The organism is Streptomyces sp. NPDC096046, assembly GCF_040303285.1.
GTDB lineage: Bacteria > Actinomycetota > Actinomycetes > Streptomycetales > Streptomycetaceae > Streptomyces.
Genome location: NZ_JBEOSZ010000008.1, coordinates 173,015 through 225,695 on the forward strand (window position 1 = coordinate 173,015; position 52,681 = coordinate 225,695).

Annotated in this window: 42 protein-coding genes (1 of these 42 only partly in view); 30 read left to right on the plus strand and 12 right to left on the minus strand. The window is 72.9% G+C overall.

What is annotated here, in order from left to right:
- Together ABTX62_RS10215 and ABTX62_RS10220 are read left to right on the plus strand one after the other, a co-directional pair.
- Positions 1-2,483 carry the 3' portion of a GH32 C-terminal domain-containing protein gene (locus ABTX62_RS10215; protein ID WP_352115725.1) on the plus strand. Its footprint begins 85 nt before the window's first position, so 2,483 of the gene's 2,568 nt are visible here — the last part of the coding sequence; its start codon lies off the left edge, out of view; it ends in the stop codon at positions 2,481-2,483.
- A gap of 15 nt (positions 2,484-2,498) precedes the next feature.
- Positions 2,499-2,792 (plus strand): putative quinol monooxygenase, encoded by a 294-nt coding sequence (locus ABTX62_RS10220; RefSeq protein WP_352115726.1) that lies wholly within the window; start codon positions 2,499-2,501, stop codon positions 2,790-2,792.
- On the opposite strand, the gene ABTX62_RS10225 is transcribed toward ABTX62_RS10220, so the two are convergent.
- Entirely contained in the window at positions 2,734-4,230 is a 1,497-nt protein-coding gene (locus tag ABTX62_RS10225; protein ID WP_352115727.1) for an AfsR/SARP family transcriptional regulator, read from the minus strand. The two genes, ABTX62_RS10220 and ABTX62_RS10225, sit on opposite strands and share 59 nt — an antisense overlap.
- A 174-nt stretch (positions 4,231-4,404) precedes the next feature.
- On the opposite strand from ABTX62_RS10225, the gene ABTX62_RS10230 reads away from it, so the two are divergent.
- The 7 genes from ABTX62_RS10230 (at position 4,405) to ABTX62_RS10260 (ending at position 9,266) form a co-directional block, all read left to right on the plus strand.
- Complete coding sequence (locus ABTX62_RS10230; protein ID WP_352115728.1) at positions 4,405-5,079, plus strand: NADPH-dependent FMN reductase; 675 nt, start codon at positions 4,405-4,407, stop codon at positions 5,077-5,079.
- Positions 5,022-5,858 carry a thioesterase II family protein gene (locus tag ABTX62_RS10235; protein WP_352115729.1) on the plus strand — a complete coding sequence of 279 codons (837 nt, stop codon included), beginning with the start codon at positions 5,022-5,024 and terminating at the stop codon, positions 5,856-5,858. Before ABTX62_RS10230 ends, ABTX62_RS10235 begins: the two co-directional genes overlap by 58 nt.
- 2 nt (positions 5,859-5,860) lie before the next feature.
- Complete coding sequence (locus tag ABTX62_RS10240; protein ID WP_352115730.1) at positions 5,861-6,343, plus strand: AfsR/SARP family transcriptional regulator; 483 nt, start codon at positions 5,861-5,863, stop codon at positions 6,341-6,343.
- Positions 6,288-6,812, plus strand: a complete 525-nt coding sequence (locus ABTX62_RS10245; protein ID WP_352115731.1) for an imine reductase family protein — start codon at positions 6,288-6,290, stop codon at positions 6,810-6,812. Before ABTX62_RS10240 ends, ABTX62_RS10245 begins: the two co-directional genes overlap by 56 nt.
- A 594-nt stretch (positions 6,813-7,406) precedes the next feature.
- Positions 7,407-8,468 carry a peptidoglycan recognition protein family protein gene (locus tag ABTX62_RS10250; RefSeq protein ID WP_352115732.1) on the plus strand — a complete coding sequence of 354 codons (1,062 nt, stop codon included), beginning with the start codon at positions 7,407-7,409 and terminating at the stop codon, positions 8,466-8,468.
- A 225-nt stretch (positions 8,469-8,693) separates the two neighbouring features.
- Positions 8,694-8,924, plus strand: coding sequence for a hypervirulence associated TUDOR domain-containing protein (locus ABTX62_RS10255; protein WP_352115733.1), 231 nt, complete (start codon positions 8,694-8,696; stop codon positions 8,922-8,924).
- 6 nt (positions 8,925-8,930) lie between these two features.
- Positions 8,931-9,266 (plus strand): DUF3140 domain-containing protein, encoded by a 336-nt coding sequence (locus ABTX62_RS10260; protein ID WP_352115734.1) that lies wholly within the window; start codon positions 8,931-8,933, stop codon positions 9,264-9,266.
- Between the two features lie 70 nt (positions 9,267-9,336).
- On the opposite strand, the gene ABTX62_RS10265 is transcribed toward ABTX62_RS10260, so the two are convergent.
- From ABTX62_RS10265 to ABTX62_RS10285, 5 genes are all read right to left on the minus strand, one after another.
- Positions 9,337-9,507: a hypothetical protein gene (locus ABTX62_RS10265; RefSeq protein ID WP_352115735.1), complete on the minus strand. Its 171-nt coding sequence runs from the start codon at positions 9,505-9,507 to the stop codon at positions 9,337-9,339.
- 270 nt (positions 9,508-9,777) lie between these two features.
- Positions 9,778-10,008: a hypothetical protein gene (locus ABTX62_RS10270; RefSeq protein WP_352115736.1), complete on the minus strand. Its 231-nt coding sequence runs from the start codon at positions 10,006-10,008 to the stop codon at positions 9,778-9,780.
- A gap of 388 nt (positions 10,009-10,396) precedes the next feature.
- On the minus strand, positions 10,397-11,419 hold the full coding sequence (locus ABTX62_RS10275; protein WP_352115737.1) for a hemolysin family protein: 1,023 nt from the start codon (positions 11,417-11,419) through the stop codon (positions 10,397-10,399).
- A complete protein-coding gene (locus tag ABTX62_RS10280) occupies positions 11,416-12,759 on the minus strand; it encodes a hemolysin family protein (RefSeq protein ID WP_352115738.1) in 1,344 nt (447 codons plus the stop codon). The genes ABTX62_RS10275 and ABTX62_RS10280 overlap by 4 nt, the downstream gene beginning before the upstream one ends.
- An 865-nt stretch (positions 12,760-13,624) precedes the next feature.
- Positions 13,625-17,662 (minus strand): bifunctional nitrate reductase/sulfite reductase flavoprotein subunit alpha, encoded by a 4,038-nt coding sequence (locus tag ABTX62_RS10285; protein WP_352115739.1) that lies wholly within the window; start codon positions 17,660-17,662, stop codon positions 13,625-13,627.
- Between the two features lie 193 nt (positions 17,663-17,855).
- Here ABTX62_RS10285 and ABTX62_RS10290 point away from each other — a divergent pair, with 193 nt between their 5' ends.
- From ABTX62_RS10290 to ABTX62_RS10305, 4 genes are all read left to right on the plus strand, one after another.
- Positions 17,856-18,251: a cell division protein SepF gene (locus ABTX62_RS10290; protein ID WP_352115740.1), complete on the plus strand. Its 396-nt coding sequence runs from the start codon at positions 17,856-17,858 to the stop codon at positions 18,249-18,251.
- Between the two features lie 71 nt (positions 18,252-18,322).
- Complete coding sequence (locus ABTX62_RS10295) at positions 18,323-19,456, plus strand: AAA family ATPase (protein WP_352115741.1); 1,134 nt, start codon at positions 18,323-18,325, stop codon at positions 19,454-19,456.
- Positions 19,449-19,808 carry a nucleotide pyrophosphohydrolase gene (locus ABTX62_RS10300; protein WP_352115742.1) on the plus strand — a complete coding sequence of 120 codons (360 nt, stop codon included), beginning with the start codon at positions 19,449-19,451 and terminating at the stop codon, positions 19,806-19,808. Before ABTX62_RS10295 ends, ABTX62_RS10300 begins: the two co-directional genes overlap by 8 nt.
- A gap of 199 nt (positions 19,809-20,007) precedes the next feature.
- A complete protein-coding gene (locus tag ABTX62_RS10305; RefSeq protein ID WP_352115743.1) occupies positions 20,008-20,478 on the plus strand; it encodes a DUF6099 family protein in 471 nt (156 codons plus the stop codon).
- A gap of 53 nt (positions 20,479-20,531) precedes the next feature.
- On the opposite strand, the gene ABTX62_RS10310 is transcribed toward ABTX62_RS10305, so the two are convergent.
- Positions 20,532-20,705 carry a hypothetical protein gene (locus ABTX62_RS10310; RefSeq protein WP_352115744.1) on the minus strand — a complete coding sequence of 58 codons (174 nt, stop codon included), beginning with the start codon at positions 20,703-20,705 and terminating at the stop codon, positions 20,532-20,534.
- A 240-nt stretch (positions 20,706-20,945) separates the two neighbouring features.
- Here ABTX62_RS10310 and ABTX62_RS10315 point away from each other — a divergent pair, with 240 nt between their 5' ends.
- The 6 genes from ABTX62_RS10315 (at position 20,946) to fxsT (ending at position 33,549) form a co-directional block, all read left to right on the plus strand.
- Positions 20,946-21,866 (plus strand): LLM class F420-dependent oxidoreductase, encoded by a 921-nt coding sequence (locus ABTX62_RS10315; protein ID WP_352115745.1) that lies wholly within the window; start codon positions 20,946-20,948, stop codon positions 21,864-21,866.
- A 154-nt stretch (positions 21,867-22,020) separates the two neighbouring features.
- The gene (locus ABTX62_RS10320) at positions 22,021-23,484 is read left to right on the plus strand and encodes a 3' terminal RNA ribose 2'-O-methyltransferase Hen1 (RefSeq protein ID WP_352115746.1); all 1,464 of its coding nucleotides are present in this window, start codon (positions 22,021-22,023) and stop codon (positions 23,482-23,484) included.
- Entirely contained in the window at positions 23,481-26,057 is a 2,577-nt protein-coding gene (locus ABTX62_RS10325; protein ID WP_352115747.1) for a polynucleotide kinase-phosphatase, read from the plus strand. Before ABTX62_RS10320 ends, ABTX62_RS10325 begins: the two co-directional genes overlap by 4 nt.
- Positions 26,058-26,341: 284 nt before the next feature.
- Positions 26,342-27,892, plus strand: a complete 1,551-nt coding sequence (locus ABTX62_RS10330) for a VMAP-C domain-containing protein (protein ID WP_352115748.1) — start codon at positions 26,342-26,344, stop codon at positions 27,890-27,892.
- Positions 27,889-28,986, plus strand: a complete 1,098-nt coding sequence (locus ABTX62_RS10335; protein WP_352115749.1) for an AAA family ATPase — start codon at positions 27,889-27,891, stop codon at positions 28,984-28,986. Before ABTX62_RS10330 ends, ABTX62_RS10335 begins: the two co-directional genes overlap by 4 nt.
- Positions 28,987-33,549, plus strand: coding sequence for an FxSxx-COOH system tetratricopeptide repeat protein (fxsT, locus tag ABTX62_RS10340; RefSeq protein ID WP_352115750.1), 4,563 nt, complete (start codon positions 28,987-28,989; stop codon positions 33,547-33,549).
- Between the two features lie 42 nt (positions 33,550-33,591).
- Here the strand turns inward: fxsT and ABTX62_RS10345 are convergent, their stop codons facing one another.
- Positions 33,592-34,920, minus strand: a complete 1,329-nt coding sequence (locus tag ABTX62_RS10345; protein WP_352115751.1) for a cation:proton antiporter — start codon at positions 34,918-34,920, stop codon at positions 33,592-33,594.
- 152 nt (positions 34,921-35,072) lie between these two features.
- On the opposite strand from ABTX62_RS10345, the gene ABTX62_RS10350 reads away from it, so the two are divergent.
- The 7 genes from ABTX62_RS10350 to ABTX62_RS10380 all read left to right on the plus strand — a co-directional run bounded on the left by ABTX62_RS10350 (position 35,073) and on the right by ABTX62_RS10380 (position 43,462).
- Entirely contained in the window at positions 35,073-36,239 is a 1,167-nt protein-coding gene (locus tag ABTX62_RS10350) for a hypothetical protein (RefSeq protein ID WP_352115752.1), read from the plus strand.
- The gene (locus ABTX62_RS10355; protein ID WP_352115753.1) at positions 36,236-37,342 is read left to right on the plus strand and encodes an effector-associated domain 2-containing protein; all 1,107 of its coding nucleotides are present in this window, start codon (positions 36,236-36,238) and stop codon (positions 37,340-37,342) included. Before ABTX62_RS10350 ends, ABTX62_RS10355 begins: the two co-directional genes overlap by 4 nt.
- A 104-nt stretch (positions 37,343-37,446) precedes the next feature.
- Positions 37,447-37,674, plus strand: a complete 228-nt coding sequence (locus tag ABTX62_RS10360) for a hypothetical protein (RefSeq protein WP_352115754.1) — start codon at positions 37,447-37,449, stop codon at positions 37,672-37,674.
- An 84-nt stretch (positions 37,675-37,758) separates the two neighbouring features.
- Positions 37,759-39,459 (plus strand): aKG-HExxH-type peptide beta-hydroxylase, encoded by a 1,701-nt coding sequence (locus tag ABTX62_RS10365; protein WP_352115755.1) that lies wholly within the window; start codon positions 37,759-37,761, stop codon positions 39,457-39,459.
- Between the two features lie 144 nt (positions 39,460-39,603).
- Positions 39,604-40,827 carry an arginine deiminase gene (locus ABTX62_RS10370; RefSeq protein WP_352115756.1) on the plus strand — a complete coding sequence of 408 codons (1,224 nt, stop codon included), beginning with the start codon at positions 39,604-39,606 and terminating at the stop codon, positions 40,825-40,827.
- A gap of 87 nt (positions 40,828-40,914) precedes the next feature.
- Positions 40,915-41,922 carry an ornithine carbamoyltransferase gene (argF, locus tag ABTX62_RS10375; RefSeq protein ID WP_352115757.1) on the plus strand — a complete coding sequence of 336 codons (1,008 nt, stop codon included), beginning with the start codon at positions 40,915-40,917 and terminating at the stop codon, positions 41,920-41,922.
- 103 nt (positions 41,923-42,025) lie between these two features.
- A complete protein-coding gene (locus tag ABTX62_RS10380) occupies positions 42,026-43,462 on the plus strand; it encodes an amino acid permease (RefSeq protein ID WP_352115758.1) in 1,437 nt (478 codons plus the stop codon).
- Here the strand turns inward: ABTX62_RS10380 and ABTX62_RS10385 are convergent.
- Positions 43,419-43,874: an ATP-binding protein gene (locus tag ABTX62_RS10385; protein WP_352115759.1), complete on the minus strand. Its 456-nt coding sequence runs from the start codon at positions 43,872-43,874 to the stop codon at positions 43,419-43,421. The two genes, ABTX62_RS10380 and ABTX62_RS10385, sit on opposite strands and share 44 nt — an antisense overlap.
- A gap of 320 nt (positions 43,875-44,194) precedes the next feature.
- Between ABTX62_RS10385 and ABTX62_RS10390 the strand changes: the two genes are divergently transcribed.
- The 4 genes from ABTX62_RS10390 to ABTX62_RS10405 all read left to right on the plus strand — a co-directional run bounded on the left by ABTX62_RS10390 (position 44,195) and on the right by ABTX62_RS10405 (position 49,693).
- Positions 44,195-45,022: an enoyl-CoA hydratase family protein gene (locus tag ABTX62_RS10390; protein ID WP_352115760.1), complete on the plus strand. Its 828-nt coding sequence runs from the start codon at positions 44,195-44,197 to the stop codon at positions 45,020-45,022.
- On the plus strand, positions 45,007-47,409 hold the full coding sequence (locus ABTX62_RS10395; RefSeq protein ID WP_352115761.1) for a bifunctional salicylyl-CoA 5-hydroxylase/oxidoreductase: 2,403 nt from the start codon (positions 45,007-45,009) through the stop codon (positions 47,407-47,409). Before ABTX62_RS10390 ends, ABTX62_RS10395 begins: the two co-directional genes overlap by 16 nt.
- A gap of 10 nt (positions 47,410-47,419) precedes the next feature.
- A complete protein-coding gene (locus ABTX62_RS10400; RefSeq protein WP_352115762.1) occupies positions 47,420-48,370 on the plus strand; it encodes an RNA polymerase sigma-70 factor in 951 nt (316 codons plus the stop codon).
- Between the two features lie 114 nt (positions 48,371-48,484).
- Complete coding sequence (locus ABTX62_RS10405) at positions 48,485-49,693, plus strand: NAD(P)/FAD-dependent oxidoreductase (RefSeq protein WP_352115763.1); 1,209 nt, start codon at positions 48,485-48,487, stop codon at positions 49,691-49,693.
- A 21-nt stretch (positions 49,694-49,714) separates the two neighbouring features.
- Here the strand turns inward: ABTX62_RS10405 and ABTX62_RS10410 are convergent, their stop codons facing one another.
- The 3 genes from ABTX62_RS10410 to modA are packed head-to-tail and all read right to left on the minus strand — an operon-like array spanning position 49,715 to position 52,451.
- The gene (locus ABTX62_RS10410; protein ID WP_352115764.1) at positions 49,715-50,797 is read right to left on the minus strand and encodes an ABC transporter ATP-binding protein; all 1,083 of its coding nucleotides are present in this window, start codon (positions 50,795-50,797) and stop codon (positions 49,715-49,717) included.
- On the minus strand, positions 50,794-51,645 hold the full coding sequence (modB, locus tag ABTX62_RS10415; RefSeq protein WP_352115765.1) for a molybdate ABC transporter permease subunit: 852 nt from the start codon (positions 51,643-51,645) through the stop codon (positions 50,794-50,796). The genes ABTX62_RS10410 and modB overlap by 4 nt, the downstream gene beginning before the upstream one ends.
- Positions 51,642-52,451, minus strand: a complete 810-nt coding sequence (gene modA / locus ABTX62_RS10420) for a molybdate ABC transporter substrate-binding protein (RefSeq protein WP_352115766.1) — start codon at positions 52,449-52,451, stop codon at positions 51,642-51,644. The genes modB and modA overlap by 4 nt, the downstream gene beginning before the upstream one ends.
- Positions 52,452-52,681: the final 230 nt, after the last annotated feature.

The following is a 52,681-nucleotide window of genomic DNA, read 5'->3' on the forward strand; positions in this document are numbered from 1 at the left end:
CGGCCCCCCAGGCCGTCGCCGCCGATCCCCCGCCGCGCTCCGAGAGGTACCGGCCCCAGTTCCACTTCACCCCGGAGAAGAACTGGATGAACGACCCCAACGGCCTCGTGTACCACAAGGGCGAGTACCACCTCTTCTACCAGTACAACCCGAGCGGCAACGCGTGGGGCGACATGTCCTGGGGGCACGCGGTGAGCAAGGACCTCGTGCACTGGAAGGAACTGCCGCTCGCCCTGTCGCACGACGACGAGGAGATGGTGTTCTCCGGCAGTGCGGTCGTCGACCGGGACAACACCACCGGCTTCGGCACCAGGCAGAACCCGCCCATGGTGGCGGTCTACACCAGCCATCACAAGAGCACGGGCATCCAGGCCCAGTCGCTCGCCTACAGCACCGACCGCGGCCGTACCTGGACCAAGTACCAGGGCAATCCGGTCATCGACATCGGCTCCAAGGAATTCCGCGACCCCAAGGTCCAGTGGCACGAGCCGACCAAGAGCTGGCTGATGACGGTGTCGCTGTCCACCGAGCACAAGGTGCGGTTCTACTCGTCGAAGAACCTCAAGGACTGGCAACTGCTCAGCGACTTCGGGCCGGCCGGCGCGACGGGCGGCGTGTGGGAGTGCCCCGACCTGTTCCCCCTCGCGGTCGACGGGGACAAGGACAACATCAAGTGGGTCCTCGTCGTCAACATCAACCCCGGCGGCATCGCGGGCGGTTCGGCCGCCCAGTACTTCCTCGGCGACTTCGACGGCAAGAAGTTCACCGCCGAGGACCAGGGCACCTACACCCCGCCCGCCGGCACGGTGACGCAGGACTTCGAGCACACCGACTTCGGTGCGTGGACGACCACCGGTACCGCGTTCGGCGCCGGACCGGCGACCGGGGCGCTGGACGGACAGGGGACCGTCGACGGCTTCGACGGCAAGGGTCTCGCCAACAGCTTCCACGGCGGTGACGCGACCACCGGCATCCTCACCTCACCCGAGTTCACCGTCGACAGCCGCTACCTGAACTTCAAGGTCGGTGGCGGACGGCACCCGCACGTGTCCGGAACGCCCCTGGACCAGGGCACCTACACCCCGCCCGCGGGAACGGTCCTGGCCGACTTCGAGGGCGGCAGCTACGGCGACTGGACGACGACCGGCCAGGCCTTCGGCTCGGCACCGGCCACCGGTACCCTCCCCGACCAGCAGCACGTCTCCGGGTTCCGGGGCGGCGGCCTGGTCAACAGCTACCTGAACGGCGACTCCACCACCGGCACCCTCACCTCGCCGGAATTCACCCTCGACAAGGACCACGTCAACTTCCTCGTCGGCGGCGGCAACCATCCCACCGGCACCGACCACCCCACCGCGGTCGAACTCCTCGTCGACGGCCAGGTGGTGCGCAGCACCACCGGGAAGGACGGCGAGGCGCTCGACTGGGCCTCCTGGAACGTCGAGGACCTCGCCGGCAGGAAGGCGCGGATCAGGATCGTCGACGACAACACCGGCGGCTGGGGTCACATCAACGTCGACCACATCATGCTGTCCGACGCCGAGGCGCACCCCGTCTCCCGGGAGACGTCCGTCAACCTGATAGTCGACGGCAAGGTCGTCCGCAGCGCCACCGGTTCCAACAGCGAAACCCTGGACTGGGCCTCCTTCGACCTGCGTCCCTACGCCGGCGAGAAGGCACGGATCCAGATCGTCGACCTGAACACCGGCGGCTGGGGCCACATCCTGGCCGACCGGTTCACCGCCGCCGACGCGCCCGCCGAGTCCGCCGTACAGCGCGCCGACTGGGCCGACTACGGAAAGGACTACTACGCGGCCGTGTCCTGGGAGAACGCGCCGGGCGCCAAGCGCTACATGATCGGCTGGATGAGCAACTGGGACTACAGCGGCGCCGTCCCCACCTCACCCTGGCGCGGCGCGCAGAGCATTCCCCGGGAGATGGCCCTGCGCACGATCGACGGCCGGATCCGGCTGACCAGCAAGCCGGTGGACAGCCTGAAGTCCCTCCGGCGGAGCGGGCCGCCGGCGGCGTCCGGCGTCACCGTCGAGAGCGCCACCCGGCCACTGATCGGCCCCGCCGCCCAGGGCAAGGCACTCGACATCGAGGCGACCTTCTCCCTCGAGGACGCCGAACGCTTCGGCCTGAAGGTGCGTACCGGCGCCGGAGGCGAGGAGACAGTCATCGGCTACGACACCACGACACAGGAGCTGTACGTCGACCGCACCCGCTCCGGTGCCGTGGACTTCCACAGCACCTTCCCCGGTGTCCAGACCGCGCCGTTGAAGGCCGAGAACGGCAAGGTGAGGTTGCGGATCCTCGTCGACTGGTCGTCCGTCGAGGTCTTCGGCGGCAGCGGCGAGGCCGTGATCACCGACCAGATCTTCCCCGACCCCGCCGCCCGGGGAGTGCAGATCTTCGCCGAGAACGGCTCGGTCAGGCTGGACCGCGCCCGCGTCTGGCACCTCGACTCCGCACACGACTGACAAGGACACCGGACCATGAAGAAGACCCTGCTCGCCGAGTTCACCGCCCGTGAGGGAGCGGAGGCCGAGGTGGCCCGCATGATCGGGGACTACGCCCTGAAGGTGCGCGAGGAGGAAGGCAACCTCGCCTTCGACGTCTACACCAAGGCAGCCCACCCCCGCGCCTTCTGGGTCTTCGAGGTGTACCGGGACGAGGACGCCTTCCAGACGCACCTGAACGCCCCGTACGGCGGCCCGTTCAACGCCGCCCTCACCCCGCTGATCGAGGAGGACGCCTCTGTGCTGACCTTCCTGGATCCGCTCGTCTGACCGGGCCGGGCGGCGGGACGGGGCACCGGCGGCTACCCGTCCGCGCCACCCGTCCGCGGCTGCGGGGGCGTCGACTCCGCCAGGGCCTCACCCTCGTGGTGGCGCCGGGTGCCGGCCGTGAACGCGCGTGTGTACGCGGCCTCGTCCAGGGTGGCGCGCAGGCGGGCCGCGATGCGCTCCACGTCTCCCCGCTCCGCCGGCGGGTGCGGGGCGCCGGCCCGCTCACGGGTCGCCGCCGCCGTGCCGCCAGGTGCGCGACGGCCTCCACGACGTGTTCGCAGTTGTCCAGCACGAGCAGCAGCCGCCGGCCCGCCAGCGCGTGCGCCAGGCGGTCGGCCGGACTCCTGGCGGCGTCGTCCGCGGTGCTCTCCCGGATGCCCAGCGTCGCCATCACCTGCTCGGCCAGCGCATCAGCGCCGGCGAACCGTTCCAGGCCCCCGGCGTCGGCGAGCTCCACCAGCCAGACGCCCTCGCCGAACGCGCCCGCCAGACTCTCCGCCGTGGCCTGTGCGAGACGGGTCTTGCCGACCCCGCCCGGGCCAGTGAGCGTCACCAGGCGGCGTTGTAAGAGCAGCGCCCGGATCGCCCGTACGTCCTGCTCGCGGCCCACCAGGGGCGAGGCCGAACCGGTCGGGCCCGGCCCCGCACGCAGCCCCGCGGCGGTCACCGCGGGCGGCACCGGCCGGGCCAGAACCGGGTCGTGGCGCAGGATGGACCGCTGCAGCGCCTCCAGGGACGGTCCGGGGGCCAGCCCCAACTCCTCGTCGAGCCGGCGCCGCAGATCGTTGAAGCAGTCGAGCGCGTCGGAGGAGCGCCCCGCCTGGTACAGCGCCCACATCAGCGCGCCCCGCAGCCCCTCGCGCAACGGATGCTGCTCCACCAGCTCCGTCAGCTCGCCCACCAGCAGGCTGTGCTCACCCAACTCCAGGCGCACCGAGGCGTGTTCCTCCACCGCCGTCAGGCGCTCCTCCTCCAGGCCGGCCGCCGCCGGCCGCACGGACGGCTGGTCGGCGAACTCGGCGAAGGCCGGGCCGCGCCACAGCGCCAGGGCCTCGGTGTACAGCGCCGCCCGCGTCACCGGGTCCTCACCGGATCGGGCCCGGGCGACCAGGTCGCGGAACCGCCCGGCGTCGAGCGCTCCGGCCGGGACGTCCAGGACGTATCCGGGCGGCCGGTGTGCGACCAGTTCGCGGCCGCCCGCCTCCGCGTCCTCCAAGGCACGCCGTAACTGGGAGACCTTGGCCTGGAGCGACGCCGTCGGCCGCGCCGTGAACGTCGAGCCGCCCCACAGGTCCTCGATGAGCCGCGCCGCCGGGACGACCTGCCCCTGGTGGGCGAGCAGATCGGCGAGGAGCATGCGCACCTTGACTTCGGGTACCCGCATGACACGACGCTCGTCCGTGCGCACCTCCAGCGGCCCGAGCACCCCGAATTCCATGATCTCAGCGTAACCGGCCGACGACAGACGCGAGGTGTGACGAAAACGGCTCGGCCACCGTCCCGAAGGGCGTTCCCGCAGCCTTTCCGAAGTCGTCCGAAGCGAATCCGAAGGGGCGTATGCCAGGGTTCCCCGAGGAATGCGGTGCGGCGCCGGTGCGGAAGGCGGGGGCAGGTGGCCGAGAAGGAACGACTGCGACTGGCGATCATCATCGGCAGCGTCAGGAAGGGCCGGTTCGGACACGTCGCGGCGGAATGGCCGGCCTCCCGGGCCCGGTTGCGGCCCGACTTCGACGTGGACGTCATAGACCTCGCCACGGCCTGGCTGCCCGACGTGATGTCCGCCGACCTCTCGGCGCCCCGGCCCCAGGCCGTCAAGGACCTCGCGCCCCGGCTGGAGGCGGCCGACGCGTTCGTGGTGGTCACGCCCGAGCACAACCAGACGTTCCCGGCGTCCTTGAAGAACGCGATCGACCGGTACGACGCGGAGTGGCACGCCAAGCCCGTCGGGTTGCTCTCCTACGGCGGATCCTCCAGCGGGCTGTGCGCGGTGGCGGCCCTTCGCCAGGTCTTCGGCGACGTCCATGCCGTCGCGGTGCACGCATGCGTGAGCTTCCACAACTACTGGGAGCGTCTCGGGCCCGACGGCTCGCTGGCCGCCTCCGACGACCGGGACCGGTCGGCCCGGCTGATGTTCGACCGCCTCGGCTGGTGGGCCGGTGTGCTGCACCGGGCCCGGGCGGAGCGCGGCTACCCCGTACCCCAGGTGAACAGACAGGAGCGCAACACGTCATGGACGGCCAGTGGTTCCGACGTTTCGGCGATCCCGCGCCCGACGCTCTCAGGCTGATCTGCTTCCCGCACGCCGGGGGCGCGGCCAGCGCGTACCGGCCGCTGTCCCGGCTGCTCCGGCCGCACGTCGAGGTGCGGGCGGTGCAGTACCCCGGCCGGCAGGACCGCCGGCTGGAGACGCCGGTGGCGGACATCGGGGAACTCGCCGCGACCGTCGCCCGGAAGCTGGAGGACGAGGCGGAGGCCGAGGCCCGCGCCGGGAGGACCGGGGACGCCGGAGCGCCCTTCGCGTTCTTCGGCCACAGCATGGGCGCCCTGGTCGCCTACGAGACCGCCCGCATCCTGGAGGAGCGCGGGGCCCGGCCACCCCGCAGGCTCTTCCTGTCGGCCCGGGGAGCGCCGGGGTCCCGGCGCAGTCCGCACGACGTGCCGGCGGACGACGACGCGATCCTGGCCGCCGTACGCCGGCTCGGGGGAACCGGCGTGGCCCTGCTCGACGATCCGGAGCTGGTGGCAATGGTGCTGCCGGCCCTGCGAGCCGACTACGCGGCCCTCGCCGCGTACTCCTGGACACCCGGGGAGCCGCTGCGCACGCCGGTCACCGTGCTGTGCGGCGACGCCGACCCGGTCGTCTCCGTCGAGGAGGCGGCCGGCTGGCGGGCGTTCACCCACGCCGAGACCGAGGTGCGGGTCTTTCCCGGCGGCCACTTCTATGTGGACCAGCGGCTCGACGACGTGGCCGGGGTGGTACTGCGCGGCGTCCGCCCGGCGAGCGCCGCTCGGGTGGGCAACGACGCCTGCCATGACTCATCACGGGCGTTCGACGTACGGGGGTAGGCGTGGAATTCAAGGTTCTCGGACCGCTCGACGTGGTGAGCGGCGGGCGCAGTCTGCCGCTGGGCGGCGTCAAGCAGAGAGCGGTGCTCGGACTGCTGCTCCTCCATGCCAACGAGGTGGTCGCCACCAGCCAGCTCCTGGAGGCCCTGTGGCCCGAGGACGCCAGGCCGGTCACGGCACGCAAGATGGTGCAGAACGCCGTATGGGGGCTGCGCGCCCTGCTGGAGAGCGGCGGCGGCGCGGGGCACGAGCCGCCCCGGCTGCTCACCCGGGCGCCGGGCTACGTCCTGCGCGTCGGCCCCGAACAACTCGACGCGACCCGCTTCGAGCGTGCCGTGGCCGCGGGCCGGGCCAGCCTGGACGCGGGTGAGGCGGCCGAGGCCGCCGAGCTGCTCGGGGAGGCCCTGGCGGAATGGCGCGGCTCGGCCCATGATCACCCCGCCCGGTATCGGCGCCGGCACCTCCGTCCTCTTCTATGCCGGTGACCAGGCTGTCGTCGACGCCCACGAGCCGGCGCTCAAGCTCCTCGACGGTGGCACCACCTACCTCGGCACCGACCACGGCAAGCCCGCCCTGTTCGACGTGTCGCTGCTCGGCCTGATGTGGGGTGCCCTCAACAGCTTCCTGCACGGTGTGGCCATCGTGGAGACCGGCGGCGTCAAGGCCCAGGAGTTCCTGCCCTGGGCCCACATGTGGCTCGACGCCATCAAGATGTTCACGGCCGACTACGCCGCCCAGATCGACGCCGGCGACGAGAAGTACCCGGCCGACGACGCCACCCTGGAGACGCACCTGGGCGCGCTCAAGCACCTTGTCGAGGAGAGCGAGGCGCTCGGCGTCGACACCGAACTGCCCGAGTACTCCGAGGCGCTGATGGAGGGCATCATCGCCCAGGGCCACGTCAAGAACAGCTACGCCGGCGTGGTGAAGGCGTACCGCCGCCCGAACCAGTGAGCAGCGGGCCCGGTATTCGCTTCACCCCCTGACGAAGGGGCCGGTTCCGAATCCCCCGTCGGAACCGGCCCCTTCCCCATGCCCGAAACACCGGCGTCCCGGAATCGGCCGCGCCCTTCTTCCCTCGTTTACGTCCGTCGCTTCCGTGCCTTTTCCGTCCCGCAATTCCCGCTCTTCGCGAAAGGTGTGTTCCATGACCGCAAACGGCGACAGCACGACCCCTCGCGCCCACCGACGTATCACCAGAAAAGCGCTCCTGAAGACGGCGGGCGCCACCGCGCTCACCGCCGGAGCCGCGTCGCCGCGCCCAGTCCTTCGCCGAGTACCGGCCGACGTCGCCCTCTCTGGTGCCGCGGCGTCGCAATCGCGCCGATTTCACGGACGTTGCGTACGGCGAGGTGAGCGACGGGGTGAGCGGCGCGAGAATGGGGGGAGCCTGACGCACGCTCCCCCCGCAGGCTCGCTCCGAGATCAGCACGTTCCGAGATCGGCACCACCCCCACATCGGGCACGCCGCGCGAACAGGCGCGCTCCCCAGTTGTGATCGGACCGTCTTCAGACCGGCCCCCACGCGCCGGAACGGAGGACTGACTCATGGCCACCCCGCTCACCGCCGCCCGGCTCGTCGCCGCGTTGAAGGCCGAGGGCTGCGCCGTTCACGAGGTCGCCGGCTGGCGCACCAACAACCGTAATCACAAAGGCCCCTGGGGTCCCGTGCACGGTGTGGTGATCCACCACACCGTCACCGGCCCCGGCACGGACGTCGTCAGACTGATCTTCCACGGCCACAGCGCACTGCCCGGCCCGCTCGCCACCGGATGCATCACCAAGGACGGCGTCGTCCACCTCGTCGGCAACGGCCGGGCCAATCACGCCGGCGGCGGCGACGGCGACGTGCTCAACGCCGTCATCGGCGAGTCGTACGGCAGTTATCCGCCCCCGACGCACGAACACGACGGCTCGGGAGGCGCGGTCGACGGCAACGCCCGCTTCTACGGCTGGGAGTGCGAGAACAAGGGCGACGGCAGGGACCCGTGGCCGCCCGCCCAGTACGTCGCGATGGTCAAGGCCACCGCCGCGATCTGCCGCGCACACGGCTGGGGCTCCAAGAGTGCCATCGGCCACCTGGAATGGAGCGACTGGAAGGTCGATCCGCGCGGATTCGGCATGGCCGGCTTCCGCCGTGACGTCGCCGACGCCCTGGCCCGTCCGGCGGGCCGGTGGGAAGGAGAGGACCCCATGCCCGAGTACGTCAACCTCGGTGCCACCGCGCGGTATCGACTCGCGCCCGGCGCCTGGGACTCGGTCGAGTTCACCGCGGAGTGGACCGACGAGGCCGGCGACCACGCCACCGGCGGAAGTGTCTTCGTCCGCGGCCCGGCCCGCTTCAGCGGAACCCTCAGTCTCCACATCGACGGTCTGCCGGCGGGCGCGGTCCTCCAGGCACGCATGTCGGAGTACCAGGGAGACCAGCTCCGCGCGGACCACCCGATCCACGAGATCGTCGGGACGGGCGGCAGCACCTACGCCGTCCTGCCGGTGACGAAGCGGATCGCGTCGGGCCGGGGCGCGCGGGTACGGCTGCTCAACCAGGCCGCCGTGCCGGTCACCGTCGCGAGCGCCGTACTGACCGTGCTGGTGTGGAAGGAGCCGTAAGGCCGCCGGCGTCACCTCGGCACGGGCAGGCCGCGGCTCGGGCACCACACGTTCGCGGCGGGCACCGCCCGCACGACGGGTCCTGCGCCGGGTGACGGAGCCCGGCATGGCGTGGGCCTTCCGTCACACGGCCACGGGCCCGGGCAGGTGGGTCCCGAGCTGCGCCCTGACCGCCGAGCCCGCACGCTGGAGGGACGGCAGACGTCTGCGCGAGGGAGCACCGGCATGGCGAAGGGCCGCAGCGACAGCGGGAAACCGAAGAAGGGCGACCAGGTCACCTGGAGCAGTCACGGCAACCGCACCGAGGGCGAGGTGGAGAGGGAGATCACGGAGCGGAGCGAGGCATCCGGCCGCACGGTCGACGCCTCGCCGGACGACCCGCAGTACGAGGTGCGCAGCGACAAGTCCGGCAGGACCGCGGTGCACAAGCCGTCCGCGCTCAAGAAGAAGAAGTGAGGCGGCGTGGACGACGAGGAACGCGAGGAGACCTGGAGCGGCTTCCGTGAGCTGGTGAACATGACACCGGCCGGTCTGGAGAAGTGGTTGGCGTCCGACGCGTCACAGAGCGCCGGGCAGCATCAGGACGGGGGCGAGTCCACCGGGCACGCCTCCGGCCGGCGGATCGTGGCGATCCTGCGGGCCGACAAGGGCGACCTCACGGACGACGACTACCGGCACATGCGCAAGGTCGTCGGCTATGTCCGCCGACACCTGGCCCAGCGGCCCTCCGGGGACGTACGGGACACGCGGTGGCGGTACTCCCTCATGAACTGGGGCCACGACCCGCTCGGCGGGTGAGGACCCGGCCGCGGGGAGCGTCCCCCGGGGGAGGTCCGTGGTCGGGGAGTTGCGTCGGCCCCCGGGGGGATCACTGCGCGCCGGTCTCCTGCGGGGCCGGGGCGACGCCGCTCAGGGCCTGGCTCATCTGGTGCTGCGTCTCCTCGGCCACCACACGGGCCTCCTCGACGACATCGCCTCGTTCGCGTATGAGGCTCTCGTAGATCGGCAGCTCTGCGGTCCGGGGCGAGTCGGGTGTCACAGTGGTGTTCCTATCGCTTTGCAGTCGGGATCTGAAGGGTCCGAGTAAGTCTGCGTCACGGCCTCCCACCGCGTTACCCACCCCCGTGGTGTCCCGGTTTCCTTCACGTGCTTCGCGAATTCCCCACGTCCGTGACCCAGGTCCGCGACCCCCGGCCGCCCCCCCCGGCCGTGACCCGTGACCTATGGCCGTGACCCACGGCCGACGCCCGCCGGGCGCACCCGAAGGGCCCCGGAATCGCTTCCCGGGGCCCTTCGGGTGCCGATGGCGTCAGAGCGACGTCGTGTGGACGCCCGCGTGCGCGCCCGCGGCGGCGCCCTCCGGCGAGAGGGCCGCCTGTACGGTGGCGCAGGCCTCGCCGGTCAGGGGTCCGACCAGGCCGGCGGAGAGGCCGCCCGCGAGGTCCGCGGAGACACCGACGCCGCCCGCGTTGCCGCCGGCGACGGCGTCCAGGTCGGTGTCGGAGAGCTCGGCGGTGTCGACCCGAGAGGTGAGGTTCATGGGGGTGTTTCCCTTCGCGTGAATGTCTCGCAGTGGCGGTGAGCACGGGTGGCGCCGGAATCCGGGGACCTGGATCCTGCCCCGGCCGCTCCCGCCGTGCGGAGGATCAAAGCACTCCCCGGGGAGGAGGACCAACCGCCCACCGGCGCCGCGCGGCCGGGTTCCGCGACCGCCTTCACCGCTGTGACCACGAGGTCACCGGATGCGCCCACTCCTTCACACAGCCCGTCGCCCGGACGGCCGCCGAAAGGTTGCGCCCTGATTCCCGAAACGGGCACTTCCCCGCCAAGTTCCCATGGCGACCCGCGGATTCGGCGGCGGGCCGGGCGCCCCGCCGCCTCCCGGCCCGCGGTGTGCAGATGTGCTGGATGTTCCGGCTCCGTCGGCGTCAGGCCGCCGCTGCGGGCTGCATCAGACGGGCCAGCAGGTCGTCCAGGGTGACCAGACCGGTGAGCCGTCCCGAGCCGTCGCGGACCACGGCCAGGGACGACCGGCGGCGGCGCAGCACCTCGATCGCGTCGGCGACCGTCGCGGTCTCCGCCAGTTCGGGCACCGGCCGGGCGAGGTCCCGCGCGGTCGTGTCCCGGCCCCGGGCCCGGGCCACCAGGGCGTCCCGGGCGTGAACCGAGCCGAGGACGACGCCGTTCTCCCGGACCAGCAGCCGGGTGCGGTCGTGTTCGGCGGCGAAGCGCAGCAGCGCGTCGAGATCCGCGCCGCCCTCGGCCCAGGTGATCTCGGCGGCGGGGATCCGCAGCGCGGCGACCGGTGTCTCCGGCTCGGTCAGCGAGCGGGTCAGCAGCTCCGAATCGGTCGCACTGATCAGCCCCAGCCGCTCCGACTCCTCCACGAGGTGTGTCAGTTGCTCCCGGTTGTGGACCGAGGCCAGCTCGTCGCGCGGGGCCACCCGGCACAGCCGTACCAGGGCGTTGCTGACCCAGTTGAGCAGCCGGATCACGGGACGTACGACCCGCACCACGGCCCGGAAGGCCGGCGACAGCAGCATCGCCGACCGCTCGGGGTGGGCGATGGCCCAGGACTTGGGGGCCATCTCGCCGACCACCATGTGCAGGAACACCACCACGACCATGGCCACGGCGAAGGCGACGCCGTAGCTCACGGCATCGGGCAGGCCCAGGGTGTGCAGCAGCGGATCGAGTTCGTGCGAGATCGCCGGCTTGGACACCGAGCCCAGGCCCAGCGTGCACACGGTGATGCCCAGCTGGGCGCCGGCCAGCATCAGCGACAGCTCGCGCATCCCGGCGAGGGCGGCTCCGGCACCGCGCCGTCCCTCGGCCGCCGCCTTCTCCACGCGGTGCCGCTTGGCGGCGACCAGCGCGAACTCGGCCGCCACGAAGAAGCCGCTGCCGATCAGCAGCAGCACGGTCACGAAGACCGCCATCGGGAAACTCACGCCATCTCCTCGGCTTCCTCGGCCCGCACGAGCGGGCTGATCCGGACGCGGTCGGCCACGTGCCGGTCCAGCGTGCGGACGTCGATCACGGCCCGGCCGCCCCCGGGCAGTGCGACCGTGACCCGGTCGCCGACCGTCGGAAAGCGGCCGAGCCGGTCCACGACCAATCCGGCCACGGTGTCGTAGTCCTCGTCCTCCGGCAGCCGGACACCGGTCGCCTCGGCCACCTCGTCGACCCGGCGGCCGGCGTCCACCAGCCAGCCGTCGCCGTCCGCGACGGCCAGCAGGGTGACCCGGTCGGACTCGTCGGCGATGTCGCCGACCAGCTCCTCGGCGATGTCCTCGTACGTGACGATGCCCGCCACGCCGCCGTGCTCGTCGAGGACGACCGCGAACTCGTCGTCCTGCTCCCGCATCCGCGCCACCGCGTCGGGCAGCGCGAGCGTGTCCGGCAGCAGCAGCGGCCGCCGGGCCACGTCACCGGCCCGCGCACCGGACATACGGGCGGCGGGCAGCGCCATCAGCTCGCGCACGCCCAGCACCCCCACGATGTCGTCCGGGTGGTCGCCGAGCACCGGGTAGTTGGAGTGGCCGTGCCGGGCGATCAGGCCGACCGCCTCCTCGGCGCCGGCGTCCTTGCGGATGAACACGGCGTCGACGCGTGGCACCATCACCTCGTCGAGGGCGCGCTCGGAGAACTCCAGCGCGTGGTCCAGCAGCGCGGCCGTGTCCTCGGGCAGTTCACCCCGCTCGTGGGACTCGCCGATGAGGTGGCCCAGCTCCTCCAGCGTGGCTCCGTGGTGCAGCTCCTCGACGGGCTCGATCCCGGCCCTGCGCAGCAGCCGGTCGGCCGCGCTGTCGAAGATCCTCACGACAGGGCCGACGACTTTCAGATACGCCAGTGTGGACGGGGCCAGCGCCTTCGCCAGCCGTTCGGGCACGGCGATCGCGAGGTTCTTCGGGGCCAGTTCGCCCAGCACCATCTGCACGACCGTGGCCAGCACGAAGGCGAGGACGACGGCGATGCCGCCGACGGCTGCGTCGGGCAGCCCGAACCCCGCCAGGGCGGGCCTGAGCAGCGCCGACACGGACGGCTCGGCGATGAAGCCGACCACCAGCCCGGTGACGGTGATGCCGAGCTGCGCGCCGGACAGCATGAACGACAGCCGCTCCAGCACCTTGAGGGCGCGGGCGGCCCCGCGGTCCCCGGCTTCGGCCTCGCGCGCGAGGGTGAGCCGGTCGGCGGAGACGTAGGCGAACTCCTGGGCGACGAAGTAGCCGGTGCCGGCGGTCAGCACGAACACGGCGAGCAGGCCCAGCGAGGCCTCGGCGGCACTCATCGAACACCACCCCGCCGGGTGCCGCGGTCACTCATGTCGTGGCGGGATGGTCGGGGACTGTGCCCCGGAGGGTCCGTCGATCTGGCGGACAAGGACGTGCTCCTTATGTGTGGTCTGTCTCCGGTACAACGCTCGCCGTCACACCGGTGTTCCCGGATTCTACGGCCGTGTAGATGAAGCCGCCCGGGAGTGCGAGGCGCCGCGAAGGCCGCGGCGACCTTCCGCGGCGCAGGCCCGCGCAAGCCGCGCAGCGGGCACATCCCGCGCGATCTGCGCAGGCCTGTAGGCCTTCGAGCCCGTAGGCCCGCGCAGGCCCGGCGGAGGCCCAGGGCACCGGCCGGGCCAGATCACCGGCTGTCAGGGCACCGGCCGGGCCAGATCACCGGCCGTCCGGGCACTGGCTGCCCTGGCACCGGCCGTCCGGGCACTGGTCGGCCCAGGGTGCCGACCGCGTCAGGTCACCGGCTCTCCCGGCACCGGCTCTCCCGGTGCCTGTCGGCCCAGGTCGCCTGCCGGCCTAGGCCACCGGCCCCGCCAGATCACCGGCGGGGCCAGGTCACCGGCTCTCCCGGCACCGGCCGGGCCAGGTCACCGGCTGTCAGGGCACTGGCTGTCCGGGCATCGGCCGTCCTGGCACCGGCCGTCCTGGCACCGGTTGCCCTGGCGCTGGTCGGCCCAGGGTGCCGGCCGGGCCAGGCCACCCACGGGGCCAGGTCACCGGCTCTCCCGGCACCGGCCGGTCAGGGCACCGGCCGTCCCGGGACGCGGCTCGGGCTGCTCCTTCGTGACGGGAACCGGCTGTGCATGATCCGCGGCCGGACCAGCGCCACCGCCCCCCCGCTTCACCAGTCGTTCATGACCCGCCTCAGTACACGTCCCGCATGTACCGCTTGTCCGAAGCGAGCTGCTTCACGTACGCGGCGGCCTCCGCCTCGCCCAGCCCTCCGTGCGCCATCGCGATGTCCCGCAGCGCCCGGTCCACGTCCTTCGCCATGCGGGAGGCGTCGCCGCAGACGTAGAAGCGGGCCCCCTCGCACAGCCAGTGCCACAGCTCCGGCCCGTGCTCGCGCATCCGGTCCTGCACGTACACCTTGTTGCGCTGGTCCCGGGAGAAGGCGGTGTCCAGGCGCGTGAGGACGCCCTCGTCGCGCAGCGCCGTCAGCTCGTCCTCGTAGTAGAAGTCCGTCGCCCGGTGCTGCTCCCCGAAGAACAGCCAGTTGGGGGCCCGGTGGCCGAGCGCCCGCCGCTCCTCCAGGAAGCCCACGAAGGGCGCCACGCCGGTGCCCGGGCCGACCATGACCATCGGCAGCGAGGCGTCGGCCGGGGGCCGGAAGTGCGGCGAACGCTGCACGAACACCGGCACCCGCGTGTCCGGTCCGGCGTCCGCGAGGAACGGCGAGCACACCCCGCCGCGCGCTCGGCCGTGCAGGTTCTCGTACCGCACCACGGACACCGTCAGGGCCACCCGGTGAGGATCGGCCAGCGGGCTGGACGATATGGAGTACAGCCGTGGCTGGAGCCCGCGCAACACCCCTGCCCACTCCTCGGCGCTCGCCCGCACCGCGTACTCGGCGAGCACGTCCACGGCCTGCCGTCCCCAACTCCACCGCGCCAGCCCGTCCTTGTTGTCAGGCCGCAGCAGCCTGCGCAACTCGTGCTTGTCGCGGGCGCGTTCGGCGACGAAGCGCAGCAGGTCGGGGGTGATCCGGGTGATGTCGAGATGCCGGTGCAGCGCCTGGCCGAACGGCACCTCCCCGACACCGTCGACCGCTACGACCGCCTCCGAGTCCACCCCGGTCACCGCCAGCCACTCCTCCACGAGGGCGGAGGCGTTGACCGGCCGCACACCGAGCGCGTCCCCGGCCTCGTAGGTCAGGTCCGATCCGCTCGTGTCGAAGGTGAACCGCCGCACTTCCTTGCCCGCCCCGGCCCGGCCGAGCAGCCGATTGCCGACGAGGCGGGCGGTGGTGACGGGCTTGGGCCGTGCCCTGGTGGGTTTCCCGGCCGGGGCGGCGGTCTTCTCGCCCAGCGCCGACAGCACCTGGTCGAGCCACTCCCCGGCGGACGGCTCGAAGTCCGGCTCGCAGTCCGTGCGCGGGGCCAGCCGCACCCCGCCCAGCTCGTCGAGGCGCGCGTCCAGCCGCCGTCCGTGCCCGCAGAAGTCGTCGTACGAGGAGTCGCCGAAGGCCAGCACCGCGTACCGCACCCCGTCCAGTCGCGGCGCCTGCTCGGCGGCGAGCGCGTCCCAGAAGCCGGAACCGTTGTCGGGCGCGTCGCCGTCCCCGAACGTGCTGGTGATGAAGAGCAGGTCCGCCGTGCGGGCGAGGGTGCCGACGTCGGCGTCGTCCATGCCGACGAGGGTCGCGCGGTGCCCGGTCGAGGTCAGCCGCTCGGCGGTGGCGGTGGCGAACTCCTCCGCGTTCCCGGTCTGCGAGGCCCACAGCACGACGACCTCCCGTCCGGGCCGAACCTGCGGCGCGGCCGCTCCGGCCCGTGAGTACATGCCGGCCAGGACCCCGTTCACCCACAGCGCGTGCTCGGGGGAGAAGGGCGCGTCTCGCGGCAGCACCGGCACCCCGGGGGCACCCGAGCCGAGCCCGGCGAGGAAGCCGGTCAGGTACCGGCGCTCCTGGGCGGACAGCACCGGGGGAGGGGCGGGTTCCAGACCGAAGGGGTGCGCGACGCCCGGCGTCACAGCCGTGGGCGTCAGGGCCGTGGGCGTCAGGGCCGGCGCCTGCGGGGCGGGCGCCGCCACCTTCGCCAGCGACACCGCACACACCTTGAACTCCGGCTGGAGCGACAGCGGATCCACCGCGTCACTCGTCACCGCGTTGATGCTCAGGTACTCGCCGAACAGGTCGTTCCAGTGGAACGGCGCGAAGCAGCACCCGGGCCGCACCCGGTCCGTCACCACCGCGGGCAACACGGCCCGCCCCCGCCGCGAGGCCACCTCGACGAGGTCGCCGTCGGCGATCCCGAGCGCCGGGGCGTCCTCCGGGTGGAGCTCCAGGAACGGCCCGGGATCCAGCTTGGTGAGCTTGGCGACCTTCCCGGTCTTGGTGAGCGTGTGCCACTGGTGCTGCACCCGCCCGGTGTTGAGCGTGAACGGATAGTCCTCGTCCGGCATCTCGACGGCGGGCAGATGTGGCCGCGCGAAGAAGACCGCCCGCCCCGAAGCCGTCGGAAAGCGCAGCCCCTCGCTGCCCACGTACCGGATCGGATTGCGCTCCGGCCCGTCCTCCCGCGCGGCCGGCCACTGCACGGGCGTCCGACGCAGCCGCTCGTACGTGACCCCGCTCAGGTCCCACCCCGTCCTCGGGTTCCGGAACCGCCGGATCTCCTCGAAGACCTGCTCGGCACTGTCGTACGAGAACCCCTTCTCGTAACCCATCGCGCACGCCACCCGCGCGATGATCCGCCAGTCGGCCATCGCCTCCCCGGGCGGGTCCGCGGCGGCCCCGGTCAGGGTGAGGTTCCGCTCGCTGTTGACGAAGACGCCCTCCGCCTCCGTCCACATCGCGCCCGGCAGGACGACATCGGCGTACGCGTTGGTCTCGGTGTCCGCGAACACGTCCTGGGTGACGACGAACTCGGCGGCCTCCAGGCCCTCGATGACCGTACGGCGGTTGGCGACCGAGGCGACCGGGTTGGTGCAGATGATCCAGCAGGCCTTGATCTCCCGGTCGGCCATGCGCCGGAACATCTCGACGGTGCCCTGGCCGGCCCCGTCGGCCCGCAGCGTCCCCGGCGGCAGTTCCCAGATGTCCTCGGTGAACGCCCGCTCCTCCTCGACGAGCACCGACCGCTGCCCCGGCAGCCCCGGCCCCATGTACCCCATCTCGCGCCCGCCCATGGCGTTGGGCTGGCCGGTCAGGGAGAACGGCCCGGCACCCGGACGACAGATCGCTCCCGTCGCCAGATGCAGGTTGACCAGGGCGTTGGTGTTCCAGGTGCCGTGGGTGGACTGGTTCAGGCCCATGGTCCAGCAGCTCATCCACCGCCGGCCCGCCGCGCCGATGATCCCGGCCGCCTCGCGCAGGTCGTCCTCGGCGAGACCGGTGATCTCGGCGACGGCCGCCGGGTGGTGGTCGGCCAGGAACCCGGGCAGGGCCTCCCAGCCCTCGGTGTGCGCGGCGACGAACTCCTCGTCCACCCGGCCGCCGTCGTGCAGCAGACGCAGCAGGCCGTTCAGCAACGCGAGATCGGTACCCGGCCTGACCTGGAGGAACAGGTCGGCCTTGGCGGCGGTGGCGGTCCGCCGGGGATCGACGACGATCAGCTTCGCGCCCGCCTTGACCCGCTCCATCATCCGCAGGAAGAGGACCGGATGGCAGTCGGCCATGTTCGACCCGATGACGAGAAAGGCGTCCGCCCGGTCGAAGTCCTCGTACGAGCCGGGCGGGCCGTCCGCGCCCAGCGACAGCTTGTAGCCGGTGCCCGCGCTCGCCATGCACAGCCGTGAGTTCGACTCGATCCGGTTCGTGCCCACGAACCCCTTGGCCAGCTTGTTCGCCAGGTACTGCGCCTCCAGGCTCATCTGCCCGGAGACGTAGAAGGCGACCGCGTCCGGTCCGTGCTCGTCGACGATCGCCCGCAGCCGCGCGGCCGTCTCGGCGATCGCGTCGGCCACCGGCACCGGAGCCGGCTCCTCACCCCGGTCGTCCCGCACCAGCGCGGTGGTCAGCCGCCCGGGCGCGGCCAGCATGTCGGCCGTGGTGGCGCCCTTGGTGCACAGCCGCCCCGCGTTCGCCGGATGCGCCTTGTCGCCGGAGGCCTTCAGCACCGTGCGCCGCCCGTCCGGGCCCCTCCCGACATCGAGGACGAGACCGCAGCCCACACCGCAGTACGAGCAGACGGTGCGCACCTGCCGCGTGTCCGGCCGGCTTCCGGGGGTCGAGGTCATGCCCCAACGGTACGAATCGCCCGTTACGCCGCTGTCACACGGCTTGATCATCAGGGGTTACGCCCGTCACACAGCCGCCCTCAGGCCGTTGTGAGGTGCAATGAGGTCGCGGAGCGTGTCGCTGTTGGGCCGAACGGGTGACTCTGCGCAAGAATTGCCCGATGCAGACAGCGAGCGCGACCCAGGACGGAGCATGCCGGTGAACAGCCACGATGTCACCGACGAACAGTGGGAGGGGCTCGCCCAGGTCGTACCGCTGCGGGGCCGGGACGCCTGGCCGTCCTCCGTCGGCCACCGGTCCATACCCGAGGCCGAGACGCAGACCCGCCGCCGTTTCGTCGTCCTGCGCGTGAACGTCTTCGCCGACGCCCGCGACGTCGCCGAGCGGCTGATGGCGGGCGTCCCCGTCCTCCTCGACCTCACGGGCGCGGAGACGGAGGTCGCCAAGCGGGTCCTCGACTTCAGCACGGGCGTCGTCTTCGGTCTGGCGAGCGGAATGCACCGGGTGGACCGCAACGTCTTCCTGCTGACGCCGGCGGGGACCGAGGTGACCGGGCTGATGGAGGGAGCGGGGCTCCCCGGGATGTGACCGTAGCCCGATCGTAGGAAGCCCCCGGAGACGGAACGGTTCGTCCCGCCGACGGGGCCTACCGTCCGGCTATGACCCAGCCCGCCCTCCCCGACCGCCCCCGCATCACCGAACTGCGCCTGTCCGCCTTCGCCACCCACCGCCGCGCCGCGTTCCCGCTCGGACCCCTCACCCTCCTCGCCGGTCCCAGCGGTTGCGGCAAGACCAGCGCGCTGCGGGCGTACGAGGCCCTCGCCCGGCTCGGGGGCGGCGCCGAGCTCGGCGAGGCGTTCCCCGACCCCGTCGCCTGCGTACCGGAACGCGCCCGGCCCGACGCGCAGCGCCGCCGCGGCTTCCGGATCGGCTGCACGGCCGACGGCCCCGCCGGGCCGGTCCGGCTCGACGTGGCCGTGCAGGCCGAGCCCGAACTGCGGGTGGTGGGCGAGCGGTTGACGGCCGACGGACTCGTCCTGCTGGAGACCGCGCTGCGCGACCCCGGCAAGCGCGCCGTGCAGGCCGCCTGGCACACCGCCGGGCCGACGCCGGTGACCCGCGGGCCGCTCCCGGACGACCGGCTCGGCACCCCCCTGCTGCCGCTGCGCGTGGCCGGCCGGACGTCCGGGCAGCGCAGGGTGCTGGCCGCCGCCGAGCAGATGGTCGTCGCCCTGCGCTCCGTCTTCGCCTGCGATCCCGAACCCGCCCGGATGCGCGGCCCCGTGGCGGCCGGCTCCGGCCGTCTGCTGGGTGGCTGCGGCAACCTCGCGGACGTTCTGTGGCGTACCCGCGCCGAATGCGGGCGGCGGCACGCGCAGTTCGTGGCGGCGGTGCGGGCGGGATGCGCGGGACCGGTCGCGGACGTGCTGGCACGGCCGGACGGCACCGGCTCGGTCACCGCCGCCGTCGACCGGGGCGACGGTGCCCGTACGGACCTGGGGCGGCTCGGCCACGGCGAACTGCGCTACCTCGCCCTCGCGCTGGTGCTCTTCACCGGACCCGGCGTGCTGGAGATCGACCCGGCCGGCGAGGTGCCGGCCGCCCTCCAGACGCTCACCGTCCTCGCCGACGGCTTCGACCGGGGCCTGGACCCACGGCAGCGGCGGGAACTCCTGGGCGTCGCGGCGCGGATGTGCGAACGGGGGCACATCCGGCTCGTCGGCTCGGTCAGCGACGGCTCCTGGGCCGCCGGAACGGACGGGGCCACGGTGGTACACCTGGACCGTGACTGATCCACTGGACGCACCGCCGCCCGGCCCCCGCCGCGAACCCCCGGACGTGGCGGCACTGCAACGCCGGCTGGCCGAATTCGCCGCCGCGCGGAACTGGCAGCCGTACCACACCCCCAAGAACCTGGCCTCCGCCCTCAGCGTGGAGGCCTCCGAACTGGTCGAGATCTTCCAGTGGCTGACGCCCGAGGAGTCGGCCCGGGTGATGGCCGACCCGGGCACCGCGCACCGCGTGACCGACGAGGTCGCCGACGTGCTCGCGTATCTGCTCCAGCTGTGCGAGGTGCTCGGCATCGACCCGCTGGCGGCGCTGGACGCGAAGATCGACCGGAACGAACGGAGGTTCCCGATCTGACGGCACGCCCCCGCCCCGGGGGAGCCGAAGAGTCCACTTGTACGCTGAGTAATCAAAATCCGGCCCGATTCCGAATTGTTGTCCGCAGATTTCCGTCTTCCTCTGGCTTTTCGTCTCACTCCCTCTCACTCTGGGTAGTGAACAAGGGAGTTCGGGCAGATGGACGCGCACAGCGCGTCGGACAAGACGGGGGCAGCGCATGGACGCGGTGCGGCTCATCGTGACGAGCAGGCGGTCCCTGGCGGCGGGCGGCGACACGCGGGAGATCCTGGCCGAGGTGTGGCAGGCGCAGGCCCTCGCGCAGGCCGTAGGAAGCCGTCTCGCGGTCGCCGGGCCGCCCGAACTGCGCGGGGAGGCCCTGGTGTTGACGGAACTGGCGGGCCGCGGCTGCGGTGTCCTCGACCCGCCCGAGCTGGCCCCGGGCGAGCTGCGGGCGGGCCATCTCACCGAGTTGGGCGAGGCCCGCCACACCCTGATGTACCTCGGCGGTCTCCTCGGCGAGGTCGGCATCGCCCTCGTCGCCCTGGCCAGCGCCGCCGACGACGAGGGCACGTACTGGCAGTGCATGGAGGCCATCGACGCGGCCGACGAGTCCCGCGACCGCGTCCTGGAGATGCTCCGCAGACTCGCCGACCGGGAGGAGACCCTGCCGGAGAGGGAGGCGGGGTAGGCGGAGCCCCCGAGGGCATGCGGGCACAGGAAGCCGGGCGGGACGTACGGCCCCTAACCCGCCCGCCCCTCCTCGACGGCCCCGCGCTCGACGTCCCCCGCCGCCTGAAGATCCGCGCCCAACGCCGACAGGTTTGCGTTCAACGCCGCCATCAGCTCCTCCATCTGCTGCAACAGCCCTTTCGGCTGCCCGGTCCCGCCCTGTTGCGGCACGGTCTCTTCGGACATGACGGCCTCCTCGGCCCCCGGCCCCCGGGGAGGCCGACGCGGGTGACGCCCCGGCGGTCCACCCCCGGTGCGGAAGCCGGGGGCTCCGGCTCCGCCCGAGCCAACGATCACCACCGGGGCCGGTCACTGGCCCGGTCACCCGGCCCCCGCGGTATGGACGTGATTTCACCCGACCGGGAACCGGCGTGGACGGGGGACCGGTCCCGTGACCACCCGTCGCGCAGGTGCAGGATGGAGTGCATGGATCTCCGCATCTTCACCGAGCCCCAGCAGGGGGCCACCTACGACACTCTGCTCACCGTCGCCAAGGCCACCGAGGACCTCGGCTTCGACGCCTTCTTCCGCTCCGACCACTACCTCCGCATGGGCAACGTGGACGGCCTGCCCGGCCCCACCGACGCCTGGATCACCCTGGCCGGACTCGCCCGCGAGACCAAGCGCATCCGGCTCGGCACCCTGATGACCGCCGGCACCTTCCGGCTGCCCGGCGTGCTCGCCATCCAGGTCGCCCAGGTCGACCAGATGTCCGGCGGCCGCGTCGAACTGGGCCTCGGCACGGGCTGGTTCGAGGAGGAGCACAAGGCCTACGGCATCCCCTTCCCCAGGGAGAAGTTCGCCCGTCTCGAGGAGCAGCTGGAGATCGTCACCGGCCTGTGGGCGACGGACCCCGGCAAGACCTTCGACTTCCACGGCACCTACTACGACCTCGCGGACTCGCCCGCGCTGCCCAAGCCCGCGCAGCGGAAGATCCCCGTGCTCGTCGGCGGCCACGGCCCGTCCCGCACCCCGCGGCTGGCCGCCAAGTACGCCGACGAGTTCAACATGCCCTTCGCCTCCGTCGAGGACAGCGAGCGCCAGTTCGGCCGGGTGCGCGCCGCGGCCGAGGAGGCGGGCCGCAGCGACGAGCTGACGTACTCCAATGCCCTCGTGGTCTGCGTCGGCCGGGACGAGGCGGAGGTCGCACGCCGGGCCGCCGCGATCGGCCGCGAGGTGGACGAGCTGAAGCTCAACGGCCTGGCCGGCTCCCCGGCGGAGGTCGTCGACAAGATCGGCCGCTACGCCGGGATCGGCTCCCGCCGCATCTACCTCCAGATCCTCGACCTCGACGACCTGGACCACCTGGAGCTGATCTCCGCGCAGGTGCGTCCGCAGCTGTCGTAGGGGGCCGCCGAGGCGCCCTCGATAAACGAAGGCGCTGGTGGGCACAGGTGTGCGAAGCTGGGGCGTCGTCCTGCCGAGCCCCCAGGATCACTCTCCTGGGGGCTCTCGCACGTATCACACCCGCACCGTCCACCCGGCCGGAGAGGCCCTCCGCATGTTCCTGACGATCAGTACCACCGGCACCCCAGAGCGTCCCGCCACCGACCTCGGCTACCTGCTGCACAAGCATCCCGACAAGGCGCAGGCGTTTTCGACCTCCTACGGCACGGCTCACGTCCTCTACCCCGAGGCGGAAGCCCAGCGCTGCACGGCGGCGCTGCTGCTGGAGGTCGACACGGTGGCACTGGTCAGGCGCGGCAAGGGCAAGGGTCGTGGCGGCGCCCCGGACGCGGCCCTCGCGCAGTACGTCAACGACCGCCCCTACGCGGCCTCCTCTCTGCTCGCCGTGGCATTGAGCAGCGTCTTCTCCAGCGCGATGAAGGGCGTCTGCAAGGCCCGGCCGGAGCTCCCCGGCGAGGTCAGGCCGCTGCGCGTCGAGGTGCCGGCGCTGCCCGCCCGCGGCGGCGCCGACCTCGTACGCAAGCTCTTCGAGCCGCTCGGCTGGGCCGTCACCGTCGAGCCCGTGGCGCTGGACACGGAGTTCCCCGAGTGGGGCGACTCGCGCTATGTGAGCCTCGTCCTGGAATCGGACGCGCTCACCCTCGCCGAGGCCCTGCGCCATCTCTACGTCCTGCTCCCCGTCCTCGACGACGCCAAGCACTACTGGGTCGCCCCCGACGAGGTCGACAAGCTGCTGCGCGTCGGTGAGGGCTGGCTGCCCGGCCACCCCGAGCAGCGGCTGATCACCAGCCGCTACCTCTCGCGCCGCTGGGCGCTGACCCGGCAGGCCACCGAGCGCCTGGAGCTGGTGCGGCTCGCCGAGGCCGACGACAGCGAGGTCGAGGAGATCGACAACGCCGTCGAGGCCGAGACCGAGGCCGAGGAGAAGCCGGCCCCGCTGGCCGTGCGACGCCGCGAGGCGATCGTCACCGCGCTGCGGCAGTCCAAAGCCGCCCGAGTGCTGGACCTCGGCTGCGGACAGGGCCAGTTGGTGCAGACGCTGCTCAAGGACCCGGCGTTCACCGAGATCGTCGGCGTGGACGTGTCGATGCGCGCGCTCACCATCGCCTCCCGGCGGCTGAAGCTGGACCGCATGAGCGAGCGGCAGGCCTCGCGCGTGCAGCTCTTCCAGGGTTCCCTCGCCTACACCGACGTCCGGCTCAAGGGCTATGACGCCGCCGTGCTCAGCGAGGTCATCGAGCACCTCGACCTGCCCCGGCTGCCCGCCCTGGAGTACGCGGTGTTCGGCTCCGCGCGTCCGAGGACGGTCCTCGTGACCACTCCGAACGTCGAGTACAACGTGCGCTGGGAGTCCCTCCCGGCCGGCCACGTCCGGCACGGCGACCACCGCTTCGAGTGGACCCGAGCGGAGTTCCGCGCCTGGGCGGACGCGGTGGCCGAACGGCACGGCTACGGCGTCGAGTTCGTCCCCGTCGGCCCCGACGACGCCGAGGTGGGGCCGCCCACCCAGATGGCCGTGTTCACCCAGACCGCGCCGAAGGAGGCGAAGGCGGCATGACCGACACACAGCAGGGGCGCGTGCTGCCCGTCACCGACCTGTCCCTGGTGGTGCTGGTCGGGGCCACCGGCTCCGGCAAGTCCACCTTCGCCCGCAAGCACTTCACGCCCACCGAGGTCATCTCGTCCGACTTCTGCCGCGGCCTCGTCTCGGACGACGAGAACGACCAGAGTGCCACCAAGGACGCCTTCGACGTCCTGCACTACATCGCGGGCAAGCGCCTGGCCGCCGGCCGCCGCACCGTCGTGGACGCGACCAGCGTGCAGTCCGACGCCCGCCGCCCGCTGATCGACCTGGCCAAGCAGTACGACGTGCTGCCGATCGCGATCGTGCTCGACGTGCCCGAGGAGGTCTGCGCCGAGCGCAACGCGGCCCGCACCGACCGCGCCGACATGCCCCGCCGGGTCATCACCCGCCACACCCGCGAACTGCGCCGCTCCCTCAGGCACCTGGAGCGCGAGGGCTTCCGCAAGGTGCACGTCCTGCGCGGCGTCGACGAGGTCGAGCAGGCCACGGTCGTCACCGAGAAGCGCTTCAACGACCTGACCCACCTCACCGGCCCGTTCGACATCGTCGGCGACATCCACGGTTGCTCCGCCGAACTGGAAGCCCTCCTGGCCAAGCTGGGCTATGTCGACGGAGTCCACCCGGAGGGCCGTACCGCCGTCTTCGTCGGCGACCTGGTCGACCGCGGCCCGGACAGCCCGGGCGTGCTGCGCCGCGTGATGGCGATGGTGAAGTCCGGCAACGCCCTGTGCGTGCCCGGCAACCACGAGAACAAGTACGGCCGCTACCTGCGTGGCCGCAAGGTGCAGCACACCCACGGCCTCGCCGAGACCATCGAGCAGATGGCGGGCGAGAGCGAGGAGTTCGTCGCCGAGGTGCGGGAGTTCCTCGACGGCCTGGTCAGCCACTACGTCCTGGACGGCGGCCGGCTGGTCGTCTGCCACGCCGGGCTGCCCGAGAAGTACCACGGCCGCACCTCCGGCCGGGTCCGCAGTCACGCGCTGTACGGCGACACGACCGGGGAGACCGACGAGTTCGGCCTGCCGGTGCGCTACCCGTGGGCCGAGGACTACCGGGGCCGGGCGGCGGTCGTCTACGGCCACACCCCGGTGCCGGAGGCGACCTGGCTCAACAACACCATCTGCCTGGACACCGGCGCGGTCTTCGGCGGCAAGCTCACCGCGCTGCGCTGGCCGGAGCGCGAGCTGGCCGACGTCCCGGCGGAGCAGGTCTGGTACGAGCCGGCGAAGCCGCTGCGCAGCGAGGCGCCCGGCGGGCAGGACGGCCGTCCGCTGGACCTGGCGGACGTGCGCGGCCGCAGGGTCGTGGAGACCAGGCACCAGGGCCGCGTCTCCATCCGTGAGGAGAACGCGGCCGCCGCCCTGGAGGTCATGAGCCGCTTCGCGGTGGATCCGCGGCTGCTGCCGTACCTCCCGCCGACCATGGCCCCGACGGCCACGAGTCACGTCGAGGGCTACCTGGAGCACCCGGCCGAGGCCTTCGCCCAGTACGCGGCGGACGGTGTCGCGCGGGTCGTGTGCGAGGAGAAGCACATGGGCTCGCGGGCGGTGGCCCTGGTGTGCCGGGACGCGGAGGCGGCCGGCAGGCGCTTCGGCGTCGGGGGCACCTCCCGCTCGAGCGCAGCCGAGAGTGGGGGAGGGCCCACCGGGTCCCTCTACACCCGCACCGGCCGCCCCTTCCTCGACGACGAGGCCCTCTCCGAGGAGATCCTCGACCGGGTACGCACGGCGGCCGGCGAGGCCGGTCTCTGGGACGAGCTGGAGACGGACTGGCTGCTGCTGGACGCCGAGTTGATGCCCTGGTCGCTGAAGGCGTCCGGGCTGCTGCGCTCGCAGTACGCCGCCGTGGGCGCCGCGTCCGGCGCGGTGCTCCCGCAGGCGCTGGCCGCGCTGCGGGGTGCCGCGGACCGCGGGGTGGACGTGGCAGGCCTGCTGTCCCGCACCGGTGAACGCGCCGCCGACGCCGCCGCGTTCACCGAGGCGTACCGCCGCTACTGCTGGACCACGGACGGCCTGGAGGGCGTGCGCCTGGCACCGTTCCAGATTCTCGCGGTCCAGGGACGCAGCCTCGCCGGTCTGCCGCACGACGAGCAGCTCGCCCTGCTCGACCGGCTCGTCGAGCACGACGGCAGCGGCCTGCTCCAGACCACCCGGCGCCTCTACGTCGACACCGCCGATCCCGAGTCGGTGCGGGCCGGCGTCGACTGGTGGCTGGAGATGACCGGCCGCGGCGGCGAGGGCATGGTCGTCAAGCCCGTCGGCGCGGTGGTCCGCGACGGTCGGGGCCGCCTGGTGCAGCCCGGCGTCAAGTGCCGCGGTCGCGAGTACCTGCGGATCATCTACGGCCCGGAGTACACACGGCCGGAGAACCTCGCCCGTCTGCGCTCACGGTTCCTCGACCACAAGCGGTCCCTGGCGATCCGCGAATACGCGCTGGGCCTGGAGGCCCTGGACCGGCTGGCCGAGGGCGAGCCGCTGTGGCGGGTGCACGAGGCGGTGTTCGGGGTGCTGGCGCTGGAGTCGGAGCCGGTCGACCCGAGGCTGTGAGCCGGTCGGCCCAGAGGCTGTGAGCCGGTCGGCCCAGAGGCTGTGAGCCGGTCGGTTCGTGGCTGTGAGCCGGTCGGCCCGAGAGCCGGTCGGTTCGTGGCTGTGAGCCGGTCGGCTCGTGGCTGTGAGCCGGAGGCCGCACGATTTCGGCCAGGCTTGTCCCGCCTGGGACACTCCTGGCCTGACGTCGCCCTTCCGTTCCCATTCGTCCCTGGTTAACCGCTGGTTACCGTGCTAACTTCGCTGGTCGGTCAGGCGGGTGTACCGGCTCAGGGGGAAAGTCGGTGGAGACACAGGCGGGGTTCGGCGAGCCCGAGGGCGGGTCCGGGCGTGGGGACGGCTTACGGCTGCTGCTGGGGCTCACCAACGCCCTGTGCGGCCTCGGCTGCATGGAGGACGCGCAGGGGCGGTTGCACTTCGGTGTCGTCCTCGGAGACCTGCTCGGGCGTCAGATCGACCTGCGCGGCGTCAAGTTGCGCGAGGACGTGGTGCTGCTGGTGCGCGCCGCGCTGAACATGCCCGGTGGCGAGCGCGTACTGGTCGAGGTGGTGCGGATCCTCGAGGGTGACCTGGCGGGCGACGAGCTCGACCAGCTGCTCGACCAGTGGCTCGCGCCCGCCCCGCCCCCCGCGCTGCGAGGCCCTCTCACCCGCGACGACGAGACCGGTGCCCGCGCCCTCCTCGCCCAGGGGGACCTGCCCGCGGCCCGGCTGCGCGACGCCCTCGTCGAGGAGCTCAACGGACTCGACCTGCCCACCGGACTCACCCCGGAGCAACTCCTCGCCCACGTCCTCGACTGGAACGTCCAGGCGGACGGGCTGCCCCCGGCCGTCCTCCTGGTCGACCACGCCGCCCGGCTCGCCGCCACTCCCACGCACCGCACCGCGCTCGCCGGCTGGGCCGACAGCTGGGCGCGACGCGCCGGTCTGACCGGGGCGATGGAGGAACGCCGTGCGGCGCGCGGCGCGGTGACGGGCGATCCGGACATTCCGCGCTGCCTGGTGGTCGCCGTCGAACCGACCCGGGACGGCACCGGCGAGATCGTCGTCCGCCCCTGGCTCAACACCGTGCCGGGGCACTGGAACCCGCAGCCCGGTGAACCCGCCACGACCACCCTCGACGAACTGGGCACGGCGGTCCAGCGCGCGTTACGGCAGGGCGCCCGCCTCTGGTCGGCGCCCCGCGACCCCGACCCGAGTGGACGGCGGCAGCCACCGCCGTACATCGAGTTCGTCCTCCCGTACGACCTCCTCAACCACGATGTGGCGGGTCTGACCTTCCGGATCGGTGACGGGCAGCCGCTTCCGCTCAGCCTGAAGTACGGCGTGCACCTGCGCAGTCTGGAGCGGATGCGCACGGACGACGCCCTCGTCCGGGACCAGTGGCGGGAACGCTGGCGAACCCTGCGCGAGGACGGCGTCCTGGTGCACGGCTGGCGCGCACCGGACGGCGGCCGGCTCGGCGTGTGGCAGTCCGGCCTCGCCGGGGAACCACGGCATACGGCGGTGGTGCTCGACGCCCCGACCGACGTCCTGGCACTCGAGGCCCTCAAGGCCGCCATCGCTGAGGGGATAGGGATCGCCATCTGGGACCGCAGAGGTGTCTTCCGCGAAGAGCGCCGCGAGGTGGTGACCGCGCTGTTCGCCGCGGCACCCACCCCGGCGAGGATCCCCATGGCCGTCCACCTCCTGCGCAGGAACGCCGAGAGCGAGGGCCGGGGGCCCGGAGAGCTCCTCGGAAGGCATATCGGTTTTCTCTGGGACGATCCGACGCGTCCCGTCGACTTTCAGCCCACCGACCCAGGCGATCTCGCCAGCGAGGAGGCACCGGCATGAGCGCGCAGGAGCAGACGGCCCCGAACGGCTGGCGGGTCTTCCACGGCACGGGCGGTGCCCCCGCCGCACCACCGGCCCTGCCCGCGCCGCCGCCCTGGCGCCGGTTCCGCGGCGGCCCGCCCCGGCCCGTGCCGCCGGCCGACCCGCAGGCGGCGCTGCGCCGGATGGGCCCGGGCGACGTCACCCCGCAGCTGGGCGAGGAAGAGATCGACATCGTCAACGCGGCCCTGCTGCTGCGCCGGCCCCTGCTGATCACCGGCCCGCCCGGCGTCGGCAAGTCGACGCTCGCCTACCTCATCTCCCGGGAGCTGGACCTCGGCCGGGTCCTGGAGTGGAACATCGTCAGCCGCACCACCCTGCGCGACGGCCTCTACGCCCACGACGCCATGGGCCGGGCCCAGGCCATCGCCGCCTGGCGGGCCGGACTGCGGCACGCGGCGGCGTGGGACCCGGATCCGGACGATGCCGGCCAAGCCGCGGACGTCAACACGGCGATTTCTCAAAAACCTCGTCAACTTCCCCCGCTTCTGGGCGACTTCATCACGCTGGGCCCCCTGGGGACCGCGCTGCTGCCCTACGATCGTCCCCGGGTGCTTCTCGTCGACGAGCTCGACAAGAGCGACATCGACCTGCCGAACGACCTGTTGCACGTCCTGGAGAACGGAAGCTATGACGTCCCCGAGCTGGTGCGCGACGCCGCGGACACCGCGAGCGTCCACACCAGTGACCCCGGGGACCGCGCCGATGTCGGCGACGGGCGCGTCGAGTGCCGGGAGTTCCCGGTCGTGGTGATCACCAGCAACGGGGAACGGGAGTTCCCCGCGGCCTTCCGCCGGCGCTGTCTGCCGCTGGAGATGCGCACCCCCAGCCGGGAGCAGCTCCTGGCCATGGTCGAAGGGCACCTCGGAAGCCGTCCGCAGGGCACCGAAGACCTGGTCGACCTGTTCGTCCAGCGCGTCCAGTCCGGCGGAACCCACTCCCTGGACCAGCTACTCAGCGCCGTCCATATGACTACCACGGGTGGTTTCCAGGCGGATGGTGACGGGCGTAAGCTCGTGGAAATGCTCCTGCGCGACCTCGCGAAGGGCCGCTGAATGAAGGGCTATCCCAGGGAGCACGCATCCGGGCTCGGCGACGGATTTCCCGTTTCGGGGTCGTCGCCCCCTTCGGCGTTCCCCGAGTCCGCCGACCAGGCGGCAGAGCACGGAGCGGCGGTCCCGGACGCCCCGGAGACGCCCGTCCCGCGCTGGCAGGACCTCGCCGACGCGGTCTGGCTCGCCGCGCACTGGAACCGCCACGGCGGGCCCACCCCCTCCGGCCCGGAGCTCCTGCCGGGCCGTCAGGCGACACCTCCGGCCCCGCCCCCCGCACCTCCCCCGGACGCGGAGGACCCGGACCGCGCGGGCCGACCGGACCCGCCCCCGACCGCCGGGCGCGGCCCCGCCGGCCCGGACCCCGACGCCGCACGCCCCCCGCAAGCACCCGTCACCCCGGCTCGTTCGAACGCACCCGGCGACCGCCCGCCGCCGTGGACCGCCGGACCCGCCCTGCCCGCGGAACCGGCCGGCGCGGCCCGCCTGTTACCCGACGCCGAGGGCCGTTTCACCCTGCGCCTGGGACAGCCGCTACTGCCCGCCGACGACCGCACCGGGCAGGCCCCGGGGCGTACCACCGCCCTGTTCGCCCGTGCCCTGCACCAACTGGCCCGGCACGTGCCCTCTCGCGAAGCGGTGGAGCTCGACGAGGAGACCACCGCCGAGCAGGGCGTCGTCGACGGCATGTGGATGCCCTTCCTGAGGCCCGCCCGGGCGGCCGCCTTCGACCTGGTCGTCCTCGTCGACGACGCGCCGACCCTGCGCATCTGGGAGGAGTCCACCGCCCGTCTCGCCCGGGCCGCCGAGCACAGCGGCGCCTTCCGGGGCGTCCGCACGGTTCAGGTGCGTCTGCCGCGCACCGGGACCGCCACCCTGCGCTGGACCACCGGCCGGGCCGCCGCCGACCCGGCCGAACTGCTCGACGGCCGCGGCGGCCGCGTCTTCCTCGTCGTCACCGACGGACTCGCCCACGGCTGGGCCGCGCCCGCCGCCGACGACCTGCTCGGCCGGCTCGCCCACGCCGGCCCCACGGCCCTGGTGCACCTCCTGCCGCCGCATCTGCGCCACCGCACCTCGCTCTACCCCCACCCGGCCGTTCTGGAAGCCGGCGGATTCGGCGTCGCCAACGACGGACTCGAACACTGGGCGCCGCCCGGTGGCCCCGACCCCTTGCGGCCGCTGCCCGACGCGGGTGACGGCTTCGTGCCGGTGCCGGTGCTCTCCCTGAAGCCCGGCTCCCTCGCCGCCTGGGCCGATCTCGTCACGGGGGAGCGCGGGGTGCGCCGCGCCCTGCCGGTCGTCCTGACCGGCACCCTCACCAAGGGTTCGCCCGCGCCGGGACTGCGTGCCCCGCGCTTCCCTCGCGCCGCCAAGGCCGCCGTGCGTCGCTTCTTCACGCTCGCCACCCCGGCGGCACGGCGGCTGGCCACCCAACTGGCCGCGATCCCCTTTGACTTCGACCTCGTGGAGCAGCTGCGGCGGCGCACCATGCCGGAGACCGGTCCGGACCACCTGGCCGAGATCCTGATGGGCGGGCTGATCGACTGGGACAGCGACGGCCAGGGGCACCCCGAGTTCGCCGACGGGGTCCGCGAGGAACTGCTCGCCACCACCACCCGCAGCCAACTCGCCCACACCGTCAGCGTGGTGGGCGAGCTGCCCGCCGCGGGCGCCCGGGGCGTCGCGTTGCGCGCCGCCCTGCGCGATCCGATGGGGGCGACGCTGCCGGACGCGGCCGAGCGGGGCTGGGTGCGCAGCGAGCTGGCCGTGATGCGCGCGCTCTCCGGGCCGTACTCCGAGCGGGCCCGCCGGATCGAGCCCGGACCGCCCCGGGTCCGCGGGCCCGGTGCCACCGAACGAGTGAGTCCGGGAATGCCCGGGACTGCACTCTCTGAGGTGAACCAAGCGGATCGTGGGGGATTGTCCGACGGATCGGGAAGTCTGCCACCGTCGAACGACCCCAACGAACCTGGAGAACCCCCCGTGCCACCCCTGGTATCCGATGTCACCCCTCAAGAACCCCCGGAGGCTGAGCCCCCCATGCCGAGCACCATGACGACCTCGTCAGCGCCCGCCCTCCTGGTGAACGTTCCGCTGCGGAACACCTCGTTCGTCGGCCGGCAGGCGCTGCTGAGTGCCGTGGAGGAGCAGCTCGGGGCGCAGGACACGGCGGCGGTGCTGCCCAACGCCCTGCACGGGCTCGGCGGCGTCGGCAAGTCGCAGCTGGCACTGGAGTACGTCTACACCCACCAGCACGACTACCGGGTGATCTGCTGGATCCCCGCCGAGCGCGAGAGCCTCATCCTCGCCGCACTGGCCCAGCTGGCGGCGCAGCTGGGCGTCGCTCCCACGCAGGACCTCGGCGCCCCCGCGGCCAACACCGCCGTCCCGGCCGTGCTGGAGGCCCTGCGCACCGGGGTGCCCTACGACAACTGGCTGCTGGTCTTCGACAACGCCGAAGACGTCGAGGCGGTCCGCCGGTTCTTCCCGACCAACGGCCCGGGCAAGGTCATCGTCACGTCCCGGAACCGTGCGTGGGAGAGGGTGGCCACGTCGTTGCCCGTCAACGTGTTCGAGCGCGAGGAGTCGGTCGAACTCCTCCAGAAGCGGTCGCCCGACCTGTCCTTCGAGGACGCCGACCGGCTCGCGGAGGCGCTGGGCGACCTGCCGCTCGCGGTCGAGCAGGCGGGAGCGTGGCGAGCGGTCACGGGCATGCAGGTCGACGAGTACCTCGACCTGCTCGCCGAACGCAGCCCCGAGATCCTCGAACTCGACCCGGCTCCCGACTACCCGGTCTCCGTCGCGGCCGCCTGGGACATCTCGCTGGAACGGATCAAGGAGAACAACCCGGGCGCGCGGCAACTGCTCGACATCTGCGCCAGCATGGCGCCCGAGCCCATTCCCCGGGCGATGCTGCGCGGCAGCCGCGGCGTCAACGTCACGCCCGAGGTCGACCCCCTGCTGCGCGAGTCGATCAAACTGAACCGCGCCGTCCGCGACCTCAGCCAGTTCTCCCTGGTCAAGGTCGACCCACGGTCCGACACCCTCCAGATGCACCGCCTGCTCCAGACCGTGCTCCTGGCCAAGCTGAGCGCCGAGGAACGGGAGCGGATGCGGGACGCCGCGCATCAACTCCTCTCGGCCGCCAAGCCGGGCCCCTACGGCTCGTCGCTGGAATGGCGTGCCTACCAGGCACTGTTGCCGCACGTGCTCACCTCCCAGGCCGTGAGCAGCACCGACACCTATGTGCGGGAGCTGGTCTTCGACACCGTGTGGTTCCTCTACTACTGGGGAGACCACGTCGGCGCCGCCGGCTTCGCCCGCCAGGCCTGGAGCGCCTGGCTCGCGGCGTCGGGCGAGGAGGACGTCAACGTCCTGCGGATGATGAAGAGCCTCGGGTTCCTGCTGCGGCAGATCGGCCAGGTCCCCGAGTCCATTCCGCTCACCGAGAAGGCCCTGGAGATCTCCCGCAGGACCGAGGTCGACCCGGAGAACCTGATCGACTCGCTGTGCGAGATGGCCGACGCCCACGGCTACCAGGGCCGGTTCGAGGAAGCCCGGGCCCTGACGCAGGAGGCCACCGAGCTGGCCCGGTCCCTGTTCGGGCCGGACGATCCGATGACACTGCGCGCCACCCACGCCTGGGGCGTGGCGCTGCGGCTGTGCGGCCGGTTCAAGGAGGCGCTGCCGCTCGACCAGGAGAACGCCCAGCAGCGTGAGCTGCTGTTCGGCCCGGCCAGCTTCTTCACGCTCAACACCCTCAACGCGCTCTCCATCGACATGCGCGAGAGCGGTGACTACCCCGGCGCCCGCGACTTCCAGGAGGACGCGTACCGCAGGGCGCGCAGCGAACTCGGCGAGGAGCACCCGCTGACCCTTCGGGTCGCCAGAAACCTCGCGATCTGCCGACGGCGCGACGGGGCACACGCGGAGGCCGCCAAACTCGCGGAGGAGACCCTGCGGCGCTTCATCGCCCGCTACGGCCCGGACCACTTCGACGCCATGTCCTCGGCCACCAACGTCTCCGTCGACCAGCGGCTGGCCGGTGATCTCGACAGCTCCCGCGAGCTGGCGGAGGTGACGCTGCGGCGGTTCGAGCAGCGTCTCGGTCCGGACCACGCGTACACCTTGCTGACCAAGGCGAACCTGGCCGCCACGCTGCGCGCGCAGGGCGCCCTGGAGCAGGCCCGGGAGCTGGAGGACGACGCGGCGAGCCGGCTGGCCGAACGGGTCGGCTCCCGGCACGTCACCACCCTGACGGTGGCCATCGGGCAGGCCAACACGGCGTACGCGCGGGTCGACTTCGAACGGGCGCACGAGCTCGATCAGGCCAATCTGGCGCTGCTCGCCGAGGTCGCGGGCGAGGAGCACCCGCTGACCTTCTCCTGCATGGCGAACCTCGGGCTCGACCTGCGGGGTCTGGGACGCGGAGCGGAGGCCGACGAGCTCCAGCGCAAGGCGACGGACGGGTTCGCCCGCGTGGTGCGTGCCGACCACCCGTGGCTGCTCGCGGCCCGCCAACGCCGTCGGATCGAGTGCGACATGGCACCGATGCCGCTGTAGCGGGCGTGCTCGCCGGGGTGGCGCTCGCGCCACCCCGGACGGTCAGCCCGCGTCCGCCACCGGCGTGGTGGGCGCGCCGTCAGCCGGGCGCGGGCTGTGCGCGGGGACCGCTTCGGCGCGTCCCGGGGCGCGGGTCGGCTCGTGGTCCGCAAGGCGGCGGACCAGGTGCAGCAGGGGCTGGGTGAGCAGAGTGGTGGCGAGGGCCATGAAGACCAGCACCGTGTAGAGCGGCTTGCTCAGCAGGCCCGCCTGGAGACCCGCGTTGAGCGCGATCAGTTCCGTCAGCCCGCGGGCGCTCAGCAGGACGCCGACCGTGCGCGAGTCGTCCCGGTCCAGCCCGCCCAGCCGGGCCGCCGCCGTGCCGCTGCCGACCTTGGTGAGGACCGCCAGCACGGTCACCACCAGCAGGGTGAGCCATCCGGTGGTGTCCATGTTGTTCAGCGCGACGGACTGCCCCGAGAAGACGAAGAAGTACGGCACCAGCAGTGAGCTGACGACGTGCAGCGGCCGCAGCAGATCCGGGTCGAGGGTGCCGTCGTCCTCGCGCGGGCAGACGATGCCGGCGAGGAGCGCACCGCAGAGGGCGTGCAGCCCGAGGAACTGGGTCACGGACGCCGAGGCGCAGGCGAAGCCGATGAGCAGTGCCAGCCGCAGCGAGGGCTCCATCCGGGTGCGCCACAGCAGTCTGCGCAGCACCGGCCGGGCCGCCAGCAGCATCAGCACCGCGAACACGGCCGCGACGAGCGCCCGACCGGGCCAGCCCAGGGCGGGCTCACCGCTGTCGCTGTCCAGCATCGTCCCGGCCAGCACCGTCCACCCGATCACATCGAGCAGCCCGGCCGCGGACACCGCGAGGATCCCCGGCACCGTGTCGGCCAGGTTGTTCTCCCGCACGATGGCCGTCAGCACGGGTACGGCCGTTATCGACAGGGCCACCCCCGCGAACAGCACCGTGCCGACCGTCGGCGCGGGCATGTCCAGTTCCCGCAGCTGCCCCCGGAACAGCAGCGCACAGCCGCTGCCCACCGCCATCGGCACCACGAACGACGCCACCGCCACCGTCACCACCGTGCGCGCCCGGTCGCCCAGGATCGTCGGATCCAGCTCGTACCCCACCGCGAACAGGAAGACCACCAGGGCGAACTGCGCGAGCCCGGTCAGCGCGGTGCTGATCTCCCGGGGGAACAGCACCGTGTAGGCATCCGGCGCCGTGCTGCCGAGCAGCGAGGGGCCGAGGGCGATGCCCGCCGCCAGCTGACCCACGATGTACGGCTGTTGCAGCCGCTGGGCCAGCCAGCCGGCGCCATGGCCGACCGCCAGGATCAGGGCGGAGGCGAACAGGAAATGCGTGACCACCGTTTCAGGGCTCACAGCGTCCCCCCGTGTCCAGTCGCCGTGGCCCGCACCACGGCCGCGGACGGGCCGCCGCGCCGCTGCCCGACCCCAACCTCCCTATGATAGAGGTGACTTGACTGTGTATCGGCAGTCGTACACAACACTGCACCGGTGTCACGGGGGAGTACATGGCGACGGTCGTCTTCATCCATGGAACAGGGGTGCGCGAACCGGGCTTCTCGAAGCTTGCGGGGCGCGTGGCGGCCGGACTGACCGCCCTGCGCGGGGAACTCCGCATCGTGCCGTACTACTGGGGCGACACACACGGCGCCACGCTCGCGGCCGGTGGCGCCAGTCTTCCCGCCGCGCCGGGCGGCACGTCCCGGGGCCCGGCCGGACCGGACCCCGAGGAGGAGACGGCCGCCGTCTGGGCCGCCCTCTACACCGACCCGTACGCGGAACTCGCCCTCGCGGCGGCCGGCGCTCCGCGGGCCGCCGAGCGAGCACCCGGATCCCTGCCCCCTGACCAGGCGATACGCGCACGGCTGGCGGACCTCGCGACTCGGGGGGACGAACCCGCGGTGGAGTGGGGGCCCGGCCTCACCCGCGCCGCCACCGACCTCGCGGCCCACTCCCTGCTCACACCGGCCGCGGCAGCTCTCACCCCCGACGACCTCGCGCACCTCGTCGCCCGCAGCCTGACCGCCCGGGTGATCGCCGACGCCCTGGACTCGGACGCCCCCCTCGTACCGGTCGGCGACAGCCGCGACACCGTCGTCGAACGGCTGGCCGTGGCACTCGGTGCAGCGCCCAGGGGCACCGAACGCGGGATGCGCTCCCTGGTGCTGCGGGTGGCGGGTCCGATGGCATCCCGTGCCGTCCTGCGCCGCCGACGCGCCCTCACCGAGGCCGCTCATCCGGCCGCGGCCGACATCCTGCGCTACCTCAGCCGCGGCGAGGCGGTCCGCGCCGACCTGCGGGAGGTGGTCAAGGGCCTGGAACCGCCCGTCACCGTCGTCGGCCACAGCCTGGGCGGCGTCATCGCCCTGGACACCCTGATCTCCACCCCGCTGCCCCAGGTCCGGCTCCTGGTGACGGCGGGCTCCCAGGGCCCCTTCCTCTATGAGTCCGGGTCGCTGCCCTCCCTCGAACACCCGTCGCCGCTCCCGCCGCACCTGCCCGACTGGCTGAACCTCTACGACCCGCGCGACCTGCTCTCCTACCTCGGCGCGGGCCTCTTCCCTGGCCGCGTCACCGACGTCCGGGTCGACAGCCGCCAGCCCTTCCCGGCCTCCCACAGCGCCTACTGGACCAACCCCGAGGTGTACCGCCACATCGTGGACCGGCTGCCGTGAACCCCGCCCGGGTGCACGCCCTGATCGTCGGCATCGAGCGCTACGACGCCGGGCCCGGCTGGGACCTGCCCGGCCCGGCCCGCGACGCGGTCGCCTTCCACCGGCTGCTGTGCGAGGCCGGGGTGCCCGGGGAGCGACTGCGGCTCCACCTCGCCCCCCTGGCGTCCTACGCCCCCGGCGTCGCTCATCGGCCCGCCGACCACGCCACCCTGCGCCGCGTCCTCGTCCGGGAACTGCCCGTGGAGCAGGGCGACGTCCTGTGGGTCTGGTGGGGCGGGCACGGAGTGCTCGACCGGGCCGGCCGTCTGCGGTTGTTCTGCTCCGACGCGAGCACCGCCGACAAGCTGGGCATCGACCTGGACAGCGCGCTCGACCGGTTCGCCGGGGACGCCGTACCGGCCTTCGGCGAGCAGCTGTGGATCGTGGACGCCTGCGAGACCTTCGAGGAAGACCTCGCCTTCCGGGAACCGCTGCCGCCGGACGCCCTGCCGGTGGGGCGGCGCAACCACGCCCACCGGCAGACGCTGCTGCAGGCCGCCGGGCGCGGACGGGCCGCCGCCAACGACCCGGAGCGCGGGACGGGCCTGTTCTCCGAGATCCTGCTCGGGCTGCTGGCCGACCGGGCCGCCGTCCTTCCCGCACCACCCGATCCGGAGGGACTGTTTCCGGCCGTGCGGGCACGTATCGCGGCCCTCAGGGAAGCGGGACGTACTCTGCAGTATCCGGAGATTCGGCTGCGCGGCCCGGAGCGCACCGAGATCGTGGCGCCGGCGGAGCGGGGCCCCGAGGACCGGCCGGTCCCACCGCTGCAGCGGGCGGTGAACGCTCTCCTCGCCTACCCCTTGATGCAGGACCCCACCGAACGGCAGGCGCTCATCGCCTCGTTGGACCCCCGTGTCACAGCGACGCTGGCCCGCCACAGCAAGGCGCGCACCGATGTCGTCAACATCCTCACCGGTGTGGCCCGGCGCCGGCCGGAGGTGTTGCGGGAGCTGTTCGACGCCGTGGTCTCCCTCGACGACACACCGGAACTGAAGGGTGAACTGGGCGCGGCACTGACCGAGTTCGCGGCGTCGGCGCGACGCCCGGGCGATCGGAAATGATCGGGTGGCGTGATCGTACGGTTTTCGACCCGGGCAGGAATGGCCATGATGGAAATGAACGGGCACGGGGCATCGCGTGCCACCGTGCGAGAAGGGGGAGCACCTTGGACCAGCAGCCCGCTCTGTGCCACGCCGAAGTCGCCGTCCGCGAGCCGGCCGCGGCTGCTGGTACCGCCGTGTGGGAGTCGGATCTCGCCGACCTGACGGAGCTGCCCCTGACCGCGGTGGACGGTCTCGCCCCACTTGCTCCCTCCGCCCGTCTCCTCGGTGAGGTCCTGCGGGCACGCGCCGGCATCAGAGGGGGCAGCGAGGGGAGCGCCCGGGCCGAATAGGTCTCCAGCCCCCGGCAGGCGGCCCGTCCGTGGCCTCGACGCTGTGCCGGGGCCCACGCCCGCACCCGCGACCGGAGGTCCCGCATGCCCAGCGAGCCGCGCCATGCCCCGTTCCGCATGCCCGAGCGCATCCTGGCGGAACTGGCGGCGGGGGGCGGCTCCGCGGAGGCCGTCGCCTTCCTCGAACGCGCCGAGCGGGCACGGCGACTGCTGCTCCTGCGGACCCTGCTGGACCGGCTCGACGCGCTGAGTACGCCGTTGAGCTCCGCCGCCGAGGCCTGGGGCGTTCTGAAAGAGGCCGCCGCGACGGCGCCCGGCCCGGTCGACCGGCTGCTGCTCGCCCCGGCCACGGGCGGCTGGATCGCCCACCTCCTGCGCCGGCTGCACGGCACCGCGTCGGGCCCGCCGCTGTGGGCCGAGGCCGGGCATCTGTGCGCCCTGGCCGTCGCCGCGTCCCTGCGCGCCGGTACGCGGGCGGACCTCCGGGTGTCCCTCACCGACGGAACGCTGCCGCTGCCGGGCCTGGGTCTGGCCCGACTCGCCGCGGCGAAGGAGGGGCTGACGGTCGGCCGGGCCCGCACGAGGGAGGGCGAGCTGATGCTGTCCGGGCCCGGCCGCGCGGGCGTCCCCGTGGCCGCGACGGTCCGCCCGGCGACACGGCCGCTGTCGGCACCGCCGGCGGAAACCCCGGCCTGGCTGCCGCTGCGCACCCTCACCCATCACACCCCCGACGGCCCGGTCGGCATCCCCCTCGAAGACCTGGACCCCTACCGCGACTTGGACGATCCCCTCCCGCCCGCACGGCTCGACCCCGACGAAGCCCGGACCTGGCAGCGGCTGTTCGAGGAGGCCGCGGCGCTGCTCGCCGCACCGGGCGGCGACGGGCCCGGCCGGTTCGACGTCCGCGAGATCCGGGCCGTGGTGCCCTGGGGGCGTACCACCACGCTGCCCCCCGCGCCGCCCACCGTGTCGGTGTCCGCCTCCAGCGGTGACTCCTTCGGGGCCATGGTGATCGCCCGCCCGTCGTGCGGCACGGCGCTCGCCGAGACGCTGGTGCACGAGTTCCAGCACAGCAAGCTGGCCGCCCTGCTGCACCTCTTCCCGCTGCTCGACGACGACCGCGGGGAGCGCTACTACGCCCCATGGCGTCCGGACCCGCGCCATCTCACCGGGCTGCTGCACGGGGCGTACGCGTTCACCGGCGTCGCCGGGTTCTGGCGGGACCGCCTGGCCGCGGCGCGGGACGCCCGGGCGGCCGACCTGGCCGGCTACCACTTCGCGCTGCGCCGCCTGCAGAGCCGGCTGGTCGTGCGCACGCTGCTGGTCGAGAGCCGCCTCACCGCGCAGGGCCGGGTCCTCGTGACGGGGCTCGCCCGCACCCTCGACGGCTGGCTGCGCGAACCGGTCCCGTCCGCCGCCCTCGGCCGCGCCCGCACCGCCGCCGCACTGCACCGCACCGAATGGCGTCTGCGCAACGTCGTGCCCGCCCGGACCGCCGGGCCGGCGGAGCTCCGCTTCCGCCGCGACCGGACCTCCTGGCCGGACGTGCGCACCCACGCCTTCGCCACCCGCCCCGCCGTCCCGCGCACCGCCGACGAGCACCTCGCCGCCGGGGACGCGGAGGCCGCGCTCGCCCGGTACGCCGACGTCCTGGCCGATGCCCCGGCCGAACCGCACGCGCTCGCGGGCTGGATCGTCGCCCGGACGATCCTGGAACCGGGGCGGGCCGCCCGCCGGATGCTGGCGCGGCCGGAGGAACTGCTGCAGCCGTCGCCGCGCGTGTGAGCCCGGCCCTCTCGCCTCCGCCGCCGGCGCGACGGCCGTGTGAGCCCGGCCCTCTCGCCTCCGCCGCCGGCGCGACGGGCACCGGTGGTCACGGAAACGGCCGAGGAGCGCGTCAATACGCCCTCGGGTGGTCAGGATGGAGGCATGGCATACCACGTCCACTCCGAGGCCGGGCGGCTGCGCCGCGTCATCCTGCACCGGCCCGATCTCGAGCTCAAAAGGCTCACCCCCAGCAACAGGACCTCGCTGCTCTTCGACGACGTGCTGTGGGTGCGCAGGGCCCGCGCCGAGCACGACGGGTTCGCCGACGTGCTGCGCGACCGGGGCGTCGCCGTCCACCTCTTCGGTGACCTGCTGGCCGAGACGCTCGAGGTTCCGGCGGCCAGATCCCTCGTCCTGGACCGGGTCTTCGACGAGAAGGAGTACGGCCCGCTGGCCACCGAACCGCTCCGAGCCGCCTTCGAGAACATGCCCGGGCGGGACCTGGCCGAGGTTTTGATCGGCGGCATGACCAAACGCGAGTTCCTCGACGCGCACCCGGAGCCGACCTCCGTGCGCTTCCACGTCATGGAACTGGACGACTTCCTGCTGGGCCCGCTGCCCAACCACCTCTTCACCCGCGACACCTCCGCCTGGATCTACGACGGCGTGTCCATCAACGCCATGCGCTGGCCCGCCCGGCAGCGCGAGACCGTGCACTTCGAGGCGATCTACCGGCACCACCCGCTCTTCCGGGACGAGTCGTTCCGGGTGTGGTCGGAGGGGCAGGCCGACTATCCGTCCACCATCGAGGGCGGTGACGTGCTGGTCATCGGCAACGGGGCGGTGCTCATCGGCATGAGCGAGCGGACCACCCCGCAGGCCGTGGAGATGCTCGCGCACAAGCTGTTCGCCGCCGGGTCCGCCGAGACGATCGTGGCCCTCGACATGCCCAAGCGGCGTGCCTTCATGCACCTCGACACCGTGATGACGATGGTCGACGGCGACACCTTCACCCAGTACGCGGGCCTCGGCATGCTCCGCTCGTACACCATCGAACCGGGCGTCGGCGAGAAGGAACTGAAGGTCACCGACCATCCGCCGGAGCACATGCACCGGGCGATCGCCGCCGCTCTCGGGCTGAACGAGATCCGTGTGCTGACCGCCACCCAGGACGTGCACGCGGCCGAACGCGAGCAGTGGGACGACGGCTGCAACGTCCTGGCCGTCGAGCCCGGCGTCGTGGTCGCCTACGAGCGGAACGCCACCACCAACACCCACCTGCGCAAGCAGGGCATCGAGGTGATAGAGATCCCGGGCAGCGAGCTGGGCCGGGGCAGGGGCGGGCCGCGGTGCATGAGCTGCCCGGTCGAACGGGAGCCCGTGTAGGCGGCCCACGGGAGGTCTCCGTATAGACATGCTGAGCTTCGTATAGTATTCCAGACGTCTGTGTCCCCGTATCCCTGGAGCACCCCCATGGCGACTGTCCCGACCGCCCTCGCCGGCCGCCACCTCCTCAAAGAGCTGGACTTCACCGCGGAGGAGTTCCGTGCTCTGGTCGAGCTGGCCGCCGAACTGAAGGCCGCCAAGAAGGCCGGGACCGAGACCCAGTACCTCCGGGGCCGCAACATCGCGCTGATCTTCGAGAAGACGTCCACCCGCACCCGCTGCGCGTTCGACGTCGCGGCCGCCGACCAAGGCGCCTCGACCACGTACCTCGACCCCTCCGGCTCCCAGATCGGGCACAAGGAGTCGGTCAAGGACACCGCGCGGGTGCTGGGCCGGATGTACGACGCGATCGAGTACCGGGGCGACAGCCAGCGCAAGGTGGAGGAGCTGGCCGCGCACGCCGGTGTCCCCGTCTACAACGGGCTCACCGACGACTGGCACCCCACCCAGATGCTCGCCGACGTGCTGACCATGACCGAGCACAGCGCCAAGCCGCTGACCGGGGTCGCCTTCGCCTACCTGGGCGACGCCCGCTTCAACATGGGCAACTCCTACCTGGTCACCGGCGCCCTGCTCGGCATGGACGTACGGCTCGTCGCGCCGAAGGAGTACTGGCCGGCCCAGGAGGTCGTCGACCGGGCCCGTGTGCTCGCCGGGGCCAGCGGTGCCCGCATCACGCTCACGGAGACCGTGGACGAGGGCGTCCGGGGCGCCGACTTCGTCGCCACCGACGTCTGGGTCTCCATGGGCGAGCCGAAGGAGGTCTGGGCCGAGCGCGTCACCGCCCTCGCCCCCTACGCCGTGACCATGGACGTGCTGCGCGCCACCGGCAACCCGGACGTGCGGTTCCTGCACTGCCTGCCCGCCTTCCACGATCTCGGCACCGAGGTCGGCCAGGAGATCCACGCGGCGCACGGCCTGGAGTACCTGGAGGTCTCCGACGAGGTCTTCGAGTCGGCCCACTCGGTCGTCTTCGACGAAGCGGAGAACCGGATGCACACCATCAAGGCGGTCTTGGTGGCAACCCTCGCCTGAACAGGCCTTATGCTGACCGGCGGCCCGGAACCACCCCTTCTCCGCGGCCGCCGCGCGACGAACCCGTCGCACTGCCGCACCACCAGAAACGAGCACCACCCGCATGCCCGCTCCCCGGATCAAGCCCCCCGCCCTTCTCGTGGCGGAATCCGGCGCCGACCGTGAAGGCCACGGCCTCAAGCGCACGATGGGCCTCTTCCAGCTCATCTGCTTCGGCGTCGGCGCGATCGTCGGCACCGGCATCTTCGTCGGCCTGTCCGACTCGGTCGCCCAGGCCGGCCCGGCCGTCGTCGTCTCCTTCCTGCTCGCCGCGATCACCTGCGTCTTCACCGCGTTCGCCTTCGCCGAGCTGGGCGGCGCGATCCCCGTCTCCGGCTCCTCGTACTCCTTCGCCTACGCCGGTCTCGGTGAGGGCACGGCCTTCCTCGTCGGCTGGTGCCTGCTGCTGGAGTACGGCGTGTCGGTGTCCGCGGTGGCGGTCGGCTGGAGTCAGTACGTCAACGAGCTCCTCGAGAGCGTCACCGGAGTGCACCTGCCCGCGGCCCTGTCGGCCGGACCCGGCGACGGCGGCGCGGTGAACCTCCCGGCCGTGATCGTCATCGCGATGGCCGCCGTGCTGCTGGTCCGCGGAGTGCGCGAGAGCGCCCGGGCCACCGCCGCGATGGCCGTGCTGAAGCTCGCCGTCCTGGTCGCCTTCATCGCGATCGGCTTCACCGCCTTCGAGGACGGCAACCTCACCCCGTTCTCGCCGACGGGCCTGGCCGGCATCGGCGCGGGCACCACCGCCGCCTTCTTCTCCTACATCGGCTTCGACGCGATCACCACCGCCGGGGAGGAGGCGAAGAACCCGCGCCGGGACATCCCCGTGGCGATCCTCGTCTGCATCGGCCTGGTGACACTGCTCTACTGCGCGGTCGCGCTCGTCGCGATCGGCGCCATCGGCGGTGACGCGGTCGGCGGCCGTCCCGCGGCACTCTCCTACGTCGTCAACCAGGTCACCGGCTCCACCGCCGGAGGCGCGGTGATCGCCTTCGGTGCGGTCGTGGCCATCGCCTCGGTCGTGCTCGCCGTGATGTACGGCCAGACCCGGATCCTGATGTCCATGTCCCGCGACGGGCTCATCCCGAGCGTCTTCGAGAAGGTGTCGCCGAGGACCTCCACGCCGGTCGCCGGCACGCTGATCGTGGCCGTCGTCTTCGCGCTCCCCGCGGCTTTCGCACCGCTGGACGCGGTGGTCAACCTGTGCACCATCGGCACCCTCGCGACCATGGCCGTCGTCAACATCGCGGTCATCGCGCTGCGCCGTCGCGAGCCCGGCCTCGCCCGCAGCTTCCGGGTGCCGCTGTACCCCGTGACCCCGCTGCTCGGCGTCGGCTGCTGCCTGTACCTGATGTACGAGACGGGCGCGACGACCTGGCTCCAGTTCGCGGCGTTCCTCGTGGCCGGGGTCGCCCTGTACCTGCTCTACGGCCGGCGCAACTCCCGGCTCGCCCGGGTCACGCCGGTGGACGCCGCTGAGCCGGCAGTGCGGACAGCCTGAACCAGACCGCCTTGCCGGACTCGGTCGGCCGGTGTCCGCAGGAGGAGCTCAGGGCGCGGATCAGCAGCAGTCCGCGCCCGTGCTCCTGCCAGGGGTCGGGCGGGCCGCCGGCCGGACGGGTGAGGTCGCCGGGCGGGGCCGGGTCGGTGTCGTGCACCTCGACCTGGCAGCCCGACGGCATCAGCTCCACGACCAGCTCTATCGGTGTCCCGCCGGTGGTGTGCTCCACGGCGTTGGCCACCAGCTCCGCCGTGAGCAGCTCAGCGGTGTCGCAGTCCGCCGCGTGCTCCAGCTCGGCCAGCGCCGTACGGACCAGGGCGCGCGCCACGGGCACCGCCGCCGCGGTGTGCGGCAGCGCGATGCGCCAGGAGGCGGGGGCTGAGGGGAGTTCGTGCACGGCGGGTCCGTTCATGGAGCAGGACGTCCTGCTTTCAACCTTAGGAATGGTACGGCGCCGCTCTTCGGAGGAGTCCGAGGGGCACCGGCGGAGGCGCCGTCGCCTCCTTGCCGACGGCTTACCCAGGTGAACGCGGTGCCGCGCACGCCTGATCCCGCCGTTACGCCGGTGTGGACGATCTGTGACGGATGTGACCGGACCGGGTCGCATCCGATCCCCCACCGCACTCCTACCCGGACGGTCTGTCGCGTACTCATGACGACAGTCACGGACGAGTGATAGCTTCGTGGGGTAGAGCTCAGTGAGGCAGTGCCCGCCCGAGGAGGCCGCACGACATGAGTCCCTTCACCGGCTCCGCCGCCCGCACCGCCGGCTGGGAGCATCTGCGCCTCGACGTCGCCGACGGTGTCGCGACCGTCACCCTGGCCCGTCCCGAGAAGCTCAACGCGCTCACCTTCGGCGCCTACGCCGACCTGCGCGACCTGCTCGCGGAGCTGTCCCGGGAGCGGTCGGTACGGGCCCTGGTGCTGGCCGGGGAGGGCCGCGGCTTCTGCTCCGGCGGCGACGTCGACGAGATCATCGGCGCGACCCTCGGCATGGACACCGCCCGGCTCCTCGACTTCAACCGGATGACCGGCCAGGTGGTCCGCGCGATCCGCGAGTGCCCGTTCCCCGTGATCGCGTCGCTGCACGGCGTGGCCGCGGGGGCCGGAGCGGTCCTCGCCCTGGCCGCGGACTTCCGCGTCGCCGATCCCACCGCCCGCTTCGCCTTCCTCTTCACCCGTGTCGGGCTCTCCGGCGGCGACATGGGCGCGGCCTACCTGCTGCCCCGGGTCGTCGGCCTGGGTCACGCGACCCGCCTGCTGATGCTGGGCGACCCGGTCCGGGCCCCGGAGGCCGAGCGCATCGGCCTGATCAGCGAACTGACGGAGGAGGGCCGGGCGGACGAGACGTCCCACCGGCTGGCCCACCGCCTGGCGTCCGGCCCGGCCCTGGCCCACGCGCAGACGAAGGCGCTGCTCACGTCCGAACTGGACATGCCCCTGGCGGCCTCGATCGAACTGGACGCCTCGACCCAGGCCCTCCTGATGACGGGAGAGGACTACGCGGAATTCCACGCGGCCTTCACGGAGAAGCGCCCCCCGAAATGGAGCGGACGGTGACCGCGACTCCCTCGGCGGCGCGGGGCCGTGCTGAATACGCGGCTACCGCCGCGCGGGCGCGACAAGCCACAACGCACCCGCATCCGCACCACGACACCGGCCACCCCCTACGGGTCGCGATCATCGGCGGCGGCCCGGGAGGGCTCTACGCCGCCGCCCTCCTCAAACGCCTCGACCCCGCACGGGAGATCACCGTCTGGGAACGCAACGCCCCCGACGACACCTTCGGCTTCGGCGTGGTCCTCTCCGACGAGACCCTCGGCGGCATAGAGCACGCCGATCCCCAGGTCTACGACGCCCTGCAGCGGCACTTCACCCGCTGGGACGACATCGACATCGTCCACCGCGGCGCACGCCACACCTCCGGCGGCCACGGGTTCGCCGCCCTGGGCCGCAAGCGACTGCTGGACATCCTCCACACCCGCTGCCGCGAACTCGGCGTCGACCTCCGCTTTCGCACCGGGGCCCCGGCGGACCTCCCGCACACCCACGATCTGGTCATCGCCGCGGACGGCGTCCACAGCGCCACCCGCGAGACCTACGCCGACACCTTCCGGCCCCGGGTGACGGCCCACCGCTGCCGCTACATCTGGCTCGCCGCCGACTTCCCCTTCGACTCCTTCCGCTTCGAGATCGCCGAGACCGAACACGGCGTGATGCAACTCCACGGCTACCCCTACGCGCCCGACGCGTCCACGGTGATCATCGAGATGCGCGAAGAGGTCTGGCGCGCGGCCGGGTTCGACGAACTCGACGAAGCCGAGTCGATCGGGCGGTGCGCCAAGATCTTCGCGGAAGCCCTCCGCGGCCGCCCCCTGACATCGAACAACTCCACGTGGACGACGTTCCGCACGGTCGTCAACGACCGCTGGTCGCACGGCAACGTCGTCCTCCTCGGGGACGCCGCGCACACCGCCCACTTCTCCATCGGCTCCGGCACCAAGCTCGCGGTCGAGGACGCGCTGGCCCTGGCCGCCTGCCTGGCGGAGCGCGACACGCTGCCCGAGGCCCTGGCCGCGTACGAGGCCGAGCGGCGACCCGTCGTCGCCTCCACGCAGCGCGCGGCCCGGGCCAGCCTGGAGTGGTTCGAGAACCTCGGCCTGTACCTGGACCAGCCGCCCCGCCAGTTCGCCTTCAACCTGCTCACCCGCAGCCGCCGCGTCACGCACGACAATCTGCGGCTGCGCGACGGGCGCTTCACACAGACGGTGGAGCGCGAGTTCGGCTGCCCGCCCGGCACGCCCCCGATGTTCACACCGTTCCGGCTGCGGGGCCTGACCCTGCGCAACCGGGTCGTCGTCTCGCCGATGGACATGTACTCGGCCGTCGACGGCGTCCCCGGCGACTTCCACCTCGTCCACCTCGGCGCGCGGGCGCTGGGCGGGGCGGGGCTGGTGATGACCGAGATGGTGTGCGTCAGCGAGCAGGGCCGGATCACGCCCGGCTGCGCCGGTCTCTACACCGGCCGGCAGGCAGAGGCCTGGAAGCGGATCACGAACTTCGTCCACGACCGGGCTCCCGGCACGGCGATCGGCGTCCAGCTCGGCCACAGCGGCCGCAAGGGCTCCACGAAGCGGATGTGGGAGGGCATGGACGAGCCGCTGGAGGAGGGGAACTGGCCGCTGGTGGCCCCCTCGGCCCTTCCGTACAAGGAGGCCGGCCAGACGCCGCGTGAGCTGTCCCGCGCCCAGCTCACCGACCTCCGGGAACAGTTCGCGGCAGCGGCCGTCCGCGCCGCCCGGGCCGGCTTCGACCTGCTCGAACTGCACTGCGCCCACGGCTATCTCCTGTCCGGTTTCCTCTCCCCGCTGACCAACCGGCGCACCGACGCCTACGGCGGCTCCCTGGAGAAACGGCTCCGCTTCCCGCTGGAGGTCTTCGACGCCGTACGCGCCGTGTGGCCGGGGGAGCGGCCCATGACCGTCCGCATCTCCGCCACCGACTGGGCCGAGGGCGGGACGACCGCCGAGGACGCCGTCGAGATCGCCCGGGCCTTCGCCGCGCATGGGGCCGACGCGATCGACGTGTCGACGGGCCAGGTCGTCGCGGACGAGCGGCCGGAGTTCGGGCGGTCGTACCAGACACCGTTCGCGGACCGGATCCGCCACACCGCGGGCGTCCCGGTGATCGCGGTCGGCGCCATCTCCTCCTGGGACGACGTCAACTCCCTGATCCTCGCGGGCCGCACCGACCTCTGCGCGCTCGCCCGTCCCCACCTCTACGACCCCCACTGGACCCTGCACGCGGCGGCCGAGCAGGGGTACACGGGCCCGGGCGCCGTCTGGCCGGCCCCGTACCGCGCGGGCAGCCGCCGCCCCCGGACGGGCCGTCTGGACGCCCCCAAGCCGCGCCTGAGTCTGGGAGGCGGCGACACCCGGGCGCGTTAGGATCCGGGGCATGGCGCTGACCATGGACGACGTGGACCGGTTCGAGGCCTTCAGGCCGCGCCTGGAGGCGGTGGCCTACCGGCTGCTCGGCTCGGCGAGCGAGGCCGAGGACGCCGTGCAGGAGACGTTCCTGCGCTGGCAGGGCGCCGACACCGACCGCATCGACGTCCCCGAGGCGTGGCTGACGAAGGTCCTCACCAACCTGTGCCTCAACCAGCTCGGCTCGGCCCGGGCGCGGCGCGAGACCTATGTGGGCGAGTGGCTGCCCGAGCCGCTGCTCGCCGGGGACCCCATGCTCGGGCCCGCGGACACCGCTGAGCAGCGTGAATCGGTCTCGTACGCGATGCTCGTCCTGCTGGAGCGGCTCTCCCCGAACGAGCGGGCGGTGTACGTGCTGCGGGAGGCCTTCGACTATCCGCACCGGGAGATCGCCGACATCCTCGGCCTCACCGAGGCCGCCAGCCAGCAGATCCTCCACCGCGCGAAGAAGCACCTCGCGCAGGGCAGGACCCGTACCCGCACCGAGATCGACGCCGCCGCCGCGCGCCGGATCATCGACGAGTTCCTCGCGGCCGCCGCGAGCGGGCGGACCGAACCGCTGGTGCGGCTGCTCACCCAGGACGCCGTCGCGATCGGCGACGGCGGCGGGAAGGTCCCGGCCCGTGCCAGGGCGATCGAGGGCGCGCTCGCGGTCGCGAAGTTCATGCGGGGCCTGTTCAAGCCGAGCAAGGCCAAGCGCGACCTGGTCGGCGGCTCTCCCTCGGTCTACCCGTCGACCGCCAACGGCGACCCGGCCCTGGTGGTGGTCGTCGACGGACGGGTCATCGGCGTCATGTGCCTGGAGATCGCCGACGACGGCATCGCCGCGTTCCGCAACCAGGTCAACCCCGACAAGCTCGAACGCGCGACCCGGCGCTGGGCCGCCGGCGACCACGGCGATCCCCTGCTCACGGTCTTCTGACCCGACCGATCATGATGTGACGTGCTTCACATCGGCTTCCTGTCAGGGAAGGGCGGGCCATCCGGTTCAAGGGGTGAATTCGCGCCAGACAGCCGTCATGACAGGAGCCACGCCATGCAGCACCGCATCGTCGTCCTCGGAGCCGGCTACACCGGAGCCACCGCCGCCGGGCGCCTCGCCAAGCGGCTGCACCGTGCAGACGTCGCCATCACCCTCGTCAACGCCGAGCCCGACTTCGTCGAGCGCGTCCGGATGCACCAGCTCGCGCTCGGCCAGGACCTCACGCCCCGGCCGTTCAGCGAGATGTTCCACGGCACCGGCGTCACCCTGAAGCAGGGGAAGGTCACCGCCGTCGACGTCGACCGCAGGACCGTCACCGTCCGGGCCCACGCCGACGAGGGCGCGCCGGACGAGGAACTGCGGTACGACACACTCGTCTACGCCCTCGGCAGCGGCTGGAACGACCACGGCGTGCCCGGCGCCGCCGAGCACGCCCACGAGATCGCCGGCCGTCCCGGAGCGCTCCGGCTGCGCGAGCGGCTGGCCGGCCTGGCCGCCGGGGAATCCGTGGTCGTGGTCGGCGGCGGTCTCACCGGCCTGGAGGCGGTGACCGAGATCGCCGAGTCCCGCCCGGACCTCGACGTCGCCCTGGTCGCCCGCGGCGGCCTCGGCGACTGGCTCTCGGCCAAGGGCGCCCGGCACCTGCGCGAGGTCTTCGACCGGCTCGGCATCACCGTCCACGAGCACACGGCCGTCACCGCCGTCGAAGCCGATCACATCGCCACCGGCGACCGGACGGACATCCCGGCCGCGGTCACCGTGTGGACCACCGGCTTCGCCGTCCACCCCGTCGCCCGGGCCACCACCCTGGAGGTCACCGGCACCGGCCGGATCGTCGTCGACCGGACCATGCGCTCGGTGTCCCACCCGGACGTGTACGCCATCGGCGACGCGGCTTCGGCGAGGGGCCCCGCGGACAAGCCGCTGCGGATGTCGTGCGCCTCGGGCGTCCCCACCGCCTGGCAGGCCGCCGACGCCATCGCGGCCCGGCTGACCGGCGGGAAGGTCCCGACCGTGCCCGTGCGCTACTTCAACCAGTGCATCTCGCTGGGCCGCGGGAACGGCCTGATCCAGTACGTCACCGCCGACGACCGTGCCGTGCCGGCGGCGCTGACCGGCCGGCTCGCCGCGCTCTACAAGGAGATCATCTGCAAGGGCGCGGCCTGGGGCGTCGCCCACCCGACGCTCCTTCCGGTGCGGCGCCGCCGCGTCGTGCGGGAGGCCGTCGCCCCGGAGGGCGCGCGGGTCGGGACGGCGGCCTGAGCCGTGCGGACGCCGGACGCCTCAGACCGGGTAGGCGTGGGTCTGCGTCGCCTTCACCGTGGCCCAGACCCGCGCGCCCGGGTGCAGGCCGAGCTCGGCGGCGGCGACCGTCGTGAGGTCGGCGGCGAGGGGGAGTTCACCGGTGAGGTCGGCACGGATCTGGTCGCCGTGGGTCTCCAGACCGGCCACCTCGCAGCGCCACAGGTTGCGGGCGCTGGAGCCGGTCGGCCGGTCGCGGTGGAGGGTCACCGCGCCGGGCGGGAACGCCACGAAGACCGGGCCCGACAGGACCTCCGAGGTGGTGACGGGTGGACCGCCGGCGAGACGGACGGTGTGGCCGTCCGCCTCGCCCCGGTAGAGGTTCAGGCCGACCAGCCGCGCGATGTAGTCCGTACGGGGATGGCGGGCGATGTCGGCCGGGGTGCCCTCCTGGACGACCCGGCCGTGCTCCACGACCACCAGACGGTCGGCCAGCACCATGGCGTCGAGCGGATCGTGGGTGACGAGCACGGCCACCGCCTCGAAGTCGGCCAGGTGGCGCCGGAGCCGGGCGCGGACCTCCAGGCGGGTGCGGGCGTCCAGGGCCGCCAGGGGCTCGTCGAGGAGCAGCAGCCGGGGCCGGGTCGCCAGGGCACGGGCGAGGGCGACCCGCTGGGCCTGGCCGCCCGAGAGCCTGCGCGGCTTGGCGCCGGCGTGCGCCGCCAGGCCCATGCGGTCCAGCCACTCGGCGGCCCGCGCACGGGCCTCGGCCTTGGTGGCGCCCTGGCAGCGGGGACCGAAGGCCACGTTGTCGAGGGCCGTGAGGTGGGGGAAGAGCAGGTAGTCCTGGAAGACGACGCCGACGGGGCGGGCCTCCGGCGGGGTGCGGTCCAGCTCGGTGCCCTCCAGCCGCAGATGCCCGCCGGTCAGCGGGATCAGACCGGCCAGGGCGCGCAGCGCGGTGGTCTTGCCGGCGCCGTTCGGGCCGAGCAGGGCGACGACCTCACCCGGCGCGACGGTCAGCGGCACGTCGAGTCGGAAACCGCCGCGGTCCACGACGAGGCGGGCGTCCAGCCCTTCGGTCGCGGTGCCGGTGTGCGCGTCCTGCGCGGGGGGCCGCGTCATCCCGCACGCATCCAGCGGTCGCGCAACCCCGCGAGGACCGCGATCGACACCGCCAGCAGCACCAGGCTGAGGGCGATGGCGGCCTCCGGGTCGCTCTGCAGGGCCAGGTACACGGCCAGCGGCATGGTCTGGGTGCGGCCGGGGAAGTTGCCGGCGAAGGTGATCGTCGCGCCGAACTCGCCGAGCGCCCGCGCCCAGGCCAGGACCGCGCCCGCCGCGATGCCCGGTGCGATGAGCGGCAGCGTGACCCGGCGGAACGCGGTGAAGCGGGACGCGCCCAGGGTGGCGGCCGCCTCCTCGTAGCGGGGGTCGGCGGCCCGCAGGGTGCCCTCGACGCTGATGACGAGGAACGGCATGGCCACGAACGCCTCCGCGAGCACGACCCCGGCGGTGGTGAAGGGCAGCGTGATCCCGAACCACGAGTCGAGCCACCGCCCCACGATGCCGTTGCGGCCGAGCGCCGTCAGCAGCGCCACACCGCCGACGACCGGAGGCAGGACCAGGGGCAGGGTGACGAGGGCGCGTACGAGGCCGCGGCCGGGGAAGTCGACGCGGGCCAGCAGCCAGGCCAGCGGCACGCCGACGACCAGGCTCACCGCGGTGGCCGCCGAGGCGCACAGCAGGGACAGCCTGAGGGCCTGCCACACCTCTGGGCTGGTCAGCTGCCCGGGCAGGCTGTGCCACGGGGTCCGCACGAGCAGGGCGATCAGCGGCACGATCAGGAACGCCAGGCCGGCCAGCGCGGGGAGCAGCAGGGGCAGCGGGACGCCCGTCCGGACCCGACGGCGCCGCGGACCGCCCCGCGGACCGTCGGTCGCGACATGAGGCTTGCCGACCGGGGCTGTCACGGCTTGAGGAACCCGGCCGCGCCCAGGACGTCCTGGCCCTCGGCGGAGCGCACCAGCGCGATGAACGCCTCGGCGGTCCCGGCGTTCCGGGCGTCCTTGAGCAGGGCGATCGGGTAGTCGTTGACGGCGTCGGCGGACTCGGGGAACTGCACGCCCTCCACCGTGTCACCCGCCGCGCGCACATCCGTCTGGTAGACGACGGCCGCGTCGGCCTCCTTCAGCTCGACCTTGGTCAGCGCGGCCTTGACGTCCTGCTCGTACGACACGGGCGTGAGCGTGAGCCCGCGGGCGTCGAGGGCCTGCTGCGCGGCGGCGCCGCACGGCACCGCCTCGTCGCACAGGACGACCTTCAGGCCACCCCGGGTGAGATCTTCGAGGGAGGCGATCCTGTGCGGGTTGCCGGGCAGGGTGGCGATCTCCAGCCGGTTGCGGACGAAGGTCTCGGGCGGGCCCGAGGCGTCTTCGGCATCCGTGACGATCTTCATCGTCCTGGGGCTGGCCGAGGCGAAGACATCCGCCGGGGCCCCGCCGGTGATGCTCGCGGCGAGGGAGTCGCTGCCGCCGAAGCTGAAGGTGACCTTCGTGCCGGGGTGCTCCTTCTCGAACCGCTCGCCCAGCGTCGTGAAGCTCTCCTTCAGCGAAGCCGCGGCGAAGACGGTCACCTCACCGGAGACCCCGCCCGGCCCGGACGGCCCGGCCGAGGGATCAGAGCCGGACGCACAGGCGCTCAGCGCCAGCAGCGCGGCGGCTCCCCCCGCGGCCACCTGGAGCGGGCGGCGGGTCCGGTGCGCCGTACGGGTCGTCACGGGTCTGCTCCTCTGCTGGGCCTGCGTCGATGATAATGCCGCAGATGCCAGGGGAAACCCCCCTGTGGATTCGCATGAGCCGGGGAGAGGATCGCTGGGCGCGGCATGTGCGTTGGCACGGAATGGGCGCGGGGAAGCTAGTGCCGCAGCAGGCAACGTTCGCCCCGTCGCGACGCCCGGCACGCACTCTCGCCGCACCGGGCGCAAGCCCAAGTACACCCAGTACGAGG

Coding starts and splice junctions, on each gene's coding strand:
- ABTX62_RS10405 (WP_352115763.1), top strand. CDS start 48,485: ATGCAGCACCGCATCGTCGTCCTCGGAGCCGGCTACACCGGAGCCACC.
- ABTX62_RS10225 (WP_352115727.1), bottom strand. CDS start 4,230: ATGGAATTCGGGGTGCTCGGGCCGCTGGAGGTGCGCACGGACGAGCGT.
- ABTX62_RS10325 (WP_352115747.1), top strand. CDS start 23,481: ATGACCGACACACAGCAGGGGCGCGTGCTGCCCGTCACCGACCTGTCC.
- ABTX62_RS10310 (WP_352115744.1), bottom strand. CDS start 20,705: ATGTCCGAAGAGACCGTGCCGCAACAGGGCGGGACCGGGCAGCCGAAA.
- fxsT (WP_352115750.1), top strand. CDS start 28,987: ATGAAGGGCTATCCCAGGGAGCACGCATCCGGGCTCGGCGACGGATTT.
- ABTX62_RS10335 (WP_352115749.1), top strand. CDS start 27,889: ATGAGCGCGCAGGAGCAGACGGCCCCGAACGGCTGGCGGGTCTTCCAC.
- ABTX62_RS10315 (WP_352115745.1), top strand. CDS start 20,946: ATGGATCTCCGCATCTTCACCGAGCCCCAGCAGGGGGCCACCTACGAC.
- ABTX62_RS10410 (WP_352115764.1), bottom strand. CDS start 50,797: ATGACGCGGCCCCCCGCGCAGGACGCGCACACCGGCACCGCGACCGAA.
- ABTX62_RS10320 (WP_352115746.1), top strand. CDS start 22,021: ATGTTCCTGACGATCAGTACCACCGGCACCCCAGAGCGTCCCGCCACC.
- ABTX62_RS10255 (WP_352115733.1), top strand. CDS start 8,694: ATGGCGAAGGGCCGCAGCGACAGCGGGAAACCGAAGAAGGGCGACCAG.
- ABTX62_RS10390 (WP_352115760.1), top strand. CDS start 44,195: ATGAGTCCCTTCACCGGCTCCGCCGCCCGCACCGCCGGCTGGGAGCAT.
- ABTX62_RS10365 (WP_352115755.1), top strand. CDS start 37,759: ATGCCCAGCGAGCCGCGCCATGCCCCGTTCCGCATGCCCGAGCGCATC.
- ABTX62_RS10250 (WP_352115732.1), top strand. CDS start 7,407: ATGGCCACCCCGCTCACCGCCGCCCGGCTCGTCGCCGCGTTGAAGGCC.
- ABTX62_RS10280 (WP_352115738.1), bottom strand. CDS start 12,759: ATGAGTGCCGCCGAGGCCTCGCTGGGCCTGCTCGCCGTGTTCGTGCTG.
- ABTX62_RS10385 (WP_352115759.1), bottom strand. CDS start 43,874: ATGAACGGACCCGCCGTGCACGAACTCCCCTCAGCCCCCGCCTCCTGG.
- ABTX62_RS10395 (WP_352115761.1), top strand. CDS start 45,007: ATGGAGCGGACGGTGACCGCGACTCCCTCGGCGGCGCGGGGCCGTGCT.
- ABTX62_RS10290 (WP_352115740.1), top strand. CDS start 17,856: ATGCCGGTGAACAGCCACGATGTCACCGACGAACAGTGGGAGGGGCTC.
- ABTX62_RS10380 (WP_352115758.1), top strand. CDS start 42,026: ATGCCCGCTCCCCGGATCAAGCCCCCCGCCCTTCTCGTGGCGGAATCC.
- ABTX62_RS10305 (WP_352115743.1), top strand. CDS start 20,008: ATGGACGCGGTGCGGCTCATCGTGACGAGCAGGCGGTCCCTGGCGGCG.
- ABTX62_RS10270 (WP_352115736.1), bottom strand. CDS start 10,008: ATGAACCTCACCTCTCGGGTCGACACCGCCGAGCTCTCCGACACCGAC.
- ABTX62_RS10220 (WP_352115726.1), top strand. CDS start 2,499: ATGAAGAAGACCCTGCTCGCCGAGTTCACCGCCCGTGAGGGAGCGGAG.
- ABTX62_RS10350 (WP_352115752.1), top strand. CDS start 35,073: ATGGCGACGGTCGTCTTCATCCATGGAACAGGGGTGCGCGAACCGGGC.
- ABTX62_RS10370 (WP_352115756.1), top strand. CDS start 39,604: ATGGCATACCACGTCCACTCCGAGGCCGGGCGGCTGCGCCGCGTCATC.
- ABTX62_RS10285 (WP_352115739.1), bottom strand. CDS start 17,662: ATGACCTCGACCCCCGGAAGCCGGCCGGACACGCGGCAGGTGCGCACC.
- argF (WP_352115757.1), top strand. CDS start 40,915: ATGGCGACTGTCCCGACCGCCCTCGCCGGCCGCCACCTCCTCAAAGAG.
- ABTX62_RS10235 (WP_352115729.1), top strand. CDS start 5,022: ATGGACGGCCAGTGGTTCCGACGTTTCGGCGATCCCGCGCCCGACGCT.
- ABTX62_RS10245 (WP_352115731.1), top strand. CDS start 6,288: ATGATCACCCCGCCCGGTATCGGCGCCGGCACCTCCGTCCTCTTCTAT.
- ABTX62_RS10400 (WP_352115762.1), top strand. CDS start 47,420: ATGGCGCTGACCATGGACGACGTGGACCGGTTCGAGGCCTTCAGGCCG.
- ABTX62_RS10295 (WP_352115741.1), top strand. CDS start 18,323: ATGACCCAGCCCGCCCTCCCCGACCGCCCCCGCATCACCGAACTGCGC.